Source organism: Enterobacter sp. 4974935 (assembly GCF_058661735.1).
On sequence record NZ_JBZWGT010000003.1, the window covers coordinates 1,078,350 to 1,135,301 of the forward strand.

At 56.5% G+C, this 56,952-nt stretch carries 53 protein-coding genes, 3 tRNA genes and 1 pseudogene (2 of these 57 running past the window's edge); 30 read left to right on the forward strand and 27 right to left on the reverse strand.

Annotated features, from left to right (window positions below):
• From upp to AC4OVS_RS06370, 3 genes are all read left to right on the forward strand, one after another.
• Window positions 1–73 carry the end of a uracil phosphoribosyltransferase gene (gene upp / locus AC4OVS_RS06360; RefSeq protein WP_022648979.1) on the forward strand. It extends 554 nt beyond the left edge of the window, so 73 of the gene's 627 nt are visible here — the last part of the coding sequence; the start codon falls outside the window, past its left edge; the stop codon is at window positions 71–73.
• 82 nt (window positions 74–155) lie between these two features.
• The gene (uraA, locus tag AC4OVS_RS06365; protein ID WP_022648978.1) at window positions 156–1,445 is read left to right on the forward strand and encodes a uracil permease; all 1,290 of its coding nucleotides are present in this window, start codon (window positions 156–158) and stop codon (window positions 1,443–1,445) included.
• A gap of 97 nt (window positions 1,446–1,542) precedes the next feature.
• The gene (locus AC4OVS_RS06370) at window positions 1,543–2,244 is read left to right on the forward strand and encodes a DnaA inactivator Hda (protein WP_211482948.1); all 702 of its coding nucleotides are present in this window, start codon (window positions 1,543–1,545) and stop codon (window positions 2,242–2,244) included.
• 76 nt (window positions 2,245–2,320) lie between these two features.
• Here AC4OVS_RS06370 and AC4OVS_RS06375 read toward each other — a convergent pair whose 3' ends face one another.
• The 4 genes and pseudogenes from AC4OVS_RS06375 to celB all read right to left on the reverse strand — a co-directional run bounded on the left by AC4OVS_RS06375 (window position 2,321) and on the right by celB (window position 6,421).
• A complete protein-coding gene (locus AC4OVS_RS06375) occupies window positions 2,321–2,962 on the reverse strand; it encodes a leucyl aminopeptidase family protein (RefSeq protein ID WP_491922269.1) in 642 nt (213 codons plus the stop codon).
• 1 nt (window position 2,963) lies between these two features.
• Window positions 2,964–4,142: pseudogene (locus AC4OVS_RS06380) on the reverse strand (leucyl aminopeptidase family protein); the annotation flags it as partial.
• Window positions 4,142–5,098: a glycosylasparaginase gene (locus tag AC4OVS_RS06385; RefSeq protein ID WP_023306684.1), complete on the reverse strand. Its 957-nt coding sequence runs from the start codon at window positions 5,096–5,098 to the stop codon at window positions 4,142–4,144. The pseudogene AC4OVS_RS06380 and the gene AC4OVS_RS06385, both read right to left, overlap by 1 nt.
• A 3-nt stretch (window positions 5,099–5,101) precedes the next feature.
• Window positions 5,102–6,421: a PTS cellobiose transporter subunit IIC gene (gene celB / locus AC4OVS_RS06390; protein WP_022648975.1), complete on the reverse strand. Its 1,320-nt coding sequence runs from the start codon at window positions 6,419–6,421 to the stop codon at window positions 5,102–5,104.
• Between the two features lie 147 nt (window positions 6,422–6,568).
• Here celB and AC4OVS_RS06395 point away from each other — a divergent pair, with 147 nt between their 5' ends.
• Window positions 6,569–7,393 (forward strand): homeodomain-like domain protein, encoded by an 825-nt coding sequence (locus AC4OVS_RS06395; protein WP_032623803.1) that lies wholly within the window; start codon window positions 6,569–6,571, stop codon window positions 7,391–7,393.
• Here AC4OVS_RS06395 and arsC read toward each other — a convergent pair.
• Window positions 7,390–7,746, reverse strand: a complete 357-nt coding sequence (arsC, locus tag AC4OVS_RS06400) for an arsenate reductase (glutaredoxin) (RefSeq protein WP_022648973.1) — start codon at window positions 7,744–7,746, stop codon at window positions 7,390–7,392. The two genes, AC4OVS_RS06395 and arsC, sit on opposite strands and share 4 nt — an antisense overlap.
• A 13-nt stretch (window positions 7,747–7,759) precedes the next feature.
• A complete protein-coding gene (bepA, locus tag AC4OVS_RS06405) occupies window positions 7,760–9,223 on the reverse strand; it encodes a beta-barrel assembly-enhancing protease (RefSeq protein WP_003860547.1) in 1,464 nt (487 codons plus the stop codon).
• A gap of 220 nt (window positions 9,224–9,443) precedes the next feature.
• Between bepA and AC4OVS_RS06410 the strand changes: the two genes are divergently transcribed.
• The gene (locus AC4OVS_RS06410; RefSeq protein WP_003860546.1) at window positions 9,444–10,508 is read left to right on the forward strand and encodes an AI-2E family transporter; all 1,065 of its coding nucleotides are present in this window, start codon (window positions 9,444–9,446) and stop codon (window positions 10,506–10,508) included.
• A gap of 534 nt (window positions 10,509–11,042) precedes the next feature.
• On the opposite strand, the gene bcp is transcribed toward AC4OVS_RS06410, so the two are convergent.
• On the reverse strand, window positions 11,043–11,513 hold the full coding sequence (gene bcp / locus AC4OVS_RS06415; RefSeq protein ID WP_022648972.1) for a thioredoxin-dependent thiol peroxidase: 471 nt from the start codon (window positions 11,511–11,513) through the stop codon (window positions 11,043–11,045).
• Window positions 11,513–12,082, reverse strand: a complete 570-nt coding sequence (locus AC4OVS_RS06420) for a glycine cleavage system transcriptional repressor (RefSeq protein WP_000213743.1) — start codon at window positions 12,080–12,082, stop codon at window positions 11,513–11,515. The genes bcp and AC4OVS_RS06420 overlap by 1 nt, the downstream gene beginning before the upstream one ends.
• A 145-nt stretch (window positions 12,083–12,227) precedes the next feature.
• Between AC4OVS_RS06420 and dapA the strand changes: the two genes are divergently transcribed.
• The 6 genes from dapA to ypfH all read left to right on the forward strand — a co-directional run bounded on the left by dapA (window position 12,228) and on the right by ypfH (window position 18,685).
• Window positions 12,228–13,106, forward strand: coding sequence for a 4-hydroxy-tetrahydrodipicolinate synthase (gene dapA / locus AC4OVS_RS06425; protein ID WP_003860542.1), 879 nt, complete (start codon window positions 12,228–12,230; stop codon window positions 13,104–13,106).
• Window positions 13,107–13,122: 16 nt separating this feature from the next.
• The gene (gene bamC, locus AC4OVS_RS06430; protein ID WP_022648971.1) at window positions 13,123–14,157 is read left to right on the forward strand and encodes an outer membrane protein assembly factor BamC; all 1,035 of its coding nucleotides are present in this window, start codon (window positions 13,123–13,125) and stop codon (window positions 14,155–14,157) included.
• A 109-nt stretch (window positions 14,158–14,266) separates the two neighbouring features.
• A complete protein-coding gene (gene purC / locus AC4OVS_RS06435) occupies window positions 14,267–14,980 on the forward strand; it encodes a phosphoribosylaminoimidazolesuccinocarboxamide synthase (RefSeq protein WP_001171626.1) in 714 nt (237 codons plus the stop codon).
• Between the two features lie 120 nt (window positions 14,981–15,100).
• On the forward strand, window positions 15,101–15,970 hold the full coding sequence (ypfJ, locus tag AC4OVS_RS06440; protein ID WP_022648970.1) for a KPN_02809 family neutral zinc metallopeptidase: 870 nt from the start codon (window positions 15,101–15,103) through the stop codon (window positions 15,968–15,970).
• A complete protein-coding gene (locus tag AC4OVS_RS06445; protein ID WP_063149147.1) occupies window positions 15,970–17,916 on the forward strand; it encodes a tRNA(Met) cytidine acetyltransferase TmcA in 1,947 nt (648 codons plus the stop codon). Before ypfJ ends, AC4OVS_RS06445 begins: the two co-directional genes overlap by 1 nt.
• A 73-nt stretch (window positions 17,917–17,989) precedes the next feature.
• Complete coding sequence (gene ypfH, locus AC4OVS_RS06450; protein ID WP_491922270.1) at window positions 17,990–18,685, forward strand: esterase; 696 nt, start codon at window positions 17,990–17,992, stop codon at window positions 18,683–18,685.
• A gap of 38 nt (window positions 18,686–18,723) precedes the next feature.
• On the opposite strand, the gene AC4OVS_RS06455 is transcribed toward ypfH, so the two are convergent.
• Genes AC4OVS_RS06455 through AC4OVS_RS06465 form a run of 3 tightly spaced genes read right to left on the reverse strand, consistent with a single transcriptional unit; the run spans window position 18,724 to window position 20,433 of the window.
• Window positions 18,724–18,921, reverse strand: a complete 198-nt coding sequence (locus tag AC4OVS_RS06455) for a YpfN family protein (protein ID WP_000383991.1) — start codon at window positions 18,919–18,921, stop codon at window positions 18,724–18,726.
• Window positions 18,922–18,945: 24 nt separating this feature from the next.
• On the reverse strand, window positions 18,946–20,073 hold the full coding sequence (gene dapE, locus AC4OVS_RS06460; protein WP_017383496.1) for a succinyl-diaminopimelate desuccinylase: 1,128 nt from the start codon (window positions 20,071–20,073) through the stop codon (window positions 18,946–18,948).
• A gap of 3 nt (window positions 20,074–20,076) precedes the next feature.
• Window positions 20,077–20,433, reverse strand: coding sequence for an ArsC family reductase (locus tag AC4OVS_RS06465; RefSeq protein ID WP_491922271.1), 357 nt, complete (start codon window positions 20,431–20,433; stop codon window positions 20,077–20,079).
• 387 nt (window positions 20,434–20,820) lie between these two features.
• Here AC4OVS_RS06465 and ypfM point away from each other — a divergent pair, with 387 nt between their 5' ends.
• Window positions 20,821–20,880, forward strand: a complete 60-nt coding sequence (gene ypfM, locus AC4OVS_RS06470) for a protein YpfM (protein WP_100181659.1) — start codon at window positions 20,821–20,823, stop codon at window positions 20,878–20,880.
• Window positions 20,881–20,991: 111 nt separating this feature from the next.
• On the opposite strand, the gene acrD is transcribed toward ypfM, so the two are convergent.
• Both acrD and narQ read right to left on the reverse strand, forming a co-directional pair.
• Window positions 20,992–24,105 carry a multidrug efflux RND transporter permease AcrD gene (gene acrD, locus AC4OVS_RS06475; RefSeq protein WP_491922272.1) on the reverse strand — a complete coding sequence of 1,038 codons (3,114 nt, stop codon included), beginning with the start codon at window positions 24,103–24,105 and terminating at the stop codon, window positions 20,992–20,994.
• 141 nt (window positions 24,106–24,246) lie between these two features.
• Window positions 24,247–25,941: a nitrate/nitrite two-component system sensor histidine kinase NarQ gene (gene narQ / locus AC4OVS_RS06480; protein WP_491922273.1), complete on the reverse strand. Its 1,695-nt coding sequence runs from the start codon at window positions 25,939–25,941 to the stop codon at window positions 24,247–24,249.
• A 152-nt stretch (window positions 25,942–26,093) separates the two neighbouring features.
• Between narQ and aegA the strand changes: the two genes are divergently transcribed.
• The 3 genes from aegA (at window position 26,094) to AC4OVS_RS06495 (ending at window position 29,881) form a co-directional block, all read left to right on the forward strand.
• Window positions 26,094–28,070 (forward strand): formate-dependent uric acid utilization protein AegA, encoded by a 1,977-nt coding sequence (aegA, locus tag AC4OVS_RS06485; RefSeq protein WP_491922274.1) that lies wholly within the window; start codon window positions 26,094–26,096, stop codon window positions 28,068–28,070.
• Between the two features lie 67 nt (window positions 28,071–28,137).
• Complete coding sequence (nudK, locus tag AC4OVS_RS06490) at window positions 28,138–28,728, forward strand: GDP-mannose pyrophosphatase NudK (RefSeq protein ID WP_048965538.1); 591 nt, start codon at window positions 28,138–28,140, stop codon at window positions 28,726–28,728.
• 109 nt (window positions 28,729–28,837) lie between these two features.
• The gene (locus AC4OVS_RS06495; protein WP_023300667.1) at window positions 28,838–29,881 is read left to right on the forward strand and encodes a DUF1176 domain-containing protein; all 1,044 of its coding nucleotides are present in this window, start codon (window positions 28,838–28,840) and stop codon (window positions 29,879–29,881) included.
• Between the two features lie 81 nt (window positions 29,882–29,962).
• Here the strand turns inward: AC4OVS_RS06495 and tkt are convergent, their stop codons facing one another.
• Together tkt and tal are read right to left on the reverse strand one after the other, a co-directional pair.
• On the reverse strand, window positions 29,963–31,951 hold the full coding sequence (gene tkt, locus AC4OVS_RS06500; RefSeq protein WP_022648960.1) for a transketolase: 1,989 nt from the start codon (window positions 31,949–31,951) through the stop codon (window positions 29,963–29,965).
• A 19-nt stretch (window positions 31,952–31,970) separates the two neighbouring features.
• Entirely contained in the window at window positions 31,971–32,921 is a 951-nt protein-coding gene (tal, locus tag AC4OVS_RS06505; RefSeq protein WP_491922275.1) for a transaldolase, read from the reverse strand.
• A gap of 286 nt (window positions 32,922–33,207) precedes the next feature.
• On the opposite strand from tal, the gene maeB reads away from it, so the two are divergent.
• On the forward strand, window positions 33,208–35,487 hold the full coding sequence (gene maeB, locus AC4OVS_RS06510; RefSeq protein WP_022648958.1) for an NADP-dependent oxaloacetate-decarboxylating malate dehydrogenase: 2,280 nt from the start codon (window positions 33,208–33,210) through the stop codon (window positions 35,485–35,487).
• A 114-nt stretch (window positions 35,488–35,601) separates the two neighbouring features.
• Here the strand turns inward: maeB and hemF are convergent, their stop codons facing one another.
• Entirely contained in the window at window positions 35,602–36,501 is a 900-nt protein-coding gene (gene hemF / locus AC4OVS_RS06515; RefSeq protein ID WP_063853405.1) for an oxygen-dependent coproporphyrinogen oxidase, read from the reverse strand.
• Window positions 36,501–37,376 carry an N-acetylmuramoyl-L-alanine amidase AmiA gene (gene amiA / locus AC4OVS_RS06520; RefSeq protein WP_023306670.1) on the reverse strand — a complete coding sequence of 292 codons (876 nt, stop codon included), beginning with the start codon at window positions 37,374–37,376 and terminating at the stop codon, window positions 36,501–36,503. The genes hemF and amiA overlap by 1 nt, the downstream gene beginning before the upstream one ends.
• Before the next feature lie 212 nt (window positions 37,377–37,588).
• On the opposite strand from amiA, the gene AC4OVS_RS06525 reads away from it, so the two are divergent.
• From AC4OVS_RS06525 to pdxK, 10 genes are all read left to right on the forward strand, one after another.
• A complete protein-coding gene (locus AC4OVS_RS06525; RefSeq protein ID WP_003861292.1) occupies window positions 37,589–38,014 on the forward strand; it encodes a GNAT family acetyltransferase in 426 nt (141 codons plus the stop codon).
• Window positions 38,001–38,450, forward strand: coding sequence for a DUF2919 domain-containing protein (locus tag AC4OVS_RS06530; RefSeq protein ID WP_491922276.1), 450 nt, complete (start codon window positions 38,001–38,003; stop codon window positions 38,448–38,450). Before AC4OVS_RS06525 ends, AC4OVS_RS06530 begins: the two co-directional genes overlap by 14 nt.
• Window positions 38,451–38,513: 63 nt before the next feature.
• Complete coding sequence (locus tag AC4OVS_RS06535) at window positions 38,514–39,089, forward strand: RpoE-regulated lipoprotein (RefSeq protein ID WP_032623819.1); 576 nt, start codon at window positions 38,514–38,516, stop codon at window positions 39,087–39,089.
• 92 nt (window positions 39,090–39,181) lie between these two features.
• Entirely contained in the window at window positions 39,182–40,081 is a 900-nt protein-coding gene (locus AC4OVS_RS06540; protein WP_032623821.1) for a Dyp-type peroxidase, read from the forward strand.
• A gap of 176 nt (window positions 40,082–40,257) precedes the next feature.
• Window positions 40,258–41,271, forward strand: a complete 1,014-nt coding sequence (locus AC4OVS_RS06545) for a sulfate ABC transporter substrate-binding protein (RefSeq protein WP_022648952.1) — start codon at window positions 40,258–40,260, stop codon at window positions 41,269–41,271.
• Entirely contained in the window at window positions 41,271–42,104 is an 834-nt protein-coding gene (cysT, locus tag AC4OVS_RS06550; protein WP_022648951.1) for a sulfate/thiosulfate ABC transporter permease CysT, read from the forward strand. Before AC4OVS_RS06545 ends, cysT begins: the two co-directional genes overlap by 1 nt.
• Complete coding sequence (gene cysW / locus AC4OVS_RS06555) at window positions 42,104–42,979, forward strand: sulfate/thiosulfate ABC transporter permease CysW (protein WP_003861305.1); 876 nt, start codon at window positions 42,104–42,106, stop codon at window positions 42,977–42,979. The genes cysT and cysW overlap by 1 nt, the downstream gene beginning before the upstream one ends.
• Window positions 42,969–44,063 carry a sulfate/thiosulfate ABC transporter ATP-binding protein CysA gene (gene cysA, locus AC4OVS_RS06560; protein WP_022648949.1) on the forward strand — a complete coding sequence of 365 codons (1,095 nt, stop codon included), beginning with the start codon at window positions 42,969–42,971 and terminating at the stop codon, window positions 44,061–44,063. Before cysW ends, cysA begins: the two co-directional genes overlap by 11 nt.
• A gap of 67 nt (window positions 44,064–44,130) precedes the next feature.
• On the forward strand, window positions 44,131–45,042 hold the full coding sequence (cysM, locus tag AC4OVS_RS06565; RefSeq protein WP_491922277.1) for a cysteine synthase CysM: 912 nt from the start codon (window positions 44,131–44,133) through the stop codon (window positions 45,040–45,042).
• Between the two features lie 5 nt (window positions 45,043–45,047).
• The gene (gene pdxK, locus AC4OVS_RS06570) at window positions 45,048–45,884 is read left to right on the forward strand and encodes a pyridoxine/pyridoxal/pyridoxamine kinase (RefSeq protein ID WP_491922278.1); all 837 of its coding nucleotides are present in this window, start codon (window positions 45,048–45,050) and stop codon (window positions 45,882–45,884) included.
• Window positions 45,885–45,928: 44 nt separating this feature from the next.
• On the opposite strand, the gene crr is transcribed toward pdxK, so the two are convergent.
• From crr to cysZ, 5 genes are all read right to left on the reverse strand, one after another.
• Window positions 45,929–46,432, reverse strand: a complete 504-nt coding sequence (crr, locus tag AC4OVS_RS06575) for a PTS glucose transporter subunit IIA (protein WP_022648946.1) — start codon at window positions 46,430–46,432, stop codon at window positions 45,929–45,931.
• A 43-nt stretch (window positions 46,433–46,475) separates the two neighbouring features.
• A complete protein-coding gene (ptsI, locus tag AC4OVS_RS06580; protein ID WP_023300662.1) occupies window positions 46,476–48,203 on the reverse strand; it encodes a phosphoenolpyruvate-protein phosphotransferase PtsI in 1,728 nt (575 codons plus the stop codon).
• Window positions 48,204–48,248: 45 nt separating this feature from the next.
• The gene (gene ptsH, locus AC4OVS_RS06585) at window positions 48,249–48,506 is read right to left on the reverse strand and encodes a phosphocarrier protein Hpr (RefSeq protein ID WP_000487600.1); all 258 of its coding nucleotides are present in this window, start codon (window positions 48,504–48,506) and stop codon (window positions 48,249–48,251) included.
• Between the two features lie 317 nt (window positions 48,507–48,823).
• Window positions 48,824–49,795 carry a cysteine synthase A gene (cysK, locus tag AC4OVS_RS06590; RefSeq protein WP_006811453.1) on the reverse strand — a complete coding sequence of 324 codons (972 nt, stop codon included), beginning with the start codon at window positions 49,793–49,795 and terminating at the stop codon, window positions 48,824–48,826.
• Window positions 49,796–49,958: 163 nt separating this feature from the next.
• Window positions 49,959–50,720 (reverse strand): sulfate transporter CysZ, encoded by a 762-nt coding sequence (gene cysZ / locus AC4OVS_RS06595; protein WP_022648944.1) that lies wholly within the window; start codon window positions 50,718–50,720, stop codon window positions 49,959–49,961.
• Between the two features lie 229 nt (window positions 50,721–50,949).
• On the opposite strand from cysZ, the gene zipA reads away from it, so the two are divergent.
• The 3 genes from zipA (at window position 50,950) to AC4OVS_RS06610 (ending at window position 54,246) form a co-directional block, all read left to right on the forward strand.
• Window positions 50,950–51,945, forward strand: a complete 996-nt coding sequence (gene zipA, locus AC4OVS_RS06600) for a cell division protein ZipA (RefSeq protein WP_022648943.1) — start codon at window positions 50,950–50,952, stop codon at window positions 51,943–51,945.
• A gap of 68 nt (window positions 51,946–52,013) precedes the next feature.
• On the forward strand, window positions 52,014–54,029 hold the full coding sequence (gene ligA / locus AC4OVS_RS06605; RefSeq protein ID WP_032623825.1) for an NAD-dependent DNA ligase LigA: 2,016 nt from the start codon (window positions 52,014–52,016) through the stop codon (window positions 54,027–54,029).
• 1 nt (window position 54,030) lies between these two features.
• The gene (locus AC4OVS_RS06610; RefSeq protein ID WP_003861328.1) at window positions 54,031–54,246 is read left to right on the forward strand and encodes a DUF3820 family protein; all 216 of its coding nucleotides are present in this window, start codon (window positions 54,031–54,033) and stop codon (window positions 54,244–54,246) included.
• On the opposite strand, the gene AC4OVS_RS06615 is transcribed toward AC4OVS_RS06610, so the two are convergent.
• Window positions 54,243–55,238 carry a bile acid:sodium symporter family protein gene (locus AC4OVS_RS06615; RefSeq protein ID WP_022648941.1) on the reverse strand — a complete coding sequence of 332 codons (996 nt, stop codon included), beginning with the start codon at window positions 55,236–55,238 and terminating at the stop codon, window positions 54,243–54,245. The genes AC4OVS_RS06610 and AC4OVS_RS06615 overlap by 4 nt on opposite strands.
• Window positions 55,239–55,327: 89 nt before the next feature.
• Here AC4OVS_RS06615 and AC4OVS_RS06620 point away from each other — a divergent pair, with 89 nt between their 5' ends.
• On the forward strand, window positions 55,328–56,269 hold the full coding sequence (locus AC4OVS_RS06620; RefSeq protein WP_032676151.1) for a LysR family transcriptional regulator: 942 nt from the start codon (window positions 55,328–55,330) through the stop codon (window positions 56,267–56,269).
• Here AC4OVS_RS06620 and AC4OVS_RS06625 read toward each other — a convergent pair.
• The 4 genes from AC4OVS_RS06625 to AC4OVS_RS06640 form a co-directional block, all read right to left on the reverse strand.
• On the reverse strand, window positions 56,260–56,601 hold the full coding sequence (locus AC4OVS_RS06625; protein ID WP_022648939.1) for a FlxA-like family protein: 342 nt from the start codon (window positions 56,599–56,601) through the stop codon (window positions 56,260–56,262). The two genes, AC4OVS_RS06620 and AC4OVS_RS06625, sit on opposite strands and share 10 nt — an antisense overlap.
• Window positions 56,602–56,738: 137 nt before the next feature.
• Window positions 56,739–56,814, reverse strand: a tRNA-Lys gene (locus AC4OVS_RS06630).
• 4 nt (window positions 56,815–56,818) lie between these two features.
• Window positions 56,819–56,894 (reverse strand) — tRNA-Val (locus AC4OVS_RS06635).
• A gap of 29 nt (window positions 56,895–56,923) precedes the next feature.
• A tRNA-Val gene (locus AC4OVS_RS06640) sits at window positions 56,924–56,952 on the reverse strand (it continues 47 nt past the right edge of the window).

Sequence of the window (56,952 nt, forward strand, 5' to 3'; positions counted from 1 at the left end):
GGGACTGAACGAGCACGGGTACATTATCCCGGGGCTCGGCGATGCCGGCGATAAGATTTTTGGGACTAAATAATCGAATAACGATAAAGAAGCCGACTTTGATAGTCGGCTTTTTTTTGAATAAAAACCAACAATGACACTCAGAGGAAAACACTATGACGCGCCGTGCTATCGGGGTGAGTGAAAGACCGCCGCTTTTACAGACAATCCCGCTTAGTTTGCAGCACCTGTTCGCCATGTTTGGCGCAACCGTGCTGGTGCCAATCCTGTTTCACATTAACCCGGCTACCGTGCTGTTGTTTAACGGCATCGGTACGCTGCTTTACCTCTTCATCTGTAAAGGCAAAATCCCGGCCTATCTCGGGTCGAGCTTCGCGTTTATCTCCCCGGTACTGCTGTTGCTGCCGCTGGGTTACGAGGTCGCGCTGGGCGGCTTTATCATGTGCGGCGTGCTGTTCTGCCTGGTCTCCTTCATCGTGAAGAAAGCGGGTACCGGCTGGCTGGACGTGATGTTCCCGCCTGCGGCAATGGGGGCAATCGTTGCCGTCATCGGCCTGGAACTGGCGGGTGTCGCGGCGAACATGGCTGGGCTGCTGCCTGCGGACGGTCAGTCACCGGATTCTAAAACCATTATTATTTCGCTGGTGACGCTGGGCGTGACGGTTTTCGGTTCCGTCCTGTTCCGCGGCTTTATGGCGATTATCCCGATCCTGATCGGCGTGCTGGCGGGTTACGCGCTCTCCTTCGTGATGGGCGTTGTGGATACCACACCGATTGCCGAGGCACACTGGTTCGCGCTGCCGACCTTCTACACCCCACGCTTCGAATGGTTTGCTATCTTCACCATTCTGCCTGCTGCACTGGTGGTGATTGCTGAGCACGTTGGCCACCTGGTGGTGACGGCGAACATCGTGAAGCGTGACCTGATCCGCGACCCGGGCCTGCATCGCTCCATGTTTGCCAACGGTTTCTCCACCATCATCTCCGGTTTCTTCGGCTCCACGCCAAACACGACTTACGGGGAGAACATCGGCGTAATGGCGATCACCCGCGTCTACAGCACCTGGGTTATCGGCGGCGCGGCGATCATCGCTATTCTGCTCTCCTGCGTCGGCAAACTGGCGGCGGCGATCCAGATTATCCCGGTTCCGGTGATGGGCGGCGTTTCCCTGCTGCTTTACGGGGTGATCGGTGCGTCCGGTATTCGCGTGCTGATTGAATCCAAAGTGGATTACAGCAAGGCGCAGAACCTGATCCTGACCTCCGTTATCCTGATCATCGGCGTGAGCGGCGCGAAGGTGCACATCGGCGCGGCAGAGCTGAAGGGTATGGCGCTGGCGACCATCGTCGGCGTGGGCCTGAGCCTGATTTTCAAGCTGATCTCGGTCATTCGTCCGGAAGAAGAAATCCTGGACGCTGACGATAGCGAAAAAGCACCACATTGATCCTTTAATCGGGCGGACGATCCGCCCGGTTCTCTCCTTGCTGGTTCCGTGTTAAACTCCATTCCGATTTTATGTAAGATCTCTGGTTGAGGTATTTCTGAACGGACCGGCACAGCTCTCTCTGCCACTTTATCTCCCTGACGACGAAACTTTCGCGAGTTTCTGGCCGGGTGATAACCCCTCTTTACTGGCTGCACTGCAAAACGTGCTGCGCCAGGAACACAGCGGATACATCTATATCTGGTCACGCGAAGGCGCGGGACGCAGCCACCTGCTGCATGCCGCCTGTGCGGAACTTTCGGCGCGCGGTGACGCGGTAGGCTATGTGCCGCTGGATAAACGCACCTGGTTTGTGCCTGAAGTGCTGGAGGGCATGGAACATCTCTCCCTGGTCTGCATCGATAATATTGAATGCGTGGCGGGAGACGAGCCGTGGGAAATGGCGATCTTTAACCTCTACAACCGCATTCTGGAGTCGGGCAAAACCCGGCTGCTGATCACCGGCGATCGTCCGCCGCGTCAGCTCAATCTGGGGCTGCCGGATCTGGCGTCTCGTCTGGACTGGGGGCAAATCTACAAGCTGCAACCGCTGTCGGATGAAGACAAACTCCAGGCACTTCAGTTGCGCGCCAGACTGCGCGGATTTGAACTGCCGGAAGACGTAGGGCGCTTCCTGCTCAAGCGTCTGGATCGGGAGATGCGCACGCTCTTTGATACGCTCGATCAGCTCGATCGCGCCTCCATCACCGCCCAGCGCAAGCTGACCATTCCGTTTGTGAAAGATATTCTTAAGCTGTAGTTATGCCGGGTGGCGGCTGCGCCTTACCCGGCCTACATATGGCACCCGTAGGCCCGGTAAGCGCAGCGCCACCGGGCTAAAGATCCCCCATCAGGTGCTCAACCAGCAGCGGAATCGGTCTTCCCGACGCCACGCTTCTGCCGTTCTCACGCCACAGCGCCGTCCCGCTGATATCCAGATGTGCCCATGGGATCGCCGGCGGACAGAAGTGATGCAGCAGCCACGCCGCCGAGGCGCTTATCGCCGCATTGTTAGTCGGCGTATTGCACAGATCGGCAATCGCGCTGTCGGTCTGCTTTTTCAGCCGTGCGTCCAGCGGCAGAGACCACACCTCGTCACCGCTCCGTTTACCTGCCTGCGTCAACGCGGCGCGCAGCGGTTCATCCTGGGTCATCAGCCCGCTCAGCTCATACCCCAGCGCTTTCACCACTGCGCCCGTTAAAGTCGCCATATCAATGATGTAGCGGGCCTGCGGGTACCGCTGGCTGGCCCAGGCAATGGCGTCAGCCAGCACCAGCCGGCCCTCGGCATCGGTATTATTGATTTCAACGGTGGTGCCGTTACAGGCTGTTGCCACCGTGCCGGGCTGCATGGCGTCGGGGCCGATGGCGTTTTCCGCCAGCGCCAGCACGCCCATGATGCGCACGGGTAATTTCAGCTCCGCAACGGTCAGCATCAGCCCCAGTACGTTGGCCGCGCCGCACATGTCATATTTCATGCGGCAGAGACCACACCTCGTCACCGCTCCGTTTACCTGCCTGCGTCAACGCGGCGCGCAGCGGTTCATCCTGGGTCATCAGCCCGCTCAGCTCATACCCCAGCGCTTTCACCACTGCGCCCGTTAAAGTCGCCATATCAATGATGTAGCGGGCCTGCGGGTACCGCTGGCTGGCCCAGGCAATGGCGTCAGCCAGCACCAGCCGGCCCTCGGCATCGGTATTATTGATTTCAACGGTGGTGCCGTTACAGGCTGTTGCCACCGTGCCGGGCTGCATGGCGTCGGGGCCGATGGCGTTTTCCGCCAGCGCCAGCACGCCCATGATGCGCACGGGTAATTTCAGCTCCGCAACGGTCAGCATCAGCCCCAGTACGTTGGCCGCGCCGCACATGTCATATTTCATGGTGTACATGCCCGCGCCTTCCTTCAGCCACAGGCCGCCGGTGTCAAAGGTAATGCCTTTTCCCACGTAGCAGCGTATCGGGCCGTCGTTGGCACCATCATAATGAATAGCCAGCAGACGCGGCGGGCAGGTCGCCCCTTTGCCAACGGCGTGCAGCAGTCCAAGACCCTGCTCAGCAATATCTTTTTCGTTCAGCACCTCGCAGCGCAGGGCAGGGCTGGCGGCACACAGTTTTTGCGCCTCTTCCACCACAAACTGCGGCGTGCAGCGGTCGGACGGCATATCCGCCAGACGTCGCGCCGCGATCATGCCGAGCGCAATGGCCTGCTGCTGGCGGAAGGTCGTCTCCAGCTTCGCCTGCTGTTCCGGCAGGCAGAGGGCAGTGATGCAGGTAAGACGCACCGCTTCGTCCGTCTTCTTCAGCTTCAGGTCACTGAGCCTGTGCGCCTGATTAAAGAGAAAACGCAGCACCTGCGCCAGCACCACATCGTCGATATCCGTCACGTCCAGCACGAGTTCGGCGCTGGCGGGGGCGGTAAGCAGCGGTCGCAGGGCGGTGAGCAACCCTTCGGTCAGGGCGTCATGCCATAGCGCGTCCGGCAACAGAGTAATGCGCGCAAACGGCGCGCAGCCAAAGCGCGTGTCCGCGACGGTGCTCTGCTGGCGCATTTCAGCGATAAGAGCGCTATCCGGTAACAGGGAACTGTCAGCGCGCGCAATCAAATGGCTGTTCGGCTTCGCGTCTGAAAGCGCGTTGATAAACTGGTAAGTGATCATCATGATTCCTCAATCGGCGCGCGGATCCGTGCGGCATAGGCCTGCATCCACTCCTCATCTACCGCGTGATAGTGCGTTTTCTCCCGCAGGCGTTCAGTACGAAAAACGGTGAGGGGCTGGCGAGCCGTCGCCACCACGAACGAGAAGGTTTTTATGTTAGTCGCGGCGCCAAATTCTCCTTTGCTGTTCATGCACACCACGGAGAGATCGCCCGCGCGACCGAAGCGCGACATCAGCTTGTCTTCCAGTTCGAATACGACTGAATCCGCCGCCTGCTGCGGCGTCATCCCTTGCGCCATCCGGCGAACGATTTCGTAGCTGGTACAGCCCTTCATCAGGTCTTCACCGACGCCTGTGGCGGTGGCCGCGCCGGTTTCGCTGTCGCAGTAAAAGCCGGAGCCGATGATGGGTGAGTCACCGAGGCGACCGCGTTTTTTCATAAACAGGCCACTGGTGGAGGTGGCGACGCTCATCGAACCCTGTTTATCAAGGCCAATGATGCCGACGGTGTCATGTCCGTCGTAGGGGCTTAACCCCTTATCCAGCGTTTCGCGGCAGCGCTTGCGGTAGTGCTGCATGGCGCGATCCGTGAGCATGGTTTTGTCGGCAAAGCCCTGGCTCAGCGCCCATTCGCGCGCGCCCTGGCCGACCAGCAGGCTGTTATAGCGTTGACGGCTGAGCGCGTGCGCCACGCGCACCGGGTTGGCGATATCCACCAGATTCCCCACGGCGCCGAACGCCAGCGTGTCGCCGTCCATATAGGCCGCGTCCAGCTCCACCTCGCCGTTTTCGGTCGGCAGGCCACCGTAGCCGACGGATTTATACAGCGGAAAGTCTTCCACGGCAGCGACGGCATCGACCACCGCCGAAGCGACCGGTTTTCCCGCCGCCAGGGCAGACGCGGATTCCGTTACCCCTTCAAGTGCCATTCGCCAGGTTGCGATAATTCCCCACATGCTTTACTCCTGTTTTGCAAGGGTGGTGTCGGGTTGCGTAGCGGTAGTCAGCTCCGCGGCGCGGTACTGTTTATCCAGGATACGCATAAAAGGCAGGTACAGCATGGCGCCAATCAGCAGGTTGATCAGCTGCATCACGCTGCCGCTCAGGTGCCCGGTGACGATAAAGCCGCTGATAACCGGCGGCAGCGTCCAGGGAATAAACACCCCGGTGGTGACGGCGACCGCGCCAATTTTCATCGCCGCATACTGCACGGTGACCAGCACCAGCGGCACCAGATTAAACGGGATGAGCATGATCGGGTTCATGATCACCGGCAGGCCAAACAGGATCGGTTCGTTGATGTTAAACACCGAGGCACCCGCACCGAGGCGCGCCACCTCTCGCATGTTTTTGCTGCGGGCGAAAATCAGCATCGCTATCACCAGCGACAGCGTGGCGCCCGCGCCGCCCATCCAGATCATGTCAAAAAACTGTTCGGTGATGATGTGCGGCGGCGTCGTTCCCGCCTGGATCGCGGCGATGTTGTCGGTCTGGTTTTCCATCCACAGTGGACGAATAATGCCGTTGATCATCGAACCTGAGTTAATGCCCACTGACCACAGAATGGTGATGCTGAATACGGTCATCAGCGCACCGAAATAAGAGGTACCGTAGTGGCGCACCGGGGTGGCAACCACTTCATAAATAAACTGGTGGATGGTGTGGTAGTGGGTGTTTTCAAATATGATGCGGATAATAAGCACCAGAATCATCACCAGCAGGGCCGGGATCAGCGCCGCGAACGACTCCTGCACCGCCGGAGGTACGCCGTCCGGCATTTTAATGACCAGCTTTTTGCGCTTCAGCCAGCAGAACAGTTCCGTCCACAGCAGGGAACCGATCATCGCCACAAACAACCCTTTGCTGCCAATCCACTCCACCGGCATCACGGTAATGCCGCCGTTTTCCGCCACTTTGATAAAGGGCGTCAGGATCAGGAAGGCGACCAGCGCCAGGATGCCGCAGGAGATGCGGTCCTCGCCATAGTGCTCAGCCAGGCGGTAGGCCACCAGGAAGCTGATAAACAGCGACATGGTTGAGAATACCGCGTTGAATGGAATCTCTATAATCGCACTCCAGCTCTCACCAAAGGCCTGAGACATAAACTGCTGATAGGCCTGATTCGGGAAGGAGGAGATCACCAGCAGGATGGAGCCGACGATGATAAACGGCATGAATGAAACGTAGGCCCCACGAATGGCCCCAAGATGACGCTGCTGGGCCGTTTTCGCCGCCAGCGGCATCAGTTTTGCTTCAAGAAATCCCAGAACATTGTTCATTGTGAACTCCGTACAAGATTGAGAGGTGTTGTTTATGTTATGTCTGTGGATTATCAGTGAAGCGCGGCGAGCGAAAGGTGAAATCGGTCACAAAGCATTCGCTGCTCTACTATAAATCTCATAAGATTAGTTGCGGAGAGAGACGCGATGGAAATCAAACTGCATGCTAACGCCACCACCACACCGCGTATCCGTCGCTATCTTCAGCAGTCAGATAAAAGCGACAGAGAGCTAGCTGTTGAACTGGGGATCTCGGTCACCACCGTCAGGCGCTGGCGCAACCGCGACCAGGTTTCGGATAACCACACAACGCCAAAAGTGATACACAAAGCATTGAGACAAGAGCAGGCGGCACTGATAAATGCCCTGCGGGATATCACTGGGGCACCGCTGGATGAACTGCTGCTGCTGGTGAATGACGGACTCGGGATCGCCGTTTCCCGCGCGACCCTGAACCGCTACCTCAAACCGGCTTCGGTAAGACAAAAGGGGGCGTCGTTGCAGGGCAAAAAGGCACTGAAGGCCGGTATCATGCCGCAGAAGCTACTTCTGCATCATCAGCCGCTATCGCTGCATATGGACGACGGTGGGGAGCAACACCTGCTCTGGGCGCGTGAACCCGTCAGCGGCTGGTGCTACGCCCGGCTTTATGCCGGTGTCTCGCCGCAGTTGCTGACCCGCTGGACGAACGAGGTGCTGGCTGCCTGTCCGGCTGATATTCAATCTATTGAGACTTTTGGGCTAGAAGTGAACTTGCCGGAGCATAACGTCATCGTAAAAGTGCATTCACAGTATTATCTTGCCCTTCAGGTCGCCGTGCCGTTACGTGAGATCATTCCGCGCGTGAATAGTGAACCGGCGGGAGAACTGTTGATACAGCTGTGTGAATTTTTCAACCGGGGAAAAGCGCAGAAAAAGCTGGGGGAGAGTACGCCGCAGGCGTTTCTGGAAGCGCTGCGGCGTAACGATTAGACGATCCCGAGTACGTCTTCCGGCGGACGGCCGATACGCGCCTTGCCGTTCGCCACGACAATCGGGCGCTCAATCAGCTTAGGATTGTCGACCATCGCCTGAATCAGCCGATCTTCAGTGAGACTGGTATCGTTCAGATTGAGCGATTTATACAGATCTTCTTTCTGACGCATCAGCTCGCGTGCGCTGCCCATGTTCAGCATCTTCAGCAGCTGGCGGATCGTCTGCGCGTCCGGGGGCGTCTCCAGATACAACACCACTTCCGGATCGATGTCGTTAGACTTCAGCAGATTCAGAGTCTCGCGACTCTTGGAGCAGCGAGGGTTATGGTAAATTTTTACCGCGTCTGTCATGACTTCTCCTTTATTACATCTTCTCGTACGGCTTAAAACGTTGTTGCAGCCCACGCAGCTGGTCGATTCGCGCATCGTAGCGGGCCTGTTGCAGGCTGCCGAGCTTCACCTGTGAGCTGGCGCTGCTTAGCAGGGATATGGCCTGATCGAGGCGCCCCGCCAGCGCCAGACCTTCCGCACGCGCGGCCAGCTCCTGATCGCGATTACCCAGTTGCCCCTGGGCCTGGGCGAGCAGCTCCCAGCCGTTCTGGTCATCTTTATTGTTAAAGGTATAGCGGTTCAGAATGGTCACCGCCTCGCCGGGCTGGCCGCCCTGTAAGTAGGCGTTCGCCAGGTTTAGCTGCAATACCGGATTGTTGCGAATGTCTTTCGCCCCTTTCAGACGGTTGATCGCATCGGTCGCTTTTTTCTGTCCTAAATCGATATCGGTTGCGAGGTCGAGATACCACGGATTGTCAGGCGCCGACGCCAGCAGCGGCTGTAGCGCTTTACGCGCCTCATCGTACTTGCTTGCTTCCATCGCCTGGAGTGCCTGACCATACTGCGCGGCGTTCTTCTCGCGCACGTTGCCTTTCGCCAGCGCGTCCAGCAGATCGCTGGTGAGCTGATTACGTCCGGAGTTGTACATGCCAAGCGTTCTCACTTTGGCCATGTAGAAATCCTGCGAGGACTGCACGACGACCGGACGCATCTGGTTAGCACGGTTACGCGCATCCGAGAGACGGCTTTCCGGCAACGGGTGGGTCAACAGAATTTCAGGCGGGCGCGACGAGTAGCGTGCCTGGTCGAGCAGTTTTTCCAGGAAGCTCGGCATGGCCTGCGGGTCAAAGCCGGAACGCTGTAAAACCTGAATGCCGATGCGGTCTGCTTCCTGCTCGTTCTGCTGGGTAAAGCTGATCATCCCCTGACGCGTTCCCGCCAGCGTCCCGGTAAGCGCCGCCATCCCGGCCTGCGGGCTGGCCATCGCCAGCAGAATAGAGCCCAGCGCGCCCACCCAGGTCAGGGGGGCGTTACGCTTCTGATCTTCCATCGCACGCGCCAGATGGCGCTGGGTGACGTGCGAAATTTCGTGCGCCATGACGGACGCCAGCTGGCTTTCGTTATCGGAATAACGGAACAACGCCGAATGCAGCACCACGTTCCCGCCAAAGAAGGCGAAGGCGTTGATTTCGTCGTTATTGATTAAATAGAAGTGGAAGGGCGTTTTTACCGAGTCTGCGTGCGCCACCAGTCGCATCCCCAGACCGTTGATGTACTGCACCAGCAAAGGGTCGTTAATCAGCGGAGCACTGCCGCGCAGCTGGCGTACGTAATAATCACCCATCTGCATCTCCTGCCCGATGGAGAGCGTGCTTCCTGCCGTGGTGCCCATGTCCGGCAATGAATCGGACGAGTCAGCGAAAGCGGGCAACACCTGACCCACCGTCACGGCGGCAATCAGTGTCGCAACCAGTGTTTTTCTCAACTGCCTGAACATAACCACTGTCCTGTATGTTGGATGTGCTAATTTGACCGATGAACCCGCATAACGTTCATCTCCGCTGCTCTGCGAGTGTAGCCGTGTTAAGAGATGAAGAAAATCCCATTCATCAGGGTTTTGCGAAACCTGACAGTGAAACAAAAAGGAAAGTCTTTTTTGTGACAGTTAGATACAATTCACCGTCTCACTCCCGCCATTCGATTCAGGGAAGGGTTGTATGCTCGAAATGTTAATGCAGTGGTATCGGCGTCGGTTTAGCGATCCGGAAGCCATTGCTTTGCTGGTCATTCTGGTTGCCGGATTCGGTATCCTGTTCTTCTTTAGTGGCCTGTTGGCACCGCTTCTGGTGGCAATTGTGCTGGCGTATCTGCTGGAGTGGCCCACCGCGCGTCTGGAACATATCGGCTGTTCCCGACGCTGGGCGACCAGCATTGTCCTGGTGCTGTTTGTCGGCATTCTGCTGCTGATGTCCTTCGTGGTGATGCCCATCGCCTGGCAACAGGGGATCTACCTGATCCGCGACATGCCCGGCATGCTGAATAAACTTTCTGATTTTGCCGCCACGCTGCCGCGCCGCTATCCTGCGCTGATGGACGCCGGGATCATCGATGCGATGGCCGAAAACATGCGCGCCCGCATCATGACCATGGGTGACTCGGTGGTGAAATACTCTCTGGCCTCGCTGGTGGGGTTGCTGACGCTGGCGGTTTACCTTGTTCTCGTGCCGCTAATGGTGTTTTTCCTGGTCAAAGATAAAGAGCAGATGCTGAATGCGGTGCGCCGCGTGCTGCCGCGCAATCGCGGTCTCGCAGGACAGGTCTGGCAGGAGATGAACCAGCAAATCACCAACTACATTCGCGGCAAAGTGCTGGAGATGATTGTGGTGGGCGTGGCGACCTGGATTGGCTTCGTGATTTTCGGGCTGAACTACTCGCTGCTGCTGGCGGTGTTGGTCGGATTCTCGGTTCTGATCCCGTATATCGGCGCGTTTGTGGTGACCATTCCGGTAGTCGGTGTGGCGCTGTTCCAGTTTGGTCTGGGTACGGAGTTCTGGAGCTGTTTCGCCGTATACCTGATTATTCAGGGACTGGACGGGAACCTGCTGGTACCGGTGCTGTTCTCAGAAGCAGTTAACCTGCATCCGCTGGTGATTATCCTGTCAGTGGTGATTTTCGGCGGGCTGTGGGGATTCTGGGGCGTGTTCTTCGCCATTCCGCTGGCGACGCTGATTAAAGCCGTGGTCCACGCGTGGCCGGATGTGCCGGCGGTGGAAGAGAAGTAGATTTAGTGCGGGCTGATGCCCTCACCCCAACCCTCTCCCACGGGGCTGAGGGATCCCCAGTAATTTTTTTATGCAGAAGCAATAAAGTTGCTTTCTAAATGACTGAGGGCTGTCAGCGATGCTCTGGTCCGGCTGTAAATCGCTGAGGCGTTTGCCTTCCGGCCGGGGCGAGGCGCAGGGATGCGCCGAGAGGGCGGCTTTACAGGGACGTTGCCTCCGCCCGTACCCGATAAGCCGGAAGGAATAAGCCGAGGGCACCGCGAAGCGGCGATTTACCGCCGGGAGCCCGGGTCGCCAGGGTGGTGGCGACTGAGCCACCCTGGCACGTTCACCGGTCATGTCGTTACAGAGTAGCAAGGAACATAAAGTGAACGGAATGACCACCACCGCCGTATGTTCCCCTCACCCTAACCCTCTCCCCGGAGGGGCGAGGGGATTGCTCAGTGCTCGCATTAATTTGTGGGGAACCCTCAGCCCACGGGGAGAGGGGGCAAACACCAAAAACGGCAACCTGGGTTGCCGTTTTGCTGTTTATCAGGCGCTTTGTTTCAGCCAGTTCAACACCACGTCGTGGTGGTTGCTGGTTTTGAAATCATCAAACACGTGCTCAACTTTACCGTCAGCGTCAATCAGGAAGCTGATGCGGTGAATACCGTCGTACGTTTTGCCCATAAAGGACTTCTCACCCCAGACGCCAAACTGCTCGCAAACCTGGTGGTCTTCATCGGAAAGCAGCGTGAAGTTCAGCAGCTCTTTTTCCGCAAAACGTGACAGCTTCTCTGGTTTATCGGTGCTGATGCCCAGCACTTCCACACCGACCTTTTTCAACTCATCCATGTTGTCGCGTAAACCGCAGGCCTGTACGGTACAGCCCGGGGTCATGGCTTTCGGGTAGAAATAGACCAGAACACGCTGTCCCTGGAAGTCGGTCAAATTTACTTGCTCGCCGTCTTGATCCGGTAAGCTAAATTTCGGTGCGATATCACCGGCTTTCAGTGGGTTCATTACTCAACTCCATCCTGTTCGTGCTGCGAATAATCGACGACGCTTATACTGCCTTGCGCGTGTAATTCTGTACAGAGGGCTTTGAACGCTTGCTCGATATTTGACGCATCCTGCGAGGCAGGGCTGTGGGCGGTAATTTGAATAAACAGCGTCGGGATGGCGTTTTCATCGCCAGGCTGCGTGCGGGAAACCAGTTCGGCAATGTTCATCTGATGGCTGTCAAACAGCGCCGTAAAACGTTCAATCAGATGAGGTGAATCAGGCACTTCAACCTGTACCCAGACTGTGGCAGGCAGAGCCGGACGCGGGCGCGCGGTGGTGCGCTTCATCACAATCAGTAAATCCAGCTCTGCGCCTTTCAGCGGCAGGGTAGATTCGATGAGGGTAATGGCATTCCATGTTCCGGAAAGCAGCATGATGAACGTGAACTCTTCGCCAAGCATAGCCAGCCGGCTGTCTTCGATATTGCAGCCGCAGCTGCTCACGTGGCGAGTGATGGTATTCACGATACCCGGCCTGTCAGCACCCAGCGCAGTGATAACCAGGTAATGTTGTGATGAGGTTGTCAAACCTGTTCTTCCTTTGCGTGGTTAAGTCTTCCTAAGGAAAGCATAAAAAAAACATGCATACAACCGCCTGAGAGCCTCAGGTCGCTTGCTTTTATTACAGTTCCAAACGTAACATTGAGGCTCTTGTTCGCACAGAGGATGGCTCATGTTCACGGGAAGTATTGTCGCGCTTGTTACACCGATGGATGAAAAAGGTAATGTCTGCCGGTCAAGCATGAAGAAGCTCATTGATTACCATGTCGCCAATGGAACCTCGGCGATCGTTTCGGTAGGGACTACCGGTGAATCCGCCACGCTGAGCCACGAAGAGCACGGCGATGTTGTGATGCTGACCCTGGAACTGGCGGACGGGCGTATTCCGGTCATCGCGGGTACGGGCGCAAACGCAACGGCAGAGGCCATTAGCCTGACTCAGCGTTTTAACGACAGCGGCATTGTTGGCTGTCTGACGGTGACCCCTTACTACAACCGCCCAACTCAGGAAGGTTTGTTCCAGCATTTCAAAGCCATCGCTGAACATACTGACTTGCCACAAATTCTGTATAATGTGCCGTCCCGTACCGGTTGCGATATGCTGCCGGAAACCGTTGGCCGTCTCTCGAAAGTAAAAAATATTATCGGGATTAAAGAGGCGACAGGGAACTTAAGCCGCGTTCATCAGATCAAAGAGCTGGTTTCAGACGACTTTATCCTGTTGAGCGGTGATGATGCGACCGCACTGGACTTTATGCAGCTCGGTGGTAACGGCGTTATTTCCGTGACGGCGAACGTGGCGGCGCGTGATATGGCTGACATGTGCAAACTGGCCGCAGCCGGTCACTTTGATGAAGCTCGCGTGATTAATCAGCGTCTGATGCCGTTGCATAATAAATTATTTGTCGAACCCAATCCGATCCCAGTGAAATGGGCATGTAAGGAGTTGGGGCTTGTAGCAACCGACACGCTGCGTCTGCCAATGACACCGATTACCGACCATGGTCGTGAAATTGTCGCTGGCGCGCTGAAGCATGCCGGTTTGCTGTAAAGTTTAGGGAGATTTGATGGCTTATTCAGTACAGAAGTCGCGCCTGGCCAAGGTTGCGGGTGTTTCGCTTGTTATGCTCCTCGCTGCCTGTAGTTCAGACTCGCGCTACAAGCGCCAGGTGAGCGGTGATGAATCCTATCTGGATGCGCCGCCGCTTGCTGAACTTCACGCGCCTGCCGGCATGATCCTGCCGATCCAGAACGGTGATTATAATATTCCGGTTACCAACGGCAGCGGCCTGGTGGGTAAAGCGCTCGATATTCGTCCGCCAGCTCAGCCTCTGGCGCTGGTGAGTGGCGCGCGCACGCAGTTCACCGGTGATACAGCTTCTCTGCTGGTGGAAAGCGCACGCGGTACCACGCTGTGGCCGCAGGTTGTGAGCGTCATTCAGTCGAAAAACTATACGATTGATAAACGCGACGACGCCAGCCAGACCTTAACCACCGACTGGATTGAGTGGAACCGTCTCGATGAAGACCAGCAGTATCGTGGTCGTTATCAAGTCTCCGTTAAGCCGCAGGGTTATCAGCAGGCGGTTACCGTTAAGCTGTTGAATCTTGAGCAGGCAGGTAAACCGGTTGCCGATCCGTCCGCCATGCAGCGCTACAGTACCGAAATGCTGAACGTGATTGCAGCGGGTCTGGATAAGAACGCTGCTGATGCCGCAAACGCCGCGCAGAACCGTAACGGCTCAACGTTTGACGTGCAGAGCGGTGCAGACGATACCGGCCTGCCAATGCTGGTGGTGCGTGCGCCGTTTAACCAGACCTGGCAGCGTCTGCCAGCCACGCTGGAAAAAGTGGGCATGAAGGTGACCGACAGCACCCGTTCAACGGGCAGCATCACAGCGACCTATAAGCCGCTGTCTGAAAGTGCCTGGCAGGAGCTGGGGGCAAGCGATCCACAGTTGCCTTCCGGTGACTACAAAATCCAGGTCGGCGACCTCGATAACCGCAGCAGCCTGCAGTTTATCGATCCGAAAGGACACACGCTGACCCAGGCGCAGAACGATGCGCTGGTCGCTGCCTTCCAGGCCGCATTCAGCAAATAATAGTGAGGGCTGGTTAATCCAGCCCTTTTTATTTTCGTGCCACGCAAACGTGTGCGTGGCATAATATGGCCAGTTTTGAATACAAATCATCACACCAGGAGTAATGAAGATGCAGAAGCAAGCTGAGTTGTATCGTGGCAAAGCGAAAACCGTATACAGCACGGAAAACCCGGATCTGTTGGTGCTCGAATTCCGCAATGATACGTCAGCAGGAGACGGCGCACGCATTGAGCAGTTCGATCGTAAGGGCATGGTGAACAACAAGTTCAACCACTTCATTATGACCAAACTGGCCGAAGCCGGTATCCCGACTCAGATGGAAGCGTTGTTGTCCGATACGGAATGTCTGGTAAAAAAACTGGATATGGTGCCGGTTGAGTGCGTGATCCGTAACCGTGCCGCAGGCTCCCTGGTGAAGCGTCTGGGCATTGAAGAGGGTATCGAACTGAATCCACCGCTGTTCGATCTGTTCCTGAAAAACGACGCCATGCATGACCCGATGGTCAACGAATCCTACTGCGAAACCTTCGGCTGGGTCAGCAAAGAGAACCTGGCGCGCATGCAGGAACTGACCTACAAAGCCAACGACGTGCTGAAAAAGCTGTTTGATGACGCGGGCCTGATCCTGGTCGACTTCAAGCTGGAGTTCGGTCTGTACAAAGGCGAAGTGGTGCTGGGCGACGAGTTCTCTCCTGACGGCAGCCGCCTGTGGGACAAAGAGACGCTGGATAAAATGGACAAAGACCGTTTCCGCCAGAGTCTGGGTGGCGTGGTCGAAGCGTACGAAGCGGTTGCTCACCGTTTAGGCGTTAAGCTCGACTAAACTGCGCATTTGCCAAAGGATGTTGGCATCCTTTGGCGTCTTATCCTTGTTTACTATGGTAATCCTTTCATTAACCGCCTACGATCATAGCTATTATAAATGGAATAGTTCGAGGTGTTTATGCGCTGGCAAGGGCGTCGTGAAAGTGACAACGTAGAAGACAGACGCAGCAGTGGTGGCGGTGGTCCGTCTATGGGCGGGCCAGGTTTCCGGTTACCCAGCGGCAAGGGCGGTATTATTCTGCTGGTCGTCGTGCTGGTAGCGGGCTACTACGGTGTCGACCTGACCGGTTTGATGACCGGTGAAACCGGGCAACAGCAGCAGTATTCTCAGCGCTCCATCAGCCCGAATGAAGATGAAGCGGCGAAATTTACTTCCGTTATTCTCGCGACGACCGAAGATACCTGGGGTCAGCAGTTCGAGAAAATGGGGCGGACTTATCAGCCGCCAAAACTGGTGATGTACCGGGGCGCAACCCGCACCGGCTGCGGCACCGGGCAGTCCGTTATGGGGCCGTTCTACTGCCCGGCGGACAGCACCGTCTATATCGATCTCTCCTTCTATGACGACATGAAAAGCAAGCTGGGCGCCGACGGCGATTTTGCCCAGGGCTACGTGATCGCGCATGAAGTCGGCCACCATGTGCAGAAGCTCCTCGGCATTGAACCTAAAGTGCGTCAGATGCAGCAGAATGCGTCTCAGGCGGAGGTGAATCATCTCTCCGTACGCATGGAGCTTCAGGCCGACTGCTTCGCTGGCGTCTGGGGACACAGCATGCAGCAGCAGGGCGTGCTGGAAACAGGCGATCTGGAAGAGGCCCTGAATGCCGCACAGGCGATTGGTGACGATCGCTTGCAGCAGCAAAGCCAGGGGCGCGTTGTGCCGGACAGCTTTACCCATGGCACCTCAGAGCAGCGCTACAGCTGGTTTAAGCGTGGCTTTGACAGCGGCAACCCGTCGCAGTGTAATACCTTCGGCAAAGCTATGTGATGTTGGGGGTTGAACAGCTGGTTAACCAGCTTCAGCGTACCGGGCACCGCCGGCTGGTGGTGCTTAGCGGCGATGAAGCGTGGACGTTGAGCCAGGCGACCATCCTGCGCGATACGTTACCAGGAGACTGGCTGTGGCTGGAGGAAAACCCCTCTAAGGCCATCAGCGGCCTGCTGGGACGTGAATATCTGCACGCCGTTTTTGACGCGCGTCGCGGGTTTGACGTCTCGGCCTTCGCCGCCCTCAGCGGGACCCTGCGCGCCGGAAGCCTTCTGGTGCTGCTGGTGCCGCCGTTCTCCGTCTGGGCTAACAGGCCCGACGCGGATTCTCTACGCTGGAGCGACAGCGCAGAGCCGATCGCCACCCCGCACTTTGTTTACCATTTTTGCCGGACGCTGGCCGCCGATTCAGATGCTATCGTCTGGCATCAACATCGTCCGCTGTGCCTTCCCGTTGCGCCAGATTTACCCGCCTGGCAGCCCGCCAGCGGTGAACCGCAGCGCGAGCAGGCTGCGATCCTCGACGCGCTTCTGACCATGCCTGCTGGCGTGGCTGCCGTGACGGCCCCGCGCGGACGAGGAAAGTCCGCCCTGGCGGGCATGTTGCTCAACGGCATTCAGGGTAGTGCTGTAGTGACCGCACCGGCAAAAGGGGCGACGGATGTCATCGCGCGTTTCGCCGGGGAACATTTTCACTTTATGGCCCCGGATGCGCTGCTGGCCTCCACAACAGAAGCTGACTGGCTGATTGTCGATGAGGCGGCCGCCATCCCCGGCCCGCTGCTCGAGAAACTGACGATGCGCTTTTCCCGCGTGTTGTTGACCACTACGGTGCAGGGTTATGAAGGCACGGGCAGGGGATTCCTGCTGAAGTTCTGCGCCCGGTTCAGCGGTCTGCGGCGATATACCTTATCAACCCCTGTACGCTGGGCTGCCGGATGTCCTCTTGAGCGAATCGTGGCGAACGCGCTGCTGTTCGACGATGCGCTTATCGATCGCAAACCGGCAGGGGAGGTAAGTTTAACGTCGCTGGAGCCCGGGGTGTGGGAGAGCGATCCGGCGCGCGGGGCAGGCGTGTATGAACTGCTGTGTGCCGCGCACTACCGGACGTCCCCCCTCGATTTACGCCGGATGATGGACGCGCCGGGACAGCATTTTGCTGTTGCTCAGGCGGGCGCGGAGATCGCTGGCGCGCTCTGGCTGGTGGAGGAGGGCGGCTTATCCCCAGAGCTTAGTCGCGCGGTGTGGGCGGGATTTCGTCGGCCGCGTGGAAATCTGGTGGCACAGTCGCTGGCTGCCCACGGCGGATCGCCTCTCGCGGCGACGCTGAAAGGCCGACGCGTCAGCCGTATTGCGGTTCATCCTCATCGCCAGCGGGAAGGCATCGGCCAGGGGCTGATCCGCAGTGCCAGCGGAGAAGATTATCTCTCGGTCAGCTTTGGCTATACCGACGAGCTGTGGCGTTTCTGGCGGCAGTGCGGGTTTGTGCTGGTGCGAATGGGCAGCCACCGGGAGGCCAGCAGCGGGTGCTATACGGCGATGGCGTTGCTGCCGCTGAGCGAGGCGGGGCATCAGCTCTGCGAAGAGGCGCATCAGCGTTTATGTCGTGATATGCGCGTCCTGTCGGCCTGGAATGGCGAAAAGATCCCGGTGATGGATGCATGGGAAGCTACCCTTAATAGTGACGACTGGCTGGAGCTGGCGGGGTTTGCCTTTGCGCACCGGGCGTTTTCAACCTCGGTTGCGGCGCTAACGCGATTGTTGTTAGCCGTGGATATGCCGCTCCCGGCGCTGCGCGGGAAAATGGAAGGGAATACACACGATTTCGGGCGCAAAGCGTTGCTGGCGAAGCTACGCGAGGAAACCGCTCACGCGCTTGAAAGGCTTGATTACTCCCGTAGCCAGCGGCTGAAAGCCGACATTTTGCAATGGCAATTTTTTCAATGACTTCTTCAGTAAAGTGGCATGGTCATTACCCCGCAGAGGCGTAAAATCCTGCTTAACAATTAAGGAGATCGCCATGAAACATGACCATTTTGTTGTGCAAAGCCCGGATACACCTGCTAAACAGCTACTGCTTCTGTTTCATGGCGTGGGCGACAATGCCGTCAATATGGGACAGATTGGCAGCTGGTTTGCACCCGTTTTCCCACACGCGCTGATCGTCAGTATCGGCGGCGTGGAGCCCTGCGGTCCGGACGGGCGGCAGTGGTTTTCCGTCGAGGGCGTGACGGAGGAAAATCGTCAGGCACGTATTGATGCCGTTATGCCAGCCTTTATCGATATCGTGCGTTACTGGCAGCAGCAGAGCGGCGTAGGTGCCAATGCAACAGCGCTGATTGGCTTCTCTCAGGGCTCAATCATGTCGCTGGAAAGCGTAAAAGCGCAGCCCGGACTGGTGTCCCGCGTGATTGCCTTCAATGGGCGTTTTGCGACGTTACCGCAAAGCGCGACCACGCAGACTACGATCCATCTCATTCATGGGGGTGAAGACCGGGTAATTGAGCTTTCGCATGCGGTAGCTGCCCAGGATACGCTGATGCGCGAGGGCGGGGATGTGACGCTGGATATCGTGGACGATCTGGGGCATGCCATTGACGATCGCAGCATGCAGTTCGCGCTCAATCATCTGCGTTATACCGTACCTAAGCACTACTTTGATGAAGCGCTCAGCGGCGGTAAGCCGAATGACGATGATATCGTCGAGTTTATGTGAGGTTTCCCCTCTCCTTAGGGAGAGGGAAAACAGAGCGATTACTTCTTCTGGTCCTTCTTCGGCCAGTCGTCTTCATCGTCCCACTTGTCGTTAAAATCACGGTGCGGCGGAAGATCCGGTTTGTTGGCAAGGAACTTTTTGTGGTCAACGCGCTTGAGATCTTTAATCACGTTAAGCAGCACGCCTACCAGAAACACCAACACCAGAATCCACCAGTACTTTGAAAGCCAGTCCATTCGCTAATCCTCTTTAAGCACCCGTCAGGCGACGAGCTGCTCCATAATACGTTGATACATGCGGGCCAGCAGTTGTAAATCGGCAGCGTTCACGCATTCATTGATTTTGTGAATCGTCGCGTTAACCGGACCCAGTTCGACAACCTGTGCGCCCATGCGGGCAATAAAGCGTCCGTCAGATGTGCCGCCCGTTGTCAGCAGCTGTGGCTTAATTTCATTATAGTGCGCAATGGCGTTCACTACCGCATCCACCAGTTTACCGCGCTGCGTCAGGAACGGCTGGCCAGACAGCCACCAGTCGAGGGTATAGCGCAGCTGGTATTTCTCTAGCAGCGCAATCACGCGCGCTTTTATCATCTCGTCGGTCAGTTCGGTGCTGAAGCGGAAGTTAAACTGGACAAAGAGATCGCCGGGAATGACGTTGTTGCTGCCGGTGCCGGCCTTGATGTTGGCTATTTGCATGCTGGTTGGCGGGAAAAATTCGTTGCCTTTATCCCATTCAATGCCCACCAGTTCGTTCAGCATCGGCGCGGCGCGGTGTACCGGGTTATCCGCCAGGTGCGGATAGGCAACGTGGCCCTGCACGCCATGAATGGTCAAATTGCAGGTCAGGGATCCACGGCGGCCATTTTTCACCACATCGCCCACCACTTCGGTACTGGACGGTTCGCCCACCAGACAGTAGTCCAGACGTTCATTGCGCGCCATCAGCGCCTCAACGACCTTCACGGTGCCGTTGTGGGCGCTGGCTTCTTCATCGGAGGTAATCAAAAACGCAAGACGGTTTTTATGGTTCGGATGCTGGGCGACGAAACGCTCTGCCGCCACGACCATCGCAGCCAGGGAACCTTTCATATCCGCAGCGCCGCGTCCGAAAAGCATGCCGTCGCGGATGGTTGGCTCAAAAGGCGGGTTGATCCAGCGGTCTGCGTCGCCTGCGGGAACTACGTCGGTATGTCCGGCAAACGCCAGCGTCTCCCCCTGACCGCGCCATGCCCAGAAGTTCTGCGTATCGCCAAAATCCATGTGCTCGACGGTAAAACCGATAGCACGCAGGCGCTCAATCATTAATGCCTGACAACCTGCGTCGTCCGGGCTAAGGGAAGGACGGCGAATAAGCTGCTGAGTCAGCTCAATGACCGGGCATGACATAGACTACACCTCAACGAATAAATCTGAATAAAGGGTTTCACTGAAACCCAGCAGCATAGGCTGACCTGGCTTGCAGAGCAATGGGCGTTTGATGATTGTCGGCATTTCAAGCATCAGTTTGGCTGCGCTGTCGGCGTTGTTGATCGTGGCCCGGAGAGATTCATCCAGTTTTCGCCAGGTGGTCCCGCGGGTGTTCAGCAGCGCTTCCCAGCCCAGTTCGTTGATGGCGGAATGGAGAAACGCGGGGTCAAGCCCGTCGGCACGGTAATCATGGAAGCGATAGTCGATGTTGTGTGCTTCCAGCCAGCGGCGGGCTTTTTTAATCGTATCGCAATTCTTAATGCCGTACATCACAACCATAGTGAATCCTTTTGTTCTTGTGTGGGTTAAATGTTCAATATTTTCGAAGATATATCCTTAAGTGGAATATAACATATTCGGAATTTTTCGTGATTTACAATTCTCCATAATTCAACGAACAGCTGTACGCTGAATAGTCTTCCATCTTTTAAGCATAGTTGTCCACTCTGTATAAATTGCCAATAAACTCAGGGGGAAATTAAAAATGCTGTCATTTTTCTGACTATTTCAAAATATTGCTGTAGGTCACATAAAATTTACCCGGCAACGCTCATAGTTATCCTAAATCTACCAGCACAGCGGGGCTCAATCACAGCAATCGGTTAAAGTGGCTTCACAATGATGATACGTTTTCGTAGAATGCACATAATAATAAGAGAGGTTGTTATGATTGAACATGAACTGGGGAACTGGAAAGATTTTATCGAAGGCATGCTTCGTAAATGAATTTTCGGTAAGAAATGCAAGAGCACTTAATTAACTAAAATAACCATAGTGTGAAAGAATCACACAATAAAAAGGCGGCCTGTAAAGCCGCCTTTTTTTTATTTCAACGGGTTATTCCGGCTTATCCTTCAGCGGGAAACGACGGCGTATCAGCACAAAGAACAGCGGTACGAAATAGATAGCCAGAATCGTCGCGGAAATCATTCCCCCCATAACGCCCGTTCCCACCGCGTGCTGGCTGCTGGAGCCTGCGCCGGAGCTGGTGGCCATCGGCAGGACGCCAAATACAAACGCCAGAGAAGTCATCAGGATCGGGCGCAGGCGCTGACGACAGGCGTGCAGCGTGGCGGCCATCAGTTCGTGACCTTTGGCATTCATCTCATTGGCAAATTCGACGATCAGAATGGCGTTTTTCGCCGACAATCCGATTACGGTGAGGAGTCCGACCTGGAAATAGACATCGTTTTCCAGGCCACGCATCCAGGTTGCCAGCAGCGCGCCGATGACCCCGAGAGGCACCACCAGCATTACCGAGAACGGCACTGACCAGCTTTCATACAGCGCCGCCAGGCAGAGGAACACCACCAGCAGCGAAAGGGCATACAGGGCAGGCGCCTGCGCGCCGGAAAGCCGTTCCTGGTAGGACATCGCCGTCCACTCCAGGCCAAAGCCGGTCGGTAACTGCTGAACCAGTTTTTCCATAATGTCCATTGCGGTACCGGTACTGACGCCAGGCGCGGCTTCACCGACAATCTCCAGCGCCGAATAGCCGTTGTAACGCTCCAGACGCGGCGAACCGGTCTCCCAGCGTGACGTCGCAAACGCCGAGAACGGCACCATGCCGCCGGTGTTATTGCGCACATACCAGCGGTTGATATCGTCCGGCAGCATGCGGTATTTGGCAGCAGACTGAACGTAGACCTTTTTCACGCGACCGCGATCCATAAAGTCATTCACGTAGCTTGAGCCCCATGCCGTTTGCAGGGTGTCGTTAATGTCGTCGATGGAGACGCCCAGCGCCTGCGCTTTACGCTGGTCGATATCCACCTGTAGCTGAGGGCTGTCATCCAGACCGTTATGACGAACGCGGGTAAGCTGCGGATCTTTCCCGGCCAGCTCGAGCAGTTTATCGCGAGCTGCCATCAACGCGTCATGCCCGGCACCCGCGTGATCCTGAAGCTCCATATCAAATCCGGCTGAGCTGCCCAGGCCGCTGATGGCGGGCGGGCTGCTGGCGAAAACGCGCGCTTCCTTGATTTTGTTGAACGCTTTGGTTGCACGTTCAATGATGGCAAAGGAGGAGCCGGTATCGCTGTCGCGCTGGTCCCAGTCTTTCAGGCGCACAAACATACGCGCCACGTTCTGCCCGTTACCGCCAGGGCCAGAGCCGACGGTGGAGAAGACGGAGACCACGTTATCTTTCTCCTGAGTATGGAAGTAGTTCTCAACCTTCTGCACCACTTTCAGGGTCTGCTGCTGGGTCGAGCCGCTGGGTAACTGTACGGAGGTGATAAACATGCCGCGATCTTCCAGCGGCAGGAACGAGGTTGGCAGCCGCAGGAACAGGAAGACCATGCCGCCGAGCAGCAGGACATAAACCACCATCCAGCGCACGCTGCGGTGCAGTACTTTACCCACGCCCGCTTCATAGCGCGCCGCATTTCGGTTAAACATGCGGTTAAACCAGCCGAAGAAGCCTTTTTGACCGTGGTGTTCGCCCTTATGCAGCGGTTTGAGCAGCGTCGAGCACAGAGCAGGGGTAAGGATCATCGCCACCAGTACGGAGAGCACCATCGCAGAGACGATGGTGATCGAGAACTGGCGATAAATCGCGCCCGTAGTGCCGCCAAAAAACGCCATCGGGATAAATACCGCCGACAGCACCATGGCGATACCGACCAGCGCACCCTGAATTTGTCCCATCGATTTGCGCGTGGCCTCGCGGGGCGAAAGCCCTTCCTCGCTCATGATGCGCTCGACGTTTTCCACCACCACGATGGCATCATCGACCAGCAGGCCGATGGCCAGCACCATGGCAAACATGGTCAGGGTGTTGATGCTGTAACCGAAGGCATACAGCACCGCAAAGGTTCCCAGCAACACCACCGGCACCGCAATGGTGGGGATCAGCGTGGCGCGGAAGTTTTGCAGGAACAGGTACATCACGAGGAACACCAGCGCGATAGCTTCGAGCAGGGTTTTCACCACATCTTCGATGGAGGCTTTTACGAATGAGGTGGTTTCGTAGGCGACTTTGTACTCCAGTCCGTGCGGGAAGTAATGCGACAGCTCATCCAGACGCTCTAACACCCGCTGCGCGGTCGCCATTTCGTTAGCGCCGGAGGCCAGTTTCACCCCCAGGCCGGACGCAGCATTGCCGTTAAAGCGGCTCAGGTAGTCATATTTTTCCGCCCCCATTTCCACGGTGGCGACCTCCCCCAGACGCACTTCCGAACCGTCCTGATTCACGCGCAGAGTGATATTGCGGAACTGTTCAGGCGTCTGGAGCAGCGACTGGGAGTTGATGGTGGCGTTAAGCGCCTGGTTATCCACGGACGGCGTACCACCGAGCTGCCCCACGGCAATCTGAGCGTTCTGCGATTCGATAGCGTCGGTGACATCTTTGGCGGTCATCTGCACGCTGTTCAGCTTGTTGGGATCCAGCCAGATACGCATGGAATACTGCGAGCCGTAGGCGTCGATATCACCCACGCCGTTGATACGGCTGAGCGGGTCCTGAATATTACTGGCGACGTAGTCCGCGATGTCCTGCTTATCCATCGAGCCATCGGTTGAAACAAACGCGATGGTCAAAATATTGGTGTCACCGGTCTTACGCACGGTCACCCCCTGGTTCTGCACCGCCTGAGGCAGTTTACGCAGGGCCGATTGCAGCTGGTTTTGCACCTGCTGCACCGCTTCGTCCGGATCCGTGCCCGCCGTAAAGCTCAGGGTTACCGTCGCCTGGCCCGTGGCGCTGCTCTGCGAGGACATGTACATCAGGTTATCAAGACCCGTCATGTTCTGCTCGATAACCTGCGTGACGGTATTTTCCAGCGTCTGTGCCGAGGCGCCAGGGTAGTTCGCCGTGATACGCACGTTAGGGGGGGCGAGGTCGGGGTATTGCTCAACAGGAAGGGAAGTAATCGCCAGGACACCCGTCAGACACAACAGGATTGCTAGCACCCAGGCAAAAATGGGGCGATCGATGAAAAAATTCGCCATTAAAATGTGACCTCGTTTTGCTGCACGTCATTATTGTTTATTGCCCGCCTAACTTTAGCGGTAAGGCCCAGGTCAAACGTGGAGAAATAAAGGAGATAATGTAAATTATCATGCGCTTTTTTCAGCGCGCCTTCTTTCCCGCTATTTTTCAGCCTGCGCCGCAGGTGTCCGGAACGTCACGCTGACCTGTGTACCGCCCTGTGGCGGCTGAGAAAAGTGTAATGTTCCGCCGAGCCGTCCCGCGCGTTCGCGCATGATATTCAGCCCGTAATGCCCCGGCGGTTCACTGGCGTCGCCGATACCAATACCGTTGTCGCGGATCGTGACCGTGTGAGTACCGTCCGCGGTGGTGACGCAGCTGACCACAATCTCGCTGGCGTCGGCATGTTTAATCGCATTCAGCACTGCCTCACGCACAATCTGTAAGAGGTGCACCTGTTTTTGCGCGTCCAGCGCAAGCGATGAGAGACGGCAGTCAAGCACCAGCTTCGCGCTGGTCTGGCTTTGCAAACCGTCGAGAGACTCCTGTAGCGCGGCAGGAAGATTGGCGTGGTTGAGCGTCAGGCGGAAGGTGGTGAGCAGCTCGCGTAGCTGATGCCAGGCGTTATTCAGCTCGCGGGAGAAGTCCGTAATGATGGTCTGCGCCGGGGCATTGTCGCCCGGCACGGCATGCTTCAGCAGCGTAAGCTGAATACGCAAATAGGAGAGCACCTGCGCCAGCGAATCATGCAACTCGCGCGCGATGGTGGCGCGCTCTTCCATCAGCAGCAACTGCTGATAATGTTTCTGCGCCTGATTGAAATAGAGTCCCCGGCCCAGCATCGTCGCCACGCTTTCCATGAGCGGCAGCGGAACATCCCCGGTCGCGCTTTGCCAGCGCAGTTCGCCGTACAGGGTGTCCTGCATTAATACCGGTAAAATGTGCATTTTCTCGCCCGGGGACTCCTGTCCTTCGTAAAGCTGCCAGTCGTCACTGGTGCGCAATTGCAGGTAATTCATCTGCGTATAGTCATGCACAATTTGCAAAATATGCCGGAAGCAGTGGCTGTCTATCTGCCCGGTATTCAACGCCTGTGAGCATTTGAACAGCATTTCGAGCTGCTGATGCGCTTCATTCAGGTGGCGGGTTTTTTCGGCAACGGAGTGCTCCAGGGAACGGTACAGGGTGTGTAATTCCGCCGACATATGGTTGAAGGCGCGGGAAAGCTGGCCCAGCTCGTTGGGAAGCATAATATCCGGCGCGGGGGTATCGAACTGCCCCTGTTCGATACGCTCGCTCGCTGCCACCAGATTATTCAGCGGCAGCACAACCTGACGGCGGATGCGCCGCAGGGTCATCACCGCCAGCAGCAGGATGCCCAGGCCGCCCGTCAGCGACATGAAAATCACCAGCTGTATCTTATGTTCGGTGTAGTGCTGTAGCGCCAGCACAAAGGCATCTATCCGGCCCACAAAATCCTCTATGTGGCTCTGATACCACCCGGTATCGCCGCTGGCGATACGCGCGTCCATCTCCTGCCAGCCAAGCTGCAACTGCTGGTAACGCTGTTTGACGTCCTCTGGCACATACCAGCGGTTTAGCTTCTGCAACGCAGGCGCGCTCAGCGTTTTCTGCCAGACCGCGCGGTGCTCTGCCAGTGACGGGCTGGCGCGCTGCATTTCGTAGCCCAGGCGGTAGCTCTGCATGCGCAGCGATCCGGCGATGTTAATCGCCTCGGCGTCGCGCTGGCTGCTGGCGAGTGTAACCAGCGCAATGGCGCTGATCAGAACGGACAAGACAATCATCGAAAAGAAAGCCCGAGCCAGGCTTCCCGATACGGGGCGTTTAACGGTCACTCATCAGCTTCCTGAATTAAATTGATCTGCCACAGGTTCACTGGAAATAGTTCGCCTTCCTGGGCATTTGAACATTGCGTCGCCATGCCACTGTGGGTAAATACGATAACAATATAAAGAATAAGGTTATTGAACCAAAAACAGGTGTTGTTATGAATCGTTTTATTATGGCCAACGCTCAACAGTGTATCGGTTGTCGCGCCTGCGAAGTTGCCTGTGTGATGGCGCACAACGGGGAGCAGCACGCGCTGAGCGAGCGCCATTTTCATCCCCGCATTACGGTCCTTACCTCTGGCTTGCGAAAAAGCCCAGTGACCTGCCACCACTGTGAAAATGCGCCCTGCGCGCAAAGCTGCCCGAACGGAGCCATCACGCAACACAGCGACAGCGTACAGGTCAATCAACAAAAATGCATTGGCTGTAAAGCCTGCGTGGTGGCCTGCCCGTTTGGCACGATGGACATGCTGATCACCCCGCTTGAAAACGACAGCGTAAAGGCCTCGGCGCACAAATGCGACCTCTGCCTGGAAAGGCCGCAAGGACCGGCCTGTGTTGAAAACTGCCCGGCAGAGGTGCTTACGCTCGCCACCCCAGCCGTGCTGGATAAGCTGGTTAAACAGCGCCGACAGCGCAGCGCAAGGCTGGACGCGCTGCCGTGGCACAGCGAGGTGGTTCAGTCAGTCCCTCCGCAAACCAAACGGCAACAGATGCAAAATACCCCGGCGCGCGGTGAGCCGGATAAGCTCAGCCCCGACGCGCGCGCCGGCCATTTTAACGAGATCTACTTGCCGTTTCGCCCGGAACAGGCGCAGCGCGAAGCATCCCGGTGCCTGAAATGTGGCGACCACAGCATTTGCGAGTGGACCTGCCCGCTGCATAACCATATTCCGCAGTGGATTGAGCGGATCAGGGCGGGGGATATCATCGGTGCGGCTGAGCTTTCTCACCAGACTAACTGTTTACCGGAAATTACCGGCCGCGTCTGTCCACAGGATCGATTATGTGAAGGCGCCTGCACCCTGCGGGATGCGTCAGGGGCGGTAACCATCGGTAATATCGAACGATATATCTCGGATCGGGCGCTGGCGATGGGCTGGACGCCGGACGTCAGCCACGTTACACCGGTCGGTAAGCGCGTCGCCATCATTGGTGCCGGTCCGGCAGGGCTGGCCTGTGCCGACGTACTGGTGCGCAGCGGCATCGGTGTGACGGTCTACGATCGCCATCCAGAAATCGGCGGATTGCTGACCTTTGGTATTCCGGCCTTCAAGCTGGATAAATCCCTGTTAGCGCGGCGCAGAGAGATATTCAGCGCGATGGGTATCCGCTTCGAGCTGAACTGCGAGGTGGGAAAAGACGTGTCGATGGTCCAACTGCAAAACGACTACGATGCCCTGTTCATCGGCGTAGGGACCTATCGTTCCATGAAAGCAGGTATCCCTCATGAAGACGCGCCGGGCGTGTACGACGCGCTGCCGTTTTTAGTGGCAAACACGCGGAACGTGATGGGTCTTGACCCTACCGCAGACGAGCCGTTTATCGACACGCAGGGGTTAAACGTGGTGGTGCTGGGCGGGGGCGATACGGCGATGGACTGCGTGCGCACCGCGCTGCGACATGGCGCGGCGAAAGTAACCTGCGCCTATCGGCGGGACGAGGCCAACATGCCGGGCTCAAAGAAAGAGGTTAAAAACGCGAAAGAAGAGGGCGCGGCGTTTGAATTTAATGTCCAGCCGGTTGAGCTCACGCTGGATACCGACGGGAAGGTCAACGGTATCCGGATGCTGCGCACCCGTCTGGGCGAGCCGGATGCGCAGGGGCGGCGTCGTCCTGTCCCGGTGGCGGGCAGTGAGTTTGTCATGCCAGCGGATGCGGTGATCATGGCGTTTGGGTTTAATCCGCACGCCATGCCGTGGCTTCAGGCGCAGGGCGTCGAAACCGACGACTGGGGGCGCATCAGGGCCTCCGTGGAGAGCCGTTATCGTTACCAGACCTCGAATCCGCAGATTTTTGCTGGCGGTGATGCGGTACGTGGTGCGGATCTGGTGGTCACCGCGATGGCGGAAGGGCGCCATGCCGCGCAGGGGATCATGGACTGGCTTGGCGTGCCGCCGCGCAACATGCATTAACGCAGACGGGCGACAAAGCGGGCATCACGGCGTAGTATAAACAGACTCATTTTGCCGTGGAGCCCGTATGTCCCTGAACATTACCGTTATTAAAGACAAAATCCTTTCTGAAAATTACTTTGTCCTGCGTAACATCACTTACGATCTCACCCGTAAGAGCGGGGATGTCATTCGCCATAAACGCGAAGTCTACGACCGGGGCAATGGTGCAACCATTCTGCTGTATAACCGTGAAAAGCAAAGCGTGGTGCTGATCCGCCAGTTTCGCATCGCGACATGGGTCAATGGCAACGCGGACGGACGTCTGATTGAAACCTGTGCAGGTCTGCTGGACGACGATGAGCCGGAAGTGTGTATCCGCAAAGAAGCCATTGAAGAGACGGGTTTTGAGGTGGGGGCGGTGCAGAAAGTCTTTGAGCTGTTTATGTCCCCTGGCGGGGTTACCGAGCTGGTTCACTTCTTCATTGCGGAGTACACCGATGCCCAGCGCACGCACCGGGGCGGTGGCGTGGACGATGAAGACATTGAAGTGCTGGAAATGCCTTTCGCTCAGGCTGTCGACATGGTGAAAAGCGGCGAGATCCGCGACGGTAAAGCGGTGATCCTGTTGCAGTATCTGCAAACCAGCGGTTTGATGAATGCTGCGGCGGTAGCGTGATAAGTTGTATTTCAGATAAATCTATCCGATAAATCCGATTGAGCCAGCCCGCCCAGGGCACGAAGATACGCCCCAGATTGACCTATTCGTTTCCGGGGCTGTGCCGTTCATGCGCTACTGCGTTTTTCTTCTCTTCTTCATTTGCGTGCTTCCCGCGCCTTTGGTGTGGGCTGCGCCTGCGCAGCAGTCTTTTTCAGACTGGCAGGTGACCTGCAATAACCAGAATTTCTGCGTAGCGCGCAACACCGGCGAGCATCGCGGTCTGGTCATGACGCTGAGCCGCAGTGCGGGGGCAAAAACAGACGCTAGCCTGCGCATCGATCTCGGCGGTCTTTCGACGCCTCCGGTGAAAGAGCCTGACATTGCCCCGCGCCTGCTGCTCGACAATGTGCCGCTTCAGCTCACGTCGCAACACTGGCAGTTAACCCCCTGGCATCTTAAAACAGACGATACGGGCACCATCACCACGTTTCTGAAAACCATTCAGGAGGGGCAGGCGCTGACCCTGCGCGGGGGGAAGCAGACAATCTCTCTGGCCGGTCTGAAAGCGGCGCTGCTGTTTATTGATGCCCAGCAAAAACGCGTCGGAAGTGAAACGGCATGGATTAAAAAAGGAGATAGTCCACCGCTGAGCGTGCCGCCTGCGCCGGCATTAAAAAAGGTGGCAGTGGTGAACCCCACGCCAACGCCGCTGACGCATAACGAACTTAACGATCTGCTGGATTACGGTACCTGGCGCATGAACCACAGCCAGTGCTCCCTCGATCCGAACCGGCGTGAAGTGCGCGTGACCGCGTTGACCGATGACAAAGCGCTGATGATCATCAGCTGTGAGGCGGGGGCGTACAACACCGTCGATCTGGCGTGGCTGGTGTCGCGTAAAAAACCGTTTGCTGCCAGAAGCGTGAGATTGCGCCTGCCGTTTACCCCTTCCAGCCAGAGTAGCGACATGGAGCTGATGAATGCCAGCTTCGATGAAAAGACGCGCGAGCTGACTACGCTGGCACTGGGACGCGGGATTGGCGACTGTGGGATCCAGACCCGCTGGCGTTTTAACGGCCAGCGCTTCCGCCTGGTGCGCTACGCGGAAGAGCCAAGCTGCGATAACTGGAATGGGCCAGATGCCTGGCCCACGCTGTGGATCACAAGGTAGGGCGCTGTCGCTTACCCGGCCTACGTTTTAGCGATTTGTAGGCCCGGTAAGGCGTAGCCGCCACCGGGCACGAAGACGGCACTACAGCACGCTCAGCGCCTTCTCCACCACGTTCTCAACGGTAAAGCCGAAGTACGGGAACAGCTTATCGGCCGGGGCGGATTCACCATAACCCTTCATGCCGACAATCGCCCCTTTCAGACCCACATATTTGTACCAGTAGTCGGCAATGCCAGCTTCAACCGCCACGCGCGCCGCGACGTTTGAAGGCAGCACCGATTCGCGGTACGCCTCATCCTGGGCATCAAAGATATCCGTTGAAGGCAGGGAAACCACGCGCACCGCGTGACCCTCGGCGGTCAGTTTCTCGGCCGCTTTTACCGTGATTTCCACCTCTGAACCGGTGGCAATCAGGATCACGTCCGGCTTACCGCCGCTGTCTTTCAGGATGTACCCGCCGCGGGCGATATTTTTCACCTGCTCCGGCGTGCGCTCGATCTGCGCCAGGTTCTGGCGCGACAGGATCAGCGCTGTGGGTCCGTTATGGCGCTCTACGGCCAGCTTCCAGCCCACAGCCGCTTCAACCTGATCGCACGGACGCCAGGTACTGAAGTTTGGCGTCAGGCGCAGGCTCGCCAGCTGCTCTACCGCCTGGTGCGTCGGCCCATCTTCACCCAGTCCGATGGAGTCGTGGGTATACACCATGATTTGCCGCGCCTTCATCAGGGCCGCCATACGCGCCGCGTTACGGGCATATTCAACAAACATCAGGAAGGTGGCGGTGTACGGCACGAAGCCGCCATGGTGGGCGATACCGTTGGCAATGGCGGTCATCCCGAACTCGCGCACGCCGTAGTGGATATAGTTTCCGGCAATGTCTTCCTTCAGGGATTTAGAGCCAGACCAGATGGTGAGGTTACTTGGCGCCAGATCCGCCGAGCCGCCCAGCAGTTCGGGCAGGACAGGGCCAATCGCGTTCAGGGTGTTTTGTGACGCCTTACGGGTGGCAATTTTCGCGGGGTTAGATTGCAGGTTTTCAATCAGCGCCTGAGTTTTCTCTTCCCAGTCTTCCGGCAGGCCACCGCTCATGCGGCGGTTAAATTCGGCCGCCAGCTCCGGATACGCTTTTTTGTAGGCAGCAAACTTCTCGTTCCAGGCCTGCTGCGCTTTTTCACCTGTTTCGCGAGCATCCCAGGCCCTGTAGATCTCTTTTGGGATCTCAAAGGCCGGGTGTTTCCAGCCCAGTTTCTGGCGGGTCAGCGCCACTTCCTCTTCACCCAGCGCCGCGCCGTGCGCCTCTTCTTTACCCGCTTTGTTCGGCGAGCCGAAGCCGATGGTGGTGCGGCAGACGATCAGGGACGGTTTGTCCTTCACGCTCTGCGCTTCCTGAATCGCTTTTTTCACCGCCTCAGGATCGTGACCGTCGATCTCGTGAACCACGTGCCAGTGATAGGCTTCAAAGCGTTTCGCCGTGTCGTCGGTAAACCAGCCCTCGGTTTCCCCGTCAATGGAGATACCGTTGTGATCGTAGAAGCCAATCAGCTTGCCCAGCCCCAGGGTGCCCGCCAGCGAGCAGACCTCGTGGGAGATCCCCTCCATCAGGCAGCCATCACCCATAAAGACATAGGTGTAGTGATCGACAATCTCGTGGTCGGGCTGGTTGAACTGCGCGGCCAGCGTACGCTCTGCAATCGCCAGGCCGACGGCATTCGCCAGCCCCTGGCCCAGCGGGCCGGTAGTAGTTTCAACACCCGGCGTATAGCCGATCTCCGGGTGGCCCGGCGTTTTGGAGTGCAGTTGGCGGAAGTTTTTTAACTCCTCAAGCGGCAGGTCGTAGCCGGAGAGGTGCAGCAGGCTGTAGAGCAGCATCGAGGCGTGACCGTTGGAGAGAATAAAACGGTCGCGATCGTACCAGGTCGGATCGGTCGGGTTGTGCTTGAGGAAGTCGTTCCACAGCACTTCGGCAATATCAGCCATACCCATGGGGGCGCCAGGGTGGCCGGAATTGGCTTTTTGTACGGCATCCATGCTGAGGGCGCGAATGGCGTTGGCGAGCTCTTTACGGGACATAGTTCACTCCGTGGCAAGGTTAAAGTTTGGCAGCGAGAAGATCTTCGAGTTTGCGCTGGTCGACGGCGAACTGACGGATGCCGTCCGCCAGTTTTTCCACGGCCATTGGGTCCTGATTGTGCTCCCAGCGGAATTCCGCTTCGGTCATGGGTTTTGGTTTTGGCAGAACGGTAGAGGTCGGCACAAGCTTGCGGATCACCGTCTCTTCACTCTCCTGAAGCTTTTTCAGCAGGTCAGGAGAGATGGTCAGACGGTCACAGCCCGCGAGCGCCAGGATCTGCTCGGTGCGGCGGAAGCTGGCCCCCATCACGATGGTCTCGTAGCGATGCTGCTTGTAATAATCGTAGATATTACGCACCGATTTTACGCCAGGATCTTCTTCCACCAGGTACGGATCCATTGGCTGTTTCGCCTGATACCAGTCGTAGATACGCCCAACAAACGGTGAAATCAGGAACACGCCCGCTTCGGCGCAGGCACGCGCCTGGGCGAAGGAGAACAGTAGCGTCAGGTTGCAGTGGATCCCCTCTTTCTCCAGCACTTCCGCCGCGCGGATGCCTTCCCAGGTAGACGCAAGCTTGATCAGAATGCGTGACTTATCGATCCCCTGCTCCTGGTAGAGTTCCACTATGCGGCGGGCCTTGTTAATGCTTTTTTCCTGGTCGAACGAGAGGCGGGCGTCCACTTCGGTAGAGACGCGCCCCGGTATGCTTTTAAGAATTTCCGCACCGATATTGACCGCCAGCTTGTCGCTGGCTTCGGCGACCTGCTGTTCCTGCGTTTTCCCGCGCTGTTTGCCGTAGGCAAGGGCGTCATCAATCAGATGACTAAAGTGCGCAAGACCGGCCGCCTTGAGCAGCAGAGAGGGATTGGTGGTCGCGTCTTCCGGCTGGTAGTGACGAATCGACTCGATGTCGCCGCTGTCTGCAACCACGGTGGTAAATTGTTTGATGCCGTCTAGCTGGTTCATAATTACTCCTTGGAAATAAAAGAGTTAGTCGAGTGCGTTAGTTCACACTTCTGAGAAAATCATGATGGACTTAACAAAAAAGCATAGCAGACGGGGGAGGCATTGCTTTCTGAGACGGGTAACATGGCTGTTATAAATTGATAACAATTTTTATTCTGCAATGGTGAGAGTTTGGCAGCCTTCAAAGTTTAGGAGCCTGCCTGCGGCGATACTATGCGGCACACCAGGGTGTGCATAGGAACGTCGACATCACCCTTTTTGACCGAAACGTGAAAGGAATAACAAGATGGATGATCAGTTAAAACAAAGCGCTCTCGATTTTCACGAGTTTCCTGTTCCGGGTAAAATCCAGGTATCCCCGACCAAACCGCTGGCGACCCAGCGCGATCTGGCGCTGGCCTACTCGCCGGGCGTGGCTGCTCCGTGCCTGGAAATCGAAAAAGATCCGCTGGCAGCGTACAAATACACCGCGCGCGGCAACCTGGTGGCCGTTATCTCTAACGGTACGGCGGTGCTGGGGTTAGGGAACATCGGTGCGCTGGCTGGTAAGCCGGTGATGGAAGGGAAAGGCGTTCTGTTTAAGAAATTTGCCGGTATCGACGTCTTCGATATCGAAGTGGACGAACTGGATCCGGATAAATTCATCAACGTGGTGGCGGCGCTGGAGCCGACCTTCGGCGGCATCAACCTGGAAGACATCAAAGCGCCGGAATGTTTCTATATCGAGCAGAAGCTGCGCGAGCGTATGAACATTCCCGTGTTCCATGACGACCAGCACGGCACGGCGATTATCAGTACCGCCGCCATTCTGAACGGCCTGCGCGTGGTGGAGAAAAATCTCTCCGACGTGCGCATGGTGGTCTCCGGCGCAGGCGCCGCGGCCATCGCCTGTATGAACCTGCTGGTGGCGCTGGGCATGCAGAAGCACAATATTGTGGTCTGCGACTCCAAGGGCGTGATCTACAAAGACCGCGAGCCAAACATGGCGGAAACCAAGGCGGCCTATGCGGTGGAAGACGACGGCAAGCGCACGCTTGAAGACGTGATTGACGGTGCTGACATTTTCCTCGGCTGTTCAGGCCCGAAAGTGCTGACCCAGGAGATGGTGCAGAAGATGGCGCGCGCGCCAATGATCCTGGCCCTGGCGAACCCGGAGCCGGAAATTCTGCCGCCGCTGGCGAAGGCGGTGCGTGAAGACGCTATCATCTGCACCGGACGTTCGGACTACCCGAACCAGGTGAACAACGTGCTCTGCTTCCCGTTCATCTTCCGCGGGGCGCTGGACGTCGGCGCCACGGCGATCAACGAAGAGATGAAGCTGGCTGCCGTTCATGCTATCGCAGAGCTGGCGCACGCCGAGCAGAGCGAAGTGGTGGCCTCCGCCTACGGCGATCAGGATCTGAGCTTCGGCCCCGACTACATCATCCCTAAACCATTTGACCCGCGTCTGATCGTGAAGATCGCGCCAGCGGTGGCCAAAGCGGCGATGGACTCCGGCGTGGCGACGCGGCCGATTGAAGATTTCGATGCCTACGTCGATAAACTCACCGAGTTCGTTTACAAAACCAACCTGTTTATGAAGCCGATCTTCTCCCAGGCGCGCGCCGACGCGAAGCGCGTGGTGCTGGCGGAAGGGGAAGAGGCGCGCGTGCTGCATGCCACGCAGGAGCTGATCACCTTAGGGCTGGCGAAACCGATCCTGATTGGTCGTCCGAGCGTGATCGAGATGCGTATTCAGAAGCTCGGCCTGCAAATAAAGCCGGGCGTGGACTTTGAGATCGTTAACAACGAATCCGATCCGCGCTTCAAAGAGTACTGGAACGAATACTATTCGATCATGAAGCGTCGCGGGATCACCCAGGAGCAGGCGCAGCGGGCGGTGATCAGCAACACCACGGTGATCGGCGCGATCATGGTTCATCGCGGTGAGGCGGATGCGCTGATCTGCGGCACCATCGGCGAGTACCATGAGCATTTCAGCGTGGTACAGGAGATCTTCGGCTATCGCGAGGGCGTCCATACTGCCGGCGCAATGAACGCGCTGCTGCTGCCAAGCGGTAACACCTTTATCGCCGATACCTACGTCAACGACGATCCCTCCCCGGACGAACTGGCGGAAATCACCGTGATGGCGGCGGAAACCGTGCGCCGCTTTGGTATCGAGCCGAAAGTGGCGCTGCTGTCGCACTCAAACTTCGGGTCATCCAAATCCGCGGCGGCGTGCAAAATGCGCCAGACGCTGGACCTGGTGCGAGCGCGCGCGCCGGAGCTGATGATCGACGGCGAGATGCACGGCGACGCCGCGCTGGTGGAGAGTATTCGTAATGAACGTATGCCGGACAGTCCGCTGAAAGGCTCGGCGAACGTGCTGATTATGCCGAACGTGGAAGCGGCGCGTATTAGCTATAACCTGCTGCGCGTGTCGAGTTCTGAAGGGGTGACCGTAGGGCCAGTGCTGATGGGGGTGTCAAAACCGGTGCATGTGTTAACGCCGATTGCCTCCGTGCGTCGTATCGTCAACATGGTGGCGCTGGCGGTGGTTGAGGCGCAGACGCAGCCGCTGTAATTTATTGCCCTCGCCCCTCACCCTAACCCTCTCCCCATAGGGGAGAGGGGACTGCTCTGAGCCGTCTTTTCACCCTCACCCCTTTGGGGAGAGGGCCGGGATGAGGGGTAAGGGTTAAACCCAGTCCCGAACCTTAATAAACTCACTCAAGGCAGCCTCCGGGCTGCCTTCTTTTGGCGCGTAGCTGTATTCCCAGCGCACCAGCGGCGGCATCGACATCAGAATGGACTCCGTGCGCCCGCCGGTTTGCAGGCCAAACAGCGTCCCGCGATCCCACACCAGATTAAACTCCACGTAGCGCCCGCGACGGTAGAGCTGGAACTCACGCTCGCGCACGCCGTAGTCGGTGTCTTTGCGGCGTTCGACAATCGGAAGATAGGCGTCGATAAAGCCTTCACCCACCGCGCGCATAAAGCTGAACGCGGTATCAAAATCCGGGGTATTGAGATCGTCAAAGAACAGCCCGCCGATGCCGCGCTGCTCGTCGCGGTGCTTCAGATAAAAATAGTCATCGCACCACTTTTTGTATTTCGGGTAAACGTCTTCGCCAAACGGCAGACAGAGGTCGCGCGCGGTGGTGTGCCAGTGCACGGCGTCCTCTTCGAAGCCATAGTAAGGCGTTAAGTCGAAACCGCCGCCAAACCACCAGACCGGATCGGCTCCCGGTTTTTCCGCGATGAAAAAGCGCACGTTGGCGTGGCTGGTTGGCACAAACGGGTTATGCGGATGCACCACCAGCGAGACGCCCATCGCCTCGAAGCTGCGGCCCGCCAGTTCAGGCCGATGCGCCGTGGCGGACGCTGGCATTGCATCACCGTGGACGTGGGAGAAGTTGACCCCGGCCTGTTCAAAAATACCGCCGTTACGCAGCACGCGGCTGCGCCCGCCGCCGCCCGCTTCGCGCTGCCAGGTGTCTTCCTGGAATTCACCGCCGTCTGCGGCGGTCAGTTTCTGGCAAATCGCGTCCTGGAGCTGCATCAGGAAAGTTTTGACCAGCTGTGCATTCGGTTTCATCAACGTTTCCTGGAGTGCGCTTTTTGATTATCGAACCAGTTGAAATAACTGATGACCCCGGAGGCGATGGCGTTCGCGATCTTCTGACGAAACGCCTTAGTGCCGAGTAAACGCTCTTCTTCCGGGTTGGTAATGAACGAGGTTTCCACCAGCACGGACGGAATAGACGGTGACTTCAGCACCACAAACGCGGCCTGCTCGGTGCTTTTACTGTGCAGACGGTGCACGGGTTTAATCCGTTTGAGGATATGCGAGCCGAGCGTCAGGCTGTTTTTGATGGTATCGGTCTGCACAAGATCAAACAGAACCTGCTGTAACAGATGGTCTTTGTCGGTGGCTTTTTTCCCGGCCACTTCATCCGCCCGGTTTTCGCGATCGGAGAGGTATTTCGCCATGGCGCTACTGGCGCCACGGTTGGAGAGCGCAAATACCGAGGCGCCTGCGGCGGAAGGGTTTGTGAAGCCATCCGCGTGAATGGACATAAACAGGTCTGCGCCGTGCTTGTGGGCAATCTCCACGCGATCGTACAGCGGGATAAACGTGTCGCCCGTGCGCGTCAGGCGGGCGTCAATACCGTTACTGCGTAAAATTGCGCGTACATTTTTTGCAATTGCCAGCACGACGTGTTTTTCTTTCGACCCGTTTCGGCCAATGGCGCCGGTGTCGATCCCGCCGTGGCCCGGATCGAGCATGACCAGACGCTTTGCGCCAGCTTTTTTGGTTTTCGGCTTGCTGTGTCCGTTACTGGTTTTAAGCGTGCTCTCTTCTTTTGCCTGAGCCTGCTTTGCGATACCCGATAACGTTAAGGCCGCCAGCCCCGCTTTGAGAACCTGACGACGCGATGTGAGTGCTTTTAATGGTTTGAATGTGCTCATGCGGCCTGAATTGTAAAAATTGGGGTCCTGGTGTTATATCGTATCGTGTTTCCCGTTACGACAGTCCTTATTGAGAATTGTTTTACTTTTCATTTCAATACGTGACAAAGTGACATTATGCCAAATTTTGGCGAGTTTTTCCCCGGTTATTGGCTAAACGCCCTGTTCACGCCATAATCACTGTTTTTAAACCCGAAAAGGCGGTTAATACCATGGAGATACGCGTTTTTCGCCAGGAAGATTTCGAAGAGGTGATCACCCTTTGGGAGCGCTGCGATCTGCTGCGTCCGTGGAACGATCCGGAAATGGACATCGAACGGAAGGTGAATCACGACGTCAGTCTGTTTCTGGTCGCTGAGGTCAACGGCGAAGTGGTCGGGACGGTGATGGGTGGGTACGACGGCCACCGCGGCTCGGCCTACTATCTGGGCGTGCACCCGGAATACCGCGCGCGCGGCATCGCCAACGCGCTGCTTAACCGTCTGGAAAAGAAACTGATCGCCCGTGGCTGCCCGAAAATCCAGATTATGGTCCGGGAAGATAACGACGTGGTGCTGGGCATGTATGAACGTCTGGGCTACGAGCACGCGGATGTACTGACGCTGGGTAAGCGCCTGATCGAAGATGAAGAGTACTGAGTTCCACCCTGGCGACTACGACGTTCACGGTCGTCTGCGTCTGCCTTTTTTGTTCTGGTGCGTTCTGCTGTTGCAGGCCCGAACCTGGGTGCTGTTCGTTATGGCTGGCGCGTCGCGCGGGCAGGGCGATACGTTACTGAATCTCTTTTATCCCGATCACGATGCGTTCTGGCTGGGGTTACTGCCGGGCGTACCGGCGGTCCTGGCGTTTCTGTGCAGCGGACGGCGGCAAGCCATTCCGCGCTTCTGGCGCGCGCTTCGCTGGCTGCTGATCCTGGCGCAGTTTGTGCTTCTGGTCTGGCAACCCTTGCTCTGGCTGTACGGCGAGCCGCTTTCGGGTATCGGGATTTCACTGGTGGTGGCGGATATTGTCGCGCTGCTGTGGCTGGTCACGAATCCCCGTTTACGCGCCTGTTTTACGCAAGAGCCAGATTAAAACGGCACTTTTTGTCGATACTGCACTCCAACAAGCGTTGATTTACTACGTAAGGACGTCTCAATGAAATCGCTGCGTTTACTTTTATGCGCTCTCCCGCTGGCGTTAACCGGCTGTTCCACGCTCTCATCCATCAACTGGTCTGCGGCCTATCCGTGGAACTGGTTTGGATCCTCAATGGAAGTGACCGAGCAGGGCGTGGGCAAAATCACCGCCTCGACGGCGCTGGATCAGGATGCCATTCAGGATGCCATCGGCAGTGATTATCGCCTGCGCAGCGGCATGAAAACCGAGAACGGCAACATCGTGCGCTATTTCGAAGCGTTGAAAGATGACAAGGTGGCAATGGTTATCAACGGCGATAAAGGTACGGTCAACCGCATTGCGGTGATGGATGAAGAGATCCCGACCTCAGGTGGCGTGAAGGTGGGAACGCCGTTTGGCGAACTCTATCAGAAAGCGTTTGGCCACTGCGCCAGTGTGCCATCGGAGGAGAGCGTGGCGGTCGAGTGTAAGGCCGACGGCAGCCAGCATATTAGCTATGTGTTCAGCGGCACCTGGAACGGTCCGGAAGGGTTAATGCCGTCTGACGACACCCTGAAAAAGTGGAAAGTGAGCAAAATTATCTGGAAGCAGTAATTTGCGCCTGAGCAAGCCGCCTCGCTGAAATCCAGGTATAATAGCCGCCATCAATGCCACGCTGTCGTGGCATCTTTATTTCAGGAGGAGCGATGTCTCAGGTACAGAGTGGCATTTTGCCAGAACATTGCCGGGCGGCGATTTGGATTGAAGCCAACGTCAAAGGGGACGTGGATGCCCTGCGCGCGGCCAGCAAAGTTTTCGTTGATAAACTGACCACCTTCCAGGCCAAATTCCCCGAAGCCCATCTGGGCGCGGTGGTTGCCTTTGGCAGCACCGTCTGGCGTCATCTGAGCGGCGGCGAAGGCGCAGAAGAGCTGAAAGACTTTATTCCTTATGGCAAAGGTCTTGCGCCCGCTACCCAGTATGACGTTCTGATCCATATCCTCTCCCTGCGTCACGACGTGAACTTTTCTGTCGCTCAGGCTGCGATTGAGGCCTTTGGTGATAGTATCGACGTGCAGGAAGAGATCCACGGTTTCCGCTGGGTGGAAGAGCGCGATTTGAGCGGCTTCGTCGACGGCACCGAAAACCCGGCCGGGGAAGAGACGCGTCGCGAGGTGGCTGTAATCAAGGATGGCGTGGACGCGGGCGGCAGCTATGTGTTCGTCCAGCGCTGGGAGCATAACCTCAGGCAGCTTAACCGCATGAGCGTGCATGACCAGGAGATGATGATTGGCCGTACCAAAGATGCCAATGAAGAGATTGACGGCGATGCGCGTCCGGTCACTTCCCACCTGTCCCGCGTTGACCTTAAAGAAGACGGTAAGGGGCTGAAGATTGTTCGCCAGAGCCTGCCGTACGGCACCGCGAGCGGTACGCACGGCCTGTACTTCTGCGCTTACTGCGCACGCCTCTACAACATCGAACAGCAGCTGCTGAGCATGTTTGGCGATACCGACGGTAAGCGTGACGCCATGCTGCGCTTCACCCGCCCGGTGACCGGCGGCTACTACTTTGCGCCGTCCGTTGAGCGCCTGCTGGCGTTGTAAATCGCTCTCTATTCGTAGGCCGGGTAAGCGTGAGCGCCACCCGGCAATTTCTCCTGCACCTCTTATTCCCTTTTCTGCTTCTAAATCACCAAACGGTATATAAAACCGTTACTCCTTTAGACTCCGTTATAAATATTATGACTATAAGATAGTCATCACATTTATAAGGGTGCGCAATGGCCGTTACTGTACTGAAAAAAGGATCGCTGGCACTGGCAGGTTTACTGCTGGTGGCGCAGGCGCAGGCAACCGAGTTGCTGAACAGTTCTTATGATGTTTCGCGCGAGCTGTTTGCCGCCCTTAATCCCGCATTTGAACAGCAGTGGGCGAAAGAGAACAACGGCGACAAGCTGACCATCAAGCAGTCGCACGCTGGCTCATCCAAGCAGGCGCTGGCCATTTTGCAGGGGCTGAAAGCGGACGTGGTGACCTACAACCAGGTCACGGACGTGCAGATCCTGCACGACAAAGGCAAACTGATCCCGGCGAACTGGCAAAGCCGCCTGCCGAACAACAGTTCGCCATTTTACTCCACCATGGGCTTCCTGGTGCGCAAGGGCAACCCGAAGAACATCCACGACTGGAACGACCTGGTGCGTTCAGACGTAAAGCTGATCTTCCCGAATCCGAAAACCTCCGGCAACGCACGTTACACCTATCTGGCGGCGTGGGGCGCGGCGGACAAAGCTGACGGTAACGATAAAGCGAAAACCGAACAGTTTATGACCCAGTTCCTGAAAAACGTCGAGGTGTTTGATACCGGCGGTCGTGGCGCAACCACCACCTTCGCCGAGCGCGGGCTGGGCGACGTACTGATCAGCTTTGAATCCGAAGTGAACAATATTCGTAAACAGTACGAAGCGCAGGGCTTCGAAGTGGTTATCCCGAAAACGAACATTCTGGCCGAGTTCCCGGTGGCGTGGGTGGATAAAAACGTTAAGGCTAACGGCACAGAAAAGGCGGCGAAAGCCTACCTGAACTATCTGTACAGCCCGCAGGCGCAAACCGTTATCACCGACTACTACTACCGTGTCAACAACCCGGACGTGATGAGCAAGCTGAAAGACAAATTCCCGCAGACCGAGCTGTTCCGCGTGGAAGATCATTTTGGCGCCTGGCCTGAGGTCATGAAAACGCATTTTGTCAGCGGCGGTGAGTTGGACAAACTGCTGGCAGCGGGGCGTAAGTAATGTTTGCAGTGTCCTCCAGACGTGTGCTGCCGGGCTTTACCTTAAGCCTCGGGACCAGCCTGCTGTTCGTCTGTCTGATTTTGTTATTACCGCTCAGCGCGCTGGTGATGCAGCTCGCTGAGATGAGCTGGTCCCAGTACTGGGAAGTGATTACTAACCCACAGGTGGTGGCGGCCTACAAGGTCACCCTGCTGTCTGCGTTCGTGGCCTCGATTTTTAACGGCGTGTTTGGCCTGCTGATGGCGTGGATCTTAACTCGCTATCGCTTCCCTGGCCGCACCCTGCTCGACGCGCTGATGGATCTGCCGTTTGCCCTGCCGACGGCGGTTGCCGGTTTGACGCTGGCGTCGCTGTTTTCCGTGAACGGCTTTTACGGTGAGTGGCTGGCTAAGTTTGATATCAAAGTGACCTATACCTGGCTCGGTATCGCGGTGGCCATGGCCTTTACCAGCATCCCGTTTGTGGTACGTACCGTGCAGCCGGTGCTGGAAGAGTTAGGACCCGAATACGAAGAGGCCGCAGAAACGCTCGGCGCCACGCGCTGGCAGAGTTTTCGCAAGGTCGTGCTGCCGGAACTCTCTCCGGCGTTGCTGGCGGGTATCGCGCTCTCCTTTACCCGCAGCCTCGGTGAATTTGGCGCGGTCATTTTTATCGCCGGGAACATCGCGTGGAAAACCGAAGTGACCTCGCTGATGATTTTTGTCCGTTTGCAGGAGTTTGATTATCCGGCCGCGAGTGCGATTGCCTCGGTGATCCTTGCCGCGTCGCTGCTACTGCTGTTCTCGATTAACACTCTGCAAAGTCGCTTTGGTCGACGTGTGGTAGGTCACTGATGGCGGAAGTTACGCAATTGAAGCGCTATGACGCGCCCCGCATCAACTGGGGCAAATGGTTTCTGATTGGTACCGGCGTGCTGGTCTCCGCATTCATTCTCGTCGTGCCGATGGTGTACATCTTCGTTCAGGCCTTCAGCAAAGGGATTATGCCCGCGCTGCAAAACCTGGCCGATCCGGACATGCTCCACGCCATCTGGCTGACGGTCATGATTGCCCTGATCACCGTCCCGGTGAATCTGGTGTTTGGCGTATTGCTGGCCTGGCTGGTAACGCGCTTTAACTTCCCGGGGCGTCAGCTGCTGCTGACCCTGCTGGATATCCCGTTTGCGGTGTCACCGGTGGTGGCGGGTCTGGTTTATCTGCTCTTCTACGGTTCCAATGGCCCGCTGGGCGGCTGGCTGGATGAACACGACCTGCAGATCATGTTCGCCTGGCCGGGGATGGTGCTGGTGACCGTCTTTGTCACCTGTCCGTTCGTGGTACGCGAGCTGGTGCCGGTGATGCTCAGCCAGGGCAGCCATGAAGATGAAGCCGCGGTGCTGCTCGGCGCTTCCGGCTGGCAGATGTTCCGCCGCGTCACGCTGCCGAATATCCGCTGGGCACTGCTTTACGGCGTGGTGCTGACCAACGCCCGTGCGATCGGTGAGTTTGGCGCGGTGTCGGTGGTATCCGGCTCGATTCGCGGCGAAACCCTGTCGCTGCCGTTACAGATTGAATTACTGGAACAGGACTACAACACCGTCGGTTCCTTTACTGCCGCAGCGTTGCTGACGCTGATGGCGATTTTGACCCTGTTTTTGAAGAGTGTGGTGCAGTGGCGTTTAGAGAATCAGGAAAAACGTCAGCATCAGGAGGGAAATCATGAGCATTGAGATTGCCAATATTAAGAAGTCTTTTGGTCGCACCCAGGTGCTGAATGATATCTCGCTGGATATCCCTTCCGGACAGATGGTGGCGCTGCTGGGGCCGTCTGGCTCCGGTAAAACCACGCTGCTGCGTATTATCGCCGGGCTTGAGCACCAGACCAGCGGACATATCCGCTTTCACGGCACCGACGTGAGCCGCCTGCATGCCCGCGATCGTAAAGTGGGCTTTGTATTCCAGCACTACGCCCTGTTCCGCCACATGACGGTATTCGACAACATCGCGTTTGGTTTGACCGTACTGCCGCGTCGTGAGCGTCCGAATGCGGCCGCCATCAAAGCGAAAGTGACCAAACTGCTGGAGATGGTGCAGCTGGCTCATCTGGCGGACCGCTTCCCGGCACAGCTTTCTGGCGGGCAGAAACAGCGCGTGGCGCTGGCGCGTGCGTTAGCCGTGGAACCGCAAATCCTGCTGCTGGACGAACCGTTTGGCGCGCTGGATGCGCAGGTGCGTAAAGAGCTCCGCCGCTGGCTGCGTCAGCTTCATGAGGAACTCCAGTTCACCAGCGTTTTCGTGACCCACGATCAGGAAGAGGCGATGGAAGTAGCCGACCGCGTGGTGGTGATGAGTCAGGGCAACATTGAGCAGGTTGACGAGCCAGAGCAACTCTGGCGTGAACCGGCGACCCGCTTTGTGCTGGAGTTTATGGGGGAAGTAAACCGCCTTCAGGGTACTATTCGCGGCGGTCAGTTCCACGTTGGCGCGCACCGCTGGCCGCTGGGGTATACCTCCGCGCACCAGGGGCCGGTGGATCTGTTCCTGCGCCCGTGGGAAGTGGACGTCAGCCGCCGTACCAGCCTGGACTCACCGCTTCCGGTGCAGGTGCTGGAAGCTAGCCCTAAAGGTCACTACACCCAATTAGTGGTACAGCCCCTGGGCTGGTACACCGAGCCGCTGACCGTGGTTATGCGTGACGACGAGCCGCCGCACCGGGGGGAACGCCTGTTTGTGGGGCTGCAACACGCGCGCATTTATCACGGGAACGAGCGCATCGAGACGCGCGAGGATATTGCTCTGGCGGAGTCAGCCTGATAGGTTATTGAGTATGTTTTTCGCCCGGTGGCGTGATGCTTACCGGGCTTTTTATTGAGTAAAAAACGTGAATACACTCGAACACACCATCGGCAACACCCCTCTGGTCAAACTTCAGCGCATGGGGTGTGACAACGGCAGCGAAATCTGGGTCAAACTTGAAGGCAATAACCCGGCGGGGTCGGTGAAAGACCGGGCGGCGCTGTCGATGATTGTTCAGGCCGAAAAGCGCGGCGAGATAAAGCCCGGCGATGTGCTGATCGAAGCCACCAGCGGTAACACCGGTATCGCACTGGCGATGATAGCCGCCCTGAAAGGCTATCGTATGAAGCTGCTGATGCCGGATAACATGAGCCAGGAGCGCCGTGCCGCCATGCGTGCCTACGGGGCCGAGCTGATTCTGGTGAGCAAAGAGCAGGGGATGGAAGGGGCGCGAGATTTAGCGTTAGCGATGGCGGAGCGCGGGGAAGGCAAGCTGCTCGACCAGTTTAATAACCCGGACAACCCGTACGCGCACTACACCACCACCGGCCCGGAAATCTGGCAGCAAACCGGTGGGCGCATCACCCACTTTGTCTCCAGCATGGGGACCACGGGCACGATCACCGGTGTGTCACGTTTTCTGCGCCAGCAGGAGCAGCCGGTGACGATTGTCGGCCTCCAGCCGGAAGAGGGAAGCAGTATTCCGGGCATTCGCCGCTGGCCCGCGGAGTATATGCCGGGCATCTTTAATGCGCAGCTTGTGGACCAGGTGCTGGATATTCATCAGCGCGAGGCGGAAAATACCATGCGTGAGCTGGCCGTGCGTGAAGGCATCTTCTGCGGCGTCAGTTCGGGTGGCGCGGTAGCGGGGGCGATTCGGGTGGCTAAGGCAAACCCGGGTGCAGTAGTGGTAGCGATTATTTGCGATCGCGGCGATCGCTACCTGTCGACCGGCGTCTTTGGTGAAGAGAGTTATTCGCAGGGGGCGGGGATTTAAGCGTCATGGAGATGATTTTATTCCGGGATAACACCCGGGCGCAGCAAACCGATATTGTCGCCGTTCAGTCGCAGGTGGTGTACGGCAGTGTGGGAAACAGCATCGCGATGCCAAATATTCGCACCCATCGACTGAACGTTACCGCCGTGCCGACGGTGCTGTTCAGCAATACGCCGCACTACGACACCTTCTACGGCGGGGTGATCCCGGACGAGTGGTTCAGCGGCTACCTGAAGGCGCTGGAAGAGCGTGAGATCCTGCGCGAGCTAAAAGCGGTCACTACCGGCTATATGGGCAGCGCCAGCCAGATCGTGCTGCTGGCGCAGTGGCTGAAGGCGATCAAAGTTCAACATCCCGATCTGCTGGTGCTGGTCGACCCGGTAATCGGAGACATCGACAGCGGGATGTACGTGAAGCCGGATATTCCTGAAGCCTACCGTGAGCACCTGCTCCCGCTGGCCCAGGGCATTACGCCCAACGTGTTTGAGCTGGAAGTGCTGAGCGGCAAACCGTGCCGTACGCCGGAGAGCGCCATTGCCGCCGCGCAGGGGCTGCTGTCTGACACGCTTAAATGGGTGGCGATCACCAGCGCGCCAGTGGCTGACGATCCGCAAAATATCCACGTCGTGCTGGTGAGCGAGGAGGGCGTTACCGTAAGCGCACACCCGCGCGTTGAGACGGACCTGAAAGGGACGGGGGATCTGTTCTGTTCGGAGCTGGTGAGCGGTATCGTCGGCGGTAAAACCGTGGCCGACGCCATTCGCATGGCGGGCGACAGGGTGACTGACGTGATGATCTATACGCAGTCGAAAGGCTACGACGAGCTTATTCTGCCTGCATAAACAAAAATGGCGCCCGAAGGCGCCATTTTACCGTGCGGCAAGAATTACTTCTTGATGCGGATAACCGGGGTTTCACCCACGGTAACGCTGCCAGACAGTTTGATCAGCTCTTTGATTTCGTCCATGTTGGAGATAACAACCGGAGTCAGGGTAGACTTCGCTTTTTCTTCCAGCAGTGGCAGATCGAATTCAATTACAGGGTCGCCAACTTTAACACGCTGGCCTTCTTCCGCGATACGTTTGAAGCCTTCGCCTTTCAGTTCAACGGTGTCGATACCGAAGTGAACGAACAGTTCGATACCGCTATCGGATTCGATAGAGAACGCATGGTTGGTTTCAAAAATCTTACCAATGGTACCGTCAACTGGAGCAACCATTTTGTTGCCAGTTGGTTTGATAGCAATGCCATCACCAACGATTTTCTCAGCAAACACTACATCCGGCACGTCTTCGATATTGACGATCTCGCCGGAGAGCGGAGCAACAATCTCAATAGTTCCGGAGTCGCTATTGCTTTTGTCACCGAACAGTTTACTAAATAAACCCATTAGACTTATCTCCTAAGCAGTAATTTGGGCCGCATCTCGTGGATTAGCAGATTGTTTTTTCTTCAATGAACTTGTTAACCAGCGTCATTAACTCGTCCGTTGTCGGTTGAGCAAGAGCCTGCTCTGCTAATACCTTCGCATCTTCGAAGTTCGTGTTACGGATAATCTTCTTGATGCGCGGGATGGAAATGGCGCTCATAGAGAATTCGTCCAGACCCATACCCAGCAACAGAAGTGTAGCACGTTCGTCGCCTGCAAGCTCACCACACATGCCAGTCCATTTACCTTCTGCATGAGAAGCATCAATAACTTGCTTGATCAAATTCAGTACAGACGGCGACATTGGCTGGTAGAGATGTGAAATCATATCATTACCACGGTCAACTGCCAGGGTGTACTGCGTTAAATCATTGGTACCGATACTAAAGAAATCAACTTCTTTGGCTAAATGACGTGCAATGGTCGCGGCTGCCGGTGTTTCCACCATCACGCCGATCTCGATTGACTCGTCAAATGTTTTACCTTCGTCACGCAGTTCCTGCTTGTAGATTTCAATCTCTTTCTTCAGTGCACGCACTTCTTCAACAGAGATGATCATCGGGAACATGATGCGCAGCTTACCGAAAGCGGATGCACGCAGGATAGCGCGAACCTGGTCACGCAGGATCTCTTTGCGATCCATGGCGATACGTACGGCACGCCAGCCCAGGAACGGGTTCTCTTCTTTCGGGAAGTTCATGTACGGCAGCTCTTTGTCGCCACCGATATCCATGGTGCGGACGATAACGGCCTGCGAGCCGCACGCTTCCGCAACCGCTTTGTACGCTGCAAACTGCTCTTCTTCCGTTGGCAGGGCGTCGCGGTCCATGAACAGGAATTCAGTACGATACAGACCTACACCTTCCGCACCGTTGCGCTCAGCGCCGTCAACGTCACGTACGGTACCGATGTTAGCGCACACTTCAACCTGATGGCCGTCCAACGTGATGGCTGGCAGATCTTTCAGTTTAGCGAGTTCCGCTTTCTCGGTAGCAACCTGCTCCTGAACGGAACGCAGCTGCTCGATCACATCGTTAGTTGGGTTGACGTAAACCACGTTGTTTACGGCATCCAGAATCAGATAGTCGTCGTTTTTCACCTGCGAGGTGACGCTACCGGTACCCACGATGGCTGGTAGCTCCAGAGAACGCGCCATGATAGAGGTGTGGGAGGTACGTCCACCTGCATCAGTAATGAAACCCAGCACCTTGTTCAGGTTCAGCTGTGCGGTTTCAGACGGGGTCAGGTCAGCGGCAACCAGGATGACTTCGTCCTGAATCGCGCTCAGATCGATGATGGCCAGACCCAGGATGTTGCGCAGCAGGCGCTTACCGATGTCACGTACGTCAGCCGCACGCTCTTTCAGGTATTCATCGTCCAGTTCTTCCAGGGCAGTTGCCTGACCTTCGATAACTTCATGCGCAGCCGCGTCGGCCGTCATGCCTTTATCTTTAATCAGGGCTATGATTTCCTGCTCCAGCTCCTCATCTTCGAGCAGCATAATGTGCCCTTCGAAGATGGCTTCTTTTTCTTCACCGAAAGTTTCGCCAGCTTTAGTTTTAATCGCTTCCAGTTGCGCAGATGCCTTGGCACGACCGCTCAGAAAACGTTCAACTTCCTGATCAACCTTGTCGGCAGAAATTTTTTTCCGGTCAATGACGATTTCGTCTTCTTTCAGCAGCAATGCTTTGCCGAAAGCGATACCCGGGGATGCTAAAATGCCTGAAATCATAACCCTACCTTACTTGTGACTGATATTGAAAAGAACCCGGTAAACTTACTCGAGTTCAGCCATCAGCTTAACCAGATGCTCAACTGCTTTCTGCTCGTCTTCACCTTCAGCGGAGATGGTAACAACGGTACCCTGAGTCAGACCCAGAGTTTGCAGCTTGAACAGGCTTTTTGCGCTAGCGCTTTTGCCGTTGGAAGTCACAGTGATTTCAGAAGTGAAGCCTTTCGCTTCTTTAACAAACTGAGCAGCAGGGCGGGTGTGCAGACCGTTCGGAGCGGTAATGGTAACTTCTTGCTGGAACATTGTATTTCCCCAACTTATAGGTTTAGTGTTGTGGAACTAAAGTCTAGCCTGGCGACTTAACTTTAGCCTGTATAGTTAGCGCTGACGTTTCAATCGTCATTAAACATTATGCAGTGAAAGCAAGACTTGAACCAAATCATAAAATCGATTCAGCAGCGCTATTTCGTTCACCGATTAATTTCGCGCATCAAAATAATTGCTGGTTTAAATACCAGACCCAACGGGGTGAAGCAATGCCAGGAGGGGTAAAACTTTGAAGCAGGCCACAAAAAAGCACCTGAAAAGGTGCTTTTTTACGCGTTTTTAACATGCTGGCATCACTGTTGCAGTTCTTTCTCTGTGAACAGATCGGCAAACAGTGCTGTGCTTAAGTAACGCTCACCCGAAGACGGTAGGATAACCACAATATTCTTGTTGGTAAAGGTTTCGTCTTCCAGCAGTTTGAGAGCTGCAGCAACCGCCGCACCGGAAGAGATACCCGCCAGAATGCCTTCCTCGTCCATCAGGCGACGCGCCGTGGAGATGGCTTCTTCATTGGTGATGGCGACCACTTTATCGATCAGCTTCAGATCGAGGTTGCCTGGAATAAAGCCAGCGCCGATACCCTGGATTTTGTGCGGACCTGGTTTGATCTCTTCGCCTGCCAGCGCCTGAGCGATAACCGGAGAGTCGGTTGGCTCAACGGCAACGGTAATCAGATCTTTTTTACCTTTCGTGCCTTTAATATAGCGAGACACCCCGGTCAGCGTACCGCCGGTGCCTACGCCGGAGATGAACACATCAACCTGACCGTCGGTATCTTCCCAGATTTCCGGGCCGGTGGTTTTCTCATGAATTTCCGGGTTGGCCGGGTTGCTGAACTGCTGGAGCAGCAGATACTTTGCAGGATCGCTGGCGACGATTTCTTCGGCCTTCTGAATCGCGCCCTTCATGCCTTTCGCGCCTTCCGTGAGGACCAGATTCGCACCCAACGCTTTCAGCAGCTTACGGCGCTCAATGCTCATGGTTTCAGGCATAGTCAGCGTCAGCTTATAGCCGCGCGCCGCCGCAACATAGGCCAGGGCGATACCGGTATTGCCGCTGGTGGGTTCAACCAGCTCAACGCCAGGTTTCAGCACGCCACGCTTTTCAGCATCCCAAATCATATTCGCACCGATACGGCATTTAACGCTGAAGCTTGGGTTACGAGATTCGACCTTCGCCAGAATGCGTCCATTACCGATACGGTTCAGTCGAACCAGGGGCGTATGACCGATAGTCAGCGAGTTGTCTTCATAAATCTTACTCATGGCCTGTCCTTAACTGTATGAAATTGGGATACCGACCCAGCATACCTGTTGAACAAGTATGGGGAAGTAAGGAAATCGCATATCTATATGCTGCAAGGAAATAATGGGGATCAGTATGGAATAAGGGGCGGCATAAGCCATCCCTCTTTTACACATTTTTGCATTACTTCCATAACGCGTGCTTAGCACGGTAGCAGTCCACCCACATCGCCGTCGCGCCGCAAACGGCAACGGGCATGATGAACAGATTCAGGAAAGGGATCATGGTGAACAGGCTGGTAAGGGCACCAAACTGCATATTGGCAACCTTCTGAGTGCGCAGGGCAGTGCGCATCTCTTTAAACGGCACTTTGTGGTTATCGAACGGATAATCACAGTACTGGATAGCAAGCATCCAGGCGCTGAACAGGAACCACAGCACGGGTGCGACCGTCTGGCCGATCCCGGGTACAAAATAAAGGATGAGCAGCACAATCGCCCGCGGCAGGTACCACGCAAACTTCTGCCATTCGCGCTTCATGATGCGGGGGACATCTTTCACGATCCCCAGTACGCCCGTGTCAGGCGGCGCCGCACCGGTCAGGCGCGCTTCCAGCTGTTCGGCCAGCAGACCGTTGAACGGCGCGGCTATCCAGTTAGCTATCGTCGAAAAGAAATAGCCGAAAACCAGCAGCACGGAGATAACCGCAATCGGCCAGAGCAGGTAGTCCAACCACTGTAACCAGTCCGGCACATAGCTCATCAGGGAAGGGATCCAGCTTTCCAGTCTGGTGAACAGCCACCAGAACGCGCCCCCCATCAGAATAATGTTGATCAGTAACGGCAAAACAACGAAGCGTCGAATGCCCGGCAGGGAGACCAGTTTCCAGCCCTGAGAAAAGTACCAGACCCCGCTACGTGGGGCAGAAGAAGATGTTGAAACCATACCAGGCTGTACTCCTTTTTACACAACCAGTGGAATTGCCCGCCTATATTATCCAGTTACGGGCCAATGACCAGTTCGGAAATGTTCGAAAAACCAGCAAAAAGCACGATTTAGTTCATCTTTATGCTGTGAATGCTCTGCATACACTTGCACTTGACGTAAACGGCAAATACTCTTAGTGAGTAAATGTTTGCCGTGGTGGCAAGGTGTTAGAACAACAGAGAATATAATGATGCAGGATTTGCGTCTGATATTAATCATTGTTGGCGCGATCGCCATAATCGCTTTACTGGTACATGGTTTCTGGACCAGCCGTAAAGAGCGTTCCTCTATGTTTCGCGATCGTCCACTGAAGCGCATGAAGTCCAGTCGCGAAGACGATGACGTTGAAGACGACATCGACGGTCTTGACGACGACGGCGTGGGTGAAGTTCGTGTTCATCGGGTCAATACTGCGCCCGGCGCAGCGCATGGAGAGCATGAAGCTCCCCGCGCTCCGCAGCACCAGTATCAACCACCGTATGCCTCTGCCCAGCCGCGCCAGCCAGCGCCGCCGCCAGTGGAAGAACCTGTTCGTCATCCGTCGCAGCAGCCTGTGCAACAGCAGCCCGTTGCGCCACAGCCTGTACAGCAGCAACCTGTGCAACAGCCTGCACAGCCAGTGCATCAGCCACAGCCAGTGCAACAGCCGCAGCCGGTAGAACAACCGCAGCCTGAATCTGCACCGCCTGCGCCACAGCCCGCTCCGCGCGTTGAGCCAGAGCCTGTTGTTGAGCCAGAACCGGTTGTTGAAAAGCCGCAGCGTAAAGAAGCGGTAATCATCATGAATGTGGCTGCTCATCATGGCACCCATCTGAACGGTGACGTGCTGCTCAACAGCATCCAACAGGCAGGCTTCAAGTTCGGCGACATGAATATTTTCCATCGCCACCTGAGTCCTGACGGCAGTGGTCCGGCGCTGTTCAGCCTGGCCAATATGGTCAATCCAGGCACGTTTGACCCGGAAATGACCGGTGATTTCGTCACGCCTGGGGTTACGATCTTTATGCAGGTGCCGTCCTACGGTGACGAGCTGCAAAACTTTAAGCTGATGCTACAGTCCGCTCAGCACATCGCCGACGAAGTGGGCGGTGTTGTGCTCGACGATCAGCGTCGTATGATGACGCCGCAGAAACTGCGCGAATATCAGGACCGCATCCGCGAAGTTAAGGAAGCTAACGCGTAATCGTCGCGTTTACTTCAACTCCTCCTCAACCCCCGCCTGTCGGGGGTTTTTCTCATTGATGGTGCGATATGGACTCAATCGAACAACAACTTACTGAACTGCGAACCACGCTTCGCCATCATGAATATCTCTATCATGTTATGGACGCACCGGAAGTGCCGGATGCGGAATATGACCGCCTGATGCGTGAACTGCGCGAGCTGGAAGCGCAGCACCCCGAACTGATTACGCCCGATTCCCCAACGCAGCGCGTTGGCGCGGAACCGCTGGGTGCTTTCAGCCAGGTGCGCCACGAAGTGCCGATGCTGTCGCTGGATAACGTGTTTGATGAAGAGAGTTTTCTGGCTTTCAACAAGCGCGTGCAGGATCGCCTGAAGAGCGTCGACAATCTGAGCTGGTGCTGCGAGCTAAAACTGGATGGTCTGGCCGTCAGCATTCTTTATGAGAACGGCGTGATGGTACGTGCCGCAACGCGCGGTGACGGCACTACCGGGGAAGACATCACCACCAATGTGCGCACCATTCGTGCGATCCCGCTGAAGCTGCGTGGCGATAATATTCCTGCGCGGCTGGAAGTGCGCGGGGAAGTTTTCCTTCCGCAGGCGGGGTTTGAGAAGATCAATGAAGAAGCGCGTCGTACCGGGGGTAAAGTGTTTGCAAACCCGCGTAACGCGGCGGCAGGTTCGCTGCGCCAGCTCGATCCGCGTATCACCGCGAAGCGACCGCTTACTTTCTTCTGCTACGGCGTCGGGATCCTGGAAGGCGGTGACCTGCCGGATACCCACCTGGGTCGTTTAATGCAGTTCAAAGAGTGGGGTTTGCCGGTAAGCAACCGCGTGCAGCTTTGCGACTCTCCAGAGGCGGTGCTGGCGTTCTATCACAAGGTGGAAGAAGATCGTCCCACGCTCGGGTTTGATATTGATGGCGTAGTGATCAAGGTTAACTCCCTGGCATTGCAGGAACAGTTGGGTTTTGTTGCCCGGGCGCCACGCTGGGCAGTGGCCTTTAAGTTCCCGGCGCAGGAGCAGATGACCTTCGTTCGCGACGTGGAATTTCAGGTAGGACGTACGGGTGCGATTACGCCTGTGGCGCGTCTGGAGCCTGTGCAGGTGGCTGGCGTGCTGGTCAGTAACGCTACGCTGCATAACGCCGATGAAATTGCCCGTCTGGGGCTGCGAATTGGTGACAAAGTGGTGATTCGCCGCGCGGGCGATGTGATCCCGCAGGTGGTTAACGTAGTGGAATCAGAACGTCCTGCCGATACCCGTGCCATCGAGTTTCCTGCCCATTGTCCGGTATGTGGTTCGGACGTTGAGCGCGTGGAAGGTGAAGCGGTAACGCGCTGTACGGGCGGGTTAATCTGCGGCGCGCAGCGTAAAGAGTCCCTGAAGCACTTTGTCTCCCGCCGGGCGATGGACGTCGACGGAATGGGTGACAAGATCATCGACCAGTTAGTTGAGAAAGAGTATGTCCATACGCCAGCGGACCTCTTTACCCTGACGGCAGGTAAGCTGACCGGTCTTGATCGTATGGGGCCGAAATCTGCCCAGAACGTGGTCAATGCGCTTGAGGCGGCCAAAAATACTACCTTTGCCCGTTTCCTTTACGCGCTCGGCATTCGTGAAGTCGGAGAGGCGACGGCGGCAGGGCTGGCGGCGTATTTCGGCACGCTGGAGGCTCTTGAGAAAGCCACCATCGACGAACTACAGAAAGTCCCTGACGTTGGCATAGTGGTCGCTACCCACGTCTTCAACTTCTTCGCCGAAGAGAGCAACCGTGAAGTGATCGGTAAATTACTGGAACAGGGCATTCACTGGCCCGCACCGGTAGTGGTTAATGCAGAAGAGATCGACAGCCCGTTTGCCGGTAAAACGGTGGTGCTGACCGGCAGTCTGAGCCAGCTCTCGCGTGATGACGCGAAAGCGCGCCTGGTGGCGCTTGGGGCAAAAGTGGCGGGAAGCGTGTCAAAGAAAACCGACCTGGTGATCGCCGGGGAAGCGGCCGGTTCGAAGCTGGCAAAAGCGCAGGAGCTCGGCATCGAGGTGATCGATGAAGCGGAAATGATGCGCCTTTTAGGAGAGTGATGTGGAAAAAGAGCAGCTCGTTGAGATCGCCAATACGGAGATGCCGTTCGGTAAATATAAGGGCCGCAGGCTGATTGATTTACCGGAAGAATATCTGCTGTGGTTTGCCCGTAAGGATGAGTTTCCTGCCGGGCGTCTTGGCGAGCTGATGGCTATCACATTACTGATCAAAACAGAGGGGCTGACCCAGCTGGTGCAGCCCCTGAAACGTCCTTAAACTTTCGCGGCGCGGGTCTCTTCCTGCGCCAGCTTTTCAGTCTGTGCCTTGTAACGCCGCGCCAGTACCGCACACACCATCAGCTGGATTTGATGGAAAATCATCAGCGGTAGTACCATCATCCCAATGACCGACGTCGGGAACAGAATATTGGCCATCGGGATCCCGTTGGCCAGGCTCTTTTTCGATCCGCAGAATACGATGGTGATTTCATCGGCCTTATTGAAGCCGCATTTGCGGGCCACAAAGACGTTAACCGCGATCACAATGGTCAGCAGAACAATGCTTACCACCACAATAAACAGCAGCGATCCTGCACCAACCCTGTGCCAGATGCCGTTCACCACGGCTTCGCTGAAGGCCGTGTAAACCACCAGCAAAATGGAGCTTTGGTCCGTTTTCCCGATCCATTTTTTGTGTTTCGCCACAAACGCCCCAATCCAGGGGCGGGATAAGTGTCCGAGCACAAACGGCAGTAGCAGTTGCAGACAAATTTTACCCACCTGCTCCAGATTACCTTCTGCACCATGCATGTTCATCAGCAGACCGACCAGCAGCGGTGAAACAAAGATCCCGAGCAGGCTGGAAGCCGAAGCAGAACAGACCGCCGCCGCGACGTTGCCGCCCGCCAGCGAGGTAAAGGCAATAGCAGACTGCACGGTGGCCGGCAAAATGCACAGATAAAGGAAACCGGTATAGAGCGCCGGATCGACATTCACCGGCGCCCACCAGGCAAACAGCACGCCCAGAACAGGGAAGAGGATAAAGGTGCTGCACATTACCCAGAGGTGCAGTCGCCAGTGGCTACCGCCTGCAATAATGGCTTCCCGGGAGAGTTTGGCGCCATGCATAAAGAACAACAGGGCAATGGCTGCCGTGGTCAGCCCTTCAATGACCGGAACGAAACCGCCCCGCGCCGGGAAGAACGAGGCCAGCAAGACGACACCAATCAGGGTCAGCGTAAACGGATCAAGGATACGAAAAAGTTTCATAATCACTCCTGAAAACAGATGCCGCTATTGTGCTTTCTTCCCTTTGAGAAATAAAATTGATTTATTGCATCCATTCATGAATTAAACAGATGAATTATTCACTACGTCAGCTTCGTGTTTTCGTCACCGTCGCGCAGGCCCACAGCTTCAGTCGGGCAGGGGAGATGATTGGCCTCAGCCAGTCGGCGGTGAGCCATAGCGTGAAAGAGCTGGAAACTCAAACCGGCGTGAAACTGCTCGACCGCACTACGCGCGAAGTGGTGCTCACCGAAGCGGGACATCAGCTGGCAACGCGTCTGGAAAGGCTGCTGGATGAACTGAACAGTACGCTGAGAGACGTCGGACGGCTTGGACAACAGCTTTCCGGTACCGTGAGAGTGGCGGCGAGCCAGACGATTTCGGCGCATCTTATTCCCCAGTGCATCGCTGAAAGTAATCACCGCTATCCGGATATCGATTTTGTTTTGCACGACAGGCCGCAGCAGTGGGTACTGGAGAGTATTCGTCAGGGGGATGTGGATTTCGGGATTGTTATCGATCCCGGAGCGGTAAGCGACCTGGAATGTGAAGTGGTACTCTCGGAACCCTTTTTATTGCTCTGCCGCGATGATGATCCTCTGGCATCGCTGTCGCAGGTGGCCTGGCAAGCCTTACAGGGGGCAAACCTGGTGTTACAGGATTATGCATCAGGTAGCCGCCCGCTGATAGATGCCGCACTGGCCGCACAGGGCGTAAAGGCAACCATTGTGCAGGAGATTGGGCATCCTGCCACGCTCTTCCCGATGGTCGAAGCGGGGATTGGCATCAGCGTTCTGCCGGCGCTGGCGCTGCCACTGCCGCAGGGGAGTCGTTTAACGGTGAAGCGTTTCCTGCCCTGTATTGAACGCCAGCTGATGCTGGTACGCCGTAAAAACAGGTCACTTTCCGGCGCGGCACACGCCTGCTGGGATGTGGTGCGTATGCAGGCCAGGCGTCTGATGGAGGCCCGCACGCGCGATCCACTTTTTAACGAAACCAATGATCAGATATAGATATCAATCTGATGTTCTGCGGAGGGTTTATTGACGCCTTCCGCCACGGCCTGACCGCTTTCCTGTTTTGGCATCGCCTCTTCTGCCTGCTGACGCTGCAATTGCGCCAGCTGTGCCTGCAACATAGCCAGCTGAGATTCGAGCAATTCTTGCTGCTTTTGCTTTTCTTCCGCTGTGGCATCACCCATGGCGACTTCTTTGAGTTGCTGAGTGACTTTCGTTATCTGTTTGGTCAGACGGGTGATCTGGGAAGCAATGTCGTTTCCGCCGGAGCTGTTATCTACGCTGCCGATTTCCATCGCCGACAGAGAAACGGGCTTAAGAGTTGTCATATTGAGATCCTTTTCGCCATAAAATAGAGGTATCGGCAAAGAAGGCGTGAGCTTGAGTAAAACAAGCGGTTTGGCTGCAATGGGGATGTGCTATATCGCAGATAGCAAAAAAGCGCCTTTAGGGCGCTTTTTTACATTGGTGGGTCGTGCAGGATTCGAACCTGCGACCAATTGATTAAAAGTCAACTGCTCTACCAACTGAGCTAACGACCCGAAATGGTGGGCGATGACGGGCTCGAACCGCCGACCCCCTCCGTGTAAAGGAGATGCTCTACCAACTGAGCTAATCGCCCATTTCGGAACTGCTACGATAAGGTGAGAATGGTGGGCGATGACGGGCTCGAACCGCCG

Coding starts and splice junctions, on each gene's coding strand:
- ligA (WP_032623825.1), top strand. CDS start 52,014: ATGGACTCAATCGAACAACAACTTACTGAACTGCGAACCACGCTTCGC.
- AC4OVS_RS06535 (WP_032623819.1), top strand. CDS start 38,514: ATGAAATCGCTGCGTTTACTTTTATGCGCTCTCCCGCTGGCGTTAACC.
- zipA (WP_022648943.1), top strand. CDS start 50,950: ATGATGCAGGATTTGCGTCTGATATTAATCATTGTTGGCGCGATCGCC.
- AC4OVS_RS06495 (WP_023300667.1), top strand. CDS start 28,838: ATGCGCTACTGCGTTTTTCTTCTCTTCTTCATTTGCGTGCTTCCCGCG.
- AC4OVS_RS06545 (WP_022648952.1), top strand. CDS start 40,258: ATGGCCGTTACTGTACTGAAAAAAGGATCGCTGGCACTGGCAGGTTTA.
- aegA (WP_491922274.1), top strand. CDS start 26,094: ATGAATCGTTTTATTATGGCCAACGCTCAACAGTGTATCGGTTGTCGC.
- AC4OVS_RS06525 (WP_003861292.1), top strand. CDS start 37,589: ATGGAGATACGCGTTTTTCGCCAGGAAGATTTCGAAGAGGTGATCACC.
- bcp (WP_022648972.1), bottom strand. CDS start 11,513: ATGAACCCACTGAAAGCCGGTGATATCGCACCGAAATTTAGCTTACCG.
- ptsH (WP_000487600.1), bottom strand. CDS start 48,506: ATGTTCCAGCAAGAAGTTACCATTACCGCTCCGAACGGTCTGCACACC.
- amiA (WP_023306670.1), bottom strand. CDS start 37,376: ATGAGCACATTCAAACCATTAAAAGCACTCACATCGCGTCGTCAGGTT.
- acrD (WP_491922272.1), bottom strand. CDS start 24,105: ATGGCGAATTTTTTCATCGATCGCCCCATTTTTGCCTGGGTGCTAGCA.
- AC4OVS_RS06445 (WP_063149147.1), top strand. CDS start 15,970: ATGTTGGGGGTTGAACAGCTGGTTAACCAGCTTCAGCGTACCGGGCAC.
- AC4OVS_RS06410 (WP_003860546.1), top strand. CDS start 9,444: ATGCTCGAAATGTTAATGCAGTGGTATCGGCGTCGGTTTAGCGATCCG.
- bamC (WP_022648971.1), top strand. CDS start 13,123: ATGGCTTATTCAGTACAGAAGTCGCGCCTGGCCAAGGTTGCGGGTGTT.
- dapE (WP_017383496.1), bottom strand. CDS start 20,073: ATGTCATGCCCGGTCATTGAGCTGACTCAGCAGCTTATTCGCCGTCCT.
- nudK (WP_048965538.1), top strand. CDS start 28,138: ATGTCCCTGAACATTACCGTTATTAAAGACAAAATCCTTTCTGAAAAT.
- AC4OVS_RS06385 (WP_023306684.1), bottom strand. CDS start 5,098: ATGTGGGGAATTATCGCAACCTGGCGAATGGCACTTGAAGGGGTAACG.
- AC4OVS_RS06615 (WP_022648941.1), bottom strand. CDS start 55,238: ATGAAACTTTTTCGTATCCTTGATCCGTTTACGCTGACCCTGATTGGT.
- ptsI (WP_023300662.1), bottom strand. CDS start 48,203: ATGATTTCAGGCATTTTAGCATCCCCGGGTATCGCTTTCGGCAAAGCA.
- AC4OVS_RS06465 (WP_491922271.1), bottom strand. CDS start 20,433: ATGGTTGTGATGTACGGCATTAAGAATTGCGATACGATTAAAAAAGCC.
- cysA (WP_022648949.1), top strand. CDS start 42,969: ATGAGCATTGAGATTGCCAATATTAAGAAGTCTTTTGGTCGCACCCAG.
- AC4OVS_RS06540 (WP_032623821.1), top strand. CDS start 39,182: ATGTCTCAGGTACAGAGTGGCATTTTGCCAGAACATTGCCGGGCGGCG.
- dapA (WP_003860542.1), top strand. CDS start 12,228: ATGTTCACGGGAAGTATTGTCGCGCTTGTTACACCGATGGATGAAAAA.
- pdxK (WP_491922278.1), top strand. CDS start 45,048: ATGGAGATGATTTTATTCCGGGATAACACCCGGGCGCAGCAAACCGAT.
- AC4OVS_RS06375 (WP_491922269.1), bottom strand. CDS start 2,962: ATGAAATATGACATGTGCGGCGCGGCCAACGTACTGGGGCTGATGCTG.
- AC4OVS_RS06455 (WP_000383991.1), bottom strand. CDS start 18,921: ATGGACTGGCTTTCAAAGTACTGGTGGATTCTGGTGTTGGTGTTTCTG.
- purC (WP_001171626.1), top strand. CDS start 14,267: ATGCAGAAGCAAGCTGAGTTGTATCGTGGCAAAGCGAAAACCGTATAC.
- ypfH (WP_491922270.1), top strand. CDS start 17,990: ATGAAACATGACCATTTTGTTGTGCAAAGCCCGGATACACCTGCTAAA.
- cysW (WP_003861305.1), top strand. CDS start 42,104: ATGGCGGAAGTTACGCAATTGAAGCGCTATGACGCGCCCCGCATCAAC.
- maeB (WP_022648958.1), top strand. CDS start 33,208: ATGGATGATCAGTTAAAACAAAGCGCTCTCGATTTTCACGAGTTTCCT.
- uraA (WP_022648978.1), top strand. CDS start 156: ATGACGCGCCGTGCTATCGGGGTGAGTGAAAGACCGCCGCTTTTACAG.
- tkt (WP_022648960.1), bottom strand. CDS start 31,951: ATGTCCCGTAAAGAGCTCGCCAACGCCATTCGCGCCCTCAGCATGGAT.
- AC4OVS_RS06530 (WP_491922276.1), top strand. CDS start 38,001: ATGAAGAGTACTGAGTTCCACCCTGGCGACTACGACGTTCACGGTCGT.
- AC4OVS_RS06620 (WP_032676151.1), top strand. CDS start 55,328: ATGAATTATTCACTACGTCAGCTTCGTGTTTTCGTCACCGTCGCGCAG.
- ypfJ (WP_022648970.1), top strand. CDS start 15,101: ATGCGCTGGCAAGGGCGTCGTGAAAGTGACAACGTAGAAGACAGACGC.
- AC4OVS_RS06625 (WP_022648939.1), bottom strand. CDS start 56,601: ATGACAACTCTTAAGCCCGTTTCTCTGTCGGCGATGGAAATCGGCAGC.
- AC4OVS_RS06395 (WP_032623803.1), top strand. CDS start 6,569: ATGGAAATCAAACTGCATGCTAACGCCACCACCACACCGCGTATCCGT.
- bepA (WP_003860547.1), bottom strand. CDS start 9,223: ATGTTCAGGCAGTTGAGAAAAACACTGGTTGCGACACTGATTGCCGCC.
- hemF (WP_063853405.1), bottom strand. CDS start 36,501: ATGAAACCGAATGCACAGCTGGTCAAAACTTTCCTGATGCAGCTCCAG.
- arsC (WP_022648973.1), bottom strand. CDS start 7,746: ATGACAGACGCGGTAAAAATTTACCATAACCCTCGCTGCTCCAAGAGT.
- celB (WP_022648975.1), bottom strand. CDS start 6,421: ATGAACAATGTTCTGGGATTTCTTGAAGCAAAACTGATGCCGCTGGCG.
- cysK (WP_006811453.1), bottom strand. CDS start 49,795: ATGAGTAAGATTTATGAAGACAACTCGCTGACTATCGGTCATACGCCC.
- cysT (WP_022648951.1), top strand. CDS start 41,271: ATGTTTGCAGTGTCCTCCAGACGTGTGCTGCCGGGCTTTACCTTAAGC.
- tal (WP_491922275.1), bottom strand. CDS start 32,921: ATGAACCAGCTAGACGGCATCAAACAATTTACCACCGTGGTTGCAGAC.
- cysZ (WP_022648944.1), bottom strand. CDS start 50,720: ATGGTTTCAACATCTTCTTCTGCCCCACGTAGCGGGGTCTGGTACTTT.
- crr (WP_022648946.1), bottom strand. CDS start 46,432: ATGGGTTTATTTAGTAAACTGTTCGGTGACAAAAGCAATAGCGACTCC.